The following is a 57,671-nucleotide window of genomic DNA, read 5'->3' as shown; positions in this document are numbered from 1 at the left end:
TTCGGTGATAACGGACTGGGCGGGGAAGGACACGACCTGTTCACGCAGGTCAATGAGGGGCAGGACGCGGTCGATGAAGGGAACAGTGACGTGGAAGCCGGGGTTGAGGGTGGTGTGGTACTTACCCAGACGTTCGACAATGCCAGCACGGGCCTGGGGAATAATGCGTACAGCCCTGAGCAGGGTGATGAGCACCAAGAGGACGAGGGCTGTAAGCAGGATGGTTGTGGTGATGGTTGAAGCTGTCATAGGTTACGACCTTAATCTTTAAGTTAAAGGTTATTTTGTGGTGTGAGGGGCTAGGTAGGCGGTTGCACCGCGAATGGCTACCACGGTTGCAGTTGACCCTTCGGGCAGAACTAGCTGATTGCTTTCAGGGCGGGCTGTCCACGCATCACCGGCGATACGGGCAAGACCGGCCTGCTCGGTAACCGTCTGGGTAATAAGAGCGTCCTGGCCAACCAGACCGTCGGAGTTCATCGCGATATTGGGTGAGCTTTGATGAAAACGCTTAATAAGCGGTGGGCGGAGCCCTAAGAGAAGAGCGATACTAACAACCGCGAAAAGAACAACCTGCCCAACGAAAGAATCGAGGAAGGTGGTGCTCAGTGTTGCCGAGAGGGCAGCTAGGGCCATCATCAGAAAGACGAAGTCGAGCATCAAAATCTCGATAATGGCTAGAACAATAGCAGCGGTGAGCCAGAAAGCCCAGAGGTTCTGAGCGAACCAATCAATCATGTGTACCTCCCACAAATCGGTGTGTGTTAGTACTTATCTATTCTCCCTGATGTGGTTTCTCTGTGCTAGTCATTACGTGAGATATGAGAGGATTTGGCCAGCTCAGCCAGGCTTTCCATTAAGCCGATAATATACATTATGTAAAGTAAAGCTAAAAATGCTCCCCCAGATGCCCTCAATCGCCCGCGCAGCTGCTGAGCTTAGCGCTCCTGCGTTAGAGTGAAACTATGCTCAGTTCAGTTGATTCAGGTAAATATTTTTCCCAGCCTATCCGTGCCCTGGTTGACCTGGCCCTCGTCCTTCTTTTTATTGCCATCGGTCTCACCAGCCATCGCGAACCGCTGTCCCAGCTATTAGCCACAGCCGCACCTTTCTTGCTGGCTGCCTGTGCTGGCCATATTGGCGTGTGGGCCGTGAGATCCAGGCGGCAGCTTCCCCTCTTACTTGAAGGCTTTATGATGTGGGTTAGCACCCTGGTGCTTGGGCTCGGCCTGCGCCTCTCCTTCGGTGATACTGCCGCAACTGCCTTTGTTCTTGTCTCAGCTTTTACCCTCCTGGTCTTCTTGGTGGGCTGGCGCCTTATCCTTGGCTTGGTACGCCGCAAGGCCTAAATTTCTCGATGTAGACAGTCTTTAAAAAGGTGTGGCCCCAGAAACTCTGGGGCCACACCTTTTTGGTTTATTTACTGTTGCTGTAAGCGATCCAAAGTTCAAGCACAGTCTTAGCTTTACCTGATTCTACTGAATGGCGAGCATCCTGCAGGGCTTCCTCAAAGCGTTCGGTAAAAGGCCTGCTGTCGACCGAACGGTAAGCAGTCAAGCCCGCTGCGGCATTCAGCAAAACCGCGTTGAGGATTGGACCAGGAGTCCCGTCGAGAACCTGGTGAACAACCTGGGCGTTATGCTGGGCATCTCCCCCGCGTAAATCGTCCAGGCTGGCGCATTCAATACCAAAATTGGTGGGGGTTAGTGAATGGTGCTCAATTCCCCCATTGAAGGTTTCCCAAACTTGCGACTCACCGGTGATGGTAATTTCGTCCAGGCCGTCATTCCCGCGGAAAATCAGGGCGTGGTCGCCGCGGGAAGCAAAAACGGCGGCGATTTTCTCAGCCATCTCGGGGTCCGCTACACCGATGGCTGAAGCTCGAACCCGAGCAGGGTTGGTCATGGGGCCGAGGTAGTTGAAGGCTGTGGGGACGCCAATGGAGCGGCGGGCCGGTGCTACGTGCCGCATAGAGGGGTGGAAGACCTGGGCGAACAGGAAAGTGATGCCCGCAGCCTCAACCGCACCTGCCACATCTTTAATGTTTAGGTTTAGATTTATACCCAGCTCGGCCAGCACATCTGCACTTCCACTTGATGATGAAGAGGCCCTGTTGCCGTGCTTAATGACGGGCACACCTGCACCCGCAATCACCAGTGAGGCCATAGTGGAAATATTGACGGTATTCTGCTGGTCTCCCCCAGTTCCCACGATGTCTACAGCATCTCGGGTGACTTCTATGTGTTCTGCCTTGTCAAGCATGCCCTGTGCTAGCGCGGCAAGCTCTTCAGGAGTTTCACCTTTAACATGAAGTCCAACTAGGAAAGCTCCGATAATAGCTTCCGGGGTTGAACCCGCCATGATGTCTTGCATGGCCCAGTTAATCTGGTCTGACGAGAGGTCCTGCTGGGCTACGAGTTGATTGAGAATGAGTTTCCATGTGATGGTGCCTGTCATGGCTCACATTCTACGGTTCTTTTAGCGCCCGAGCGAGCTCGTGAGACGGACGTCCGCGGGGGCTCTCCGCGTCAGGGCGGTTGGTAGTTGGGTTACGCAAGTTTTACACACAACGTGTCGCCAAGCCTGTGCTAAAAACCCCTAGATTAGGGGGAAGATGTGCAGGATTTACAACACACCTCCTAGCAAACCCCCTTACCTATTGGTTCACGGGCACTTTTACAGACATAATGTCTATGTGACAACTGCAACCCATACCCCAAGTAAGTCGGCACACGCCGCTCTGAATCGACCCAACCAGGTGTCTGTCGGCACCGTCGTTTGGCTTGCCTCAGAGCTCATGTTCTTCGCCGGCCTGTTCGCAATGTACTTCACTCTGCGCGCTTCTCGCCCTGATATTTGGGCTGAGAACACCCCGCTGCTTGAAGTCCCTCTCGCTCTCGCCAACACCATCGTGCTGGTGCTGAGTTCCGTTACCTGCCAGTTTGGTGTTTTCAAGGCTGAACAGCTCAAGCCCCGCCGCACCGGTTCCCTCTTCAATGTCCGTGAATGGGGCATGGTTGAGTGGTTCCTGCTCACCTTCGTCATGGGTGCGTTCTTCGTTTCCCTCCAGGCTTACGAGTACGCAAACCTTGTAGCTGAAGGTATGACTATCGCGTCAAGTGCTTACGGTTCAGCTTTCTACATCACCACCGGTTTCCACGCACTCCACGTAACCGGCGGCCTGATCGCCTTCCTGCTGATCATCGGTCGTGCCTATGTTGCTAAGCGTTTCGGTCACTACGAAGCAACCTCAGCAATTGTTGTTTCTTACTACTGGCACTTCGTAGACGTCGTCTGGATCGCCCTGTTCCTTATCGTCTACTTCCTCAAGTAACCGGTAACCGCTAAAAGTAAACCAACTAGCACACACACAAAGGAACAACGACGTGAAGGCACTTTCTCAAAAGCGACGTCATCCGCTCGCAGCTCTCGTGTTGCTTGCCCTTGCCCTCTTCCTATCTGGTGGCCTCTACGCAGTTGCCACGGCTACTAACGAGGCTCAAGCCGCTACAAGCACCACCTACGCTGCAGAAGACATCTCAGAAGGCCAGAAACTCTTTCTGGCCAACTGTGCAACCTGCCACGGTACTAACGCAGAAGGCTCAGCAGACGGCCCCTCACTGATTGGTGTTGGCGCTGCTGCTGTTGACTTCCAGGTAGGCACCGGCCGCATGCCCATGCAGATGCAGGGCGTTCAGGCTCAGCTGAAGCCCGGCCAGTTCAACGATGAGCAGACTAAGCAGCTCGCAGCCTACGTTGCATCACTCGGTGCAGGCCCCACCATCCCCGAAGAAGAGTACCTCGATGTTTCCAAGGGCGATGCAGCCAACGGTGCAAAGGTATTCCTCGCAAACTGCGCTATGTGCCATAACGCTGCTGGCGTTGGTGGTGCTCTGACCCGCGGTAAGTTCGCTCCTACCCTGATGGGCGTTTCAGAAAAGCACATCTACGAGGCTATGGAAACTGGCCCGCAGAACATGCCTGTCTTTAACGACGCAAACATCACTCCCGAAGAAAAGCGCGATGTCATTACCTACCTGAAGTCCCAGGAAGTTAACGCATCGGTTGGTGGTTTCAAGCTTGGCTCACTCGGCCCTGTGTCTGAAGGTCTTCTGATCTGGACCCTCGGCCTGGTCATCGTCATTGCATTCACCCTCTGGCTGACTTCACGAGCTGCATAAGCTCACGCACACACATAAATTTCGTACCAAGGAAGATTTGAGGCAACACATGGGAAACCATAGTGACGGCGCACATGAAAAGGCTGCCGTAGTTACCTCTCAAGAGGCAAGTCAGGAGAAGTTCGCTAACCCCGGACTTCCCCCGCATGCTCCCCGACTCACCGACGTCGATTCCAAAAAAGCTAAAGGTGCCGAGCGACAGGTAGTTCTGCTATTCGTCATCTCCATACTGGGCTCCCTGCTTTTCTGGATTGGCTACTTCGGTGTAGAGGTAAGCGGCAACTTCTACGATGTCATGAACCCCGAAGCAAACAACATGCTTCGCCTGCAGAACCTTCTGCTGGGTCTCGGCATCGCTTTTGCCATGTTCGGTATCGGTATCGGTATCGTTCACTGGGCACGCTCACTCATGCCCGACCACGAAATGGTCGAAGAGCGTCACGCGGTTACCTCTGAAGAGGACCGCGCAGAGGCTCAGGAAATCGTTGAAACCATCATCGAAGAATCAGGCATCAAGCGTCGCCCGCTTCTTCGTAACACCCTCATCGGTTCCGTTATCCTCGCTCCCCTGACCTTCGTCACCCTGTTCCGTGACCTGGGCCCCGCAGACCCCTCAGTGCTCAAGTACACCCTGTGGGACGAAGGCGTCCGCCTCGTGCGCGACCCCTCCGGCACCCCCATCAAGGCTGCCGACGTTACCCTGGGTTCTGCCTACCACGTCCTGCCCGAAACCCTCTCTAGCCTGACCCATGAGAACGGCTACCTCGAGGAAAAGGCCAAGGCCGTTGTACTGCTCATGCGTCTGGATCCCGCTGACATCAAGAAAGTCACCCCCGGTCGCGAAAACTGGAACGTTGACGGCATCTACGCCTACTCCAAGGTTTGTACCCACGTAGGCTGCCCCATCGCTCTGTACGAGCAGCGCACCCACCACCTGCTCTGCCCCTGCCACCAGTCAACCTTTGACGCGGCAGAAGAGTGCAAGGTTATCTTCGGCCCCGCAGGTCACGCCCTGCCCCAGCTGCCCATCGCAGTTGACTCCGAAGGCTACCTGGTCGCCCAGAGTGACTTCCACGAGCCCGTTGGCCCCGGCTACTGGGAGCGTGCAAAGCACATCAAGGAAATGGCAGGTGAAGCATAATGTCGACTTCAATGCAGTCTGATTACAAGGCAAAGACCTCAACCGGTCGTATCGCCCACTACGTAGATCAGCGTGTTGGTGCTTCAGGCATCATCAAGGAATTCGGTCGCAAAATCTTCCCCGACCACTGGTCATTCATGTTCGGTGAAGTTGCGCTCTACAGCCTGGTTATCCTGATCATCTCAGGTACCTTCCTGACCTTCTTCTTCAACCCCACCATGGTGTCGGTAACCTATGACGGTTCCTACGTCCCCATGAAGGGCACCCACATGTCTGCCGCCTACGCCTCTACCCTGGACATCTCCTTTGACGTCCGCGGTGGTCTGCTCATGCGTCAGATTCACCACTGGGCAGCTCTGATGTTCATGATGGCCATGACCGTGCACATGCTGCGCGTCTTCTTCACCGGCGCCTTCCGCCGTCCTCGTGAACTTAACTGGGTTGTTGGTTGCACCCTGCTCATCATCGGTATTCTGGCTGGCTTCACCGGCTACTCACTGCCCGATGATGTGCTCTCAGGTAACGGTCTGCGCATTATTGACGGTATTTTCAAGTCAATCCCGCTGGTCGGTACCTACATCTCGCTCTTCTTCTTCGGTGGCGAGTTCCCCGGTACCGCTGTGATTGGTCGCCTCTACACCCTGCACATCATGATTATCCCCGCGATGCTTCTGCTGCTCGTGGCTATTCACATGTTCATGGTCGTACTGCACAAGCACACCCAGTACCCCGGCCCCGGCCGCACCGAGAACAACGTCGTTGGCTTCCCCGTAGGCCCCGTCTACGCAGCCAAGGCTGGCGGTTTCTTCTTCATCGTGTTCGGTATCATCGCCTTCCTCGGCGCAACCTTTACCATCAACGCGATTTGGAACTACGGCCCCTACGACCCCTCACCGGTACAGGCCGGTACCCAGCCTGACTGGTACGTAGGCTTCGGTGACGGCGCCCTGCGTCTGTGGCCCGGCGTCTGGCCCTGGCCCTGGGAGTTCGAATTCCTCGGTGGCACCTGGGTTCTAAGCGTCCTTCTCCCCTTCGCTCTGATGGCTGGCTCAGTCATGATGGCCATGGTCTTCTGGCCCTGGATCGAGCAGTGGGTTACCAAGGACAACCGCGTCCACAACATCCTGGACCGCCCCCGCAACGCCCCCTTCCGTACCGGTGTGGGCGTAGCAGGCATCATTGGCTACGCAGCCCTGATGATCGCGGCAAGCTCCGACCTGATCGCAACTCACTTCCACGTATCGCTGAACGACGTTGCCTACTGGCTCCGCTTTACCTTTGTATTCGGTCCCCTCATCGGCTTCTTCATCACCCAGCGCATCTGCCTGGCTCTGCAGCGTAAGGACCGTGAGCTCGTACTGCACGGTATCGAAACCGGTAAGGTCGTCCAGCTCCCCCACGGTGAGTTCATCGAGGTTCACAAGCCTCTCGACGGATACCGCCGCTATGAACTGGTCTCCTTCGAGTCACCCGAGCCCATCCCGGCTCAGCCCAACAAGAAGGGCAAGGTTGGCCTGATCGAGAAGACCCGCGCAGGTCTCTCAAAGATCTGGTTCGAAGACCGCGTAGTTGCCGTAACTCCCGCTGAGCTCGAAGCAGCTCACCATGAGCACCACGGTGCACATGAGGTTGACGGTCACAAGGCTGACTCAATCGAAAAATAACATACGGTTGTAGTAACAGTGTGGGGTGCCCCGTTAGGGGGGTGCCCCACATGTGTTTTAACGGGCTATTGCAGGCCCTGCGTGAAAGACGCCATAGATTTCCTCTACGGGCTTCCTGGGCCTTTTAGGAGCCAAAAACTAGTTGTTGGGTTTAGCTCTGTTCCCCTACACGGCTATGACAGCTCTGGAAAAGTAGCGCGCTCTCTCTGAGGACTCATGTGATGGGCCAGTTCTGCATGAGATGCAGGGGATGAGGTGGCTCTCCCCTAGCTCACGGAGGCCGTATACCTTTGAACTGCTTTTCTGTGTATCGAGGACGCGGGGCACAGCGTGTCTCCTTTCAACCGGGGGTCGTGTCGCTGAGCGCCCGCCACAGGGATGGTCTCCCATCTCAGGGGAGCTATGCTGGCGGATGCTCTTGGCGGTTCATCACATCAGTTAAAGATTCTTTAAGCGGTTCGGCGTGTCGCACCCTTAGAGTGGGCGGGCAGAGTCAGGCTGGCTCCTGTGCCGTCCTGTGCCGTCCTGTGCCGTCCTGTGCCGTCCTGTGCCGTCCTGTGCCGTCCTGTGCCGTCCTGTGCCGTCCTGTGCCGTCCTGTGCCGTCCTGTGCCGTCCTGTGCCGTCCTGTGCCGTCCTGTGCCGTCCTGTGCCGTCCTGTGCCGTCCTGTGCCGTCCTGTGCCGTCCTGTGCCGTCCTGTGCCGTCCTGTGCCGTCCTGTGCCGTCCTGTGCCTTCCTACCACTCTCTCCTAAGCGTTCCAGACGGTACAGAAAAAGGGTGGGGCCCCTATCCGATAGGATAGGGGCCCCACCCTTTGAACCAGGTAAGGCTCTTAGTGGGCGTGGTCGCCGCGGTTGTATTCGTAAACCCAACCCAGAACAGCTGCTGCTGCGAAGGGGATGGCGATGAGTACAATCCACCAGTCGATAGCCAGACCTACAACAACGATGGTGCATGCTGCACCGATGAAGAGGGGCCACCATGACCACGGTGAGTAGAAGCCGTAGTCGCCAGCGCCATCAGCGATTTCACCTTCGAGGTTCTCGTAGGGCATGTCGGGGTGCTTCTTGTCGGTGAAGTTCAGGAAGTACCGGAGGAAGAGACACATCACGGCGGTAGCCAGAATCGCGGGGAAACCGGCCCACTCGGTGAAGTCAGTCATCAGACCGTAGACGATGCCAACGGGAATCAGGAAAACGCCGATGAAACCGAAAATCTTAGCAAGAAGTTTCACTGTGGCCTCCTAGCGTGCAGTTGCCTGGCGGGCTGCTGCAGCGATGTCGTTGTTGGTGGACAGTTCAGGGTGGTGCAGGTCAAGTGCAGGACGCTCTGAACGGATACGGGGCAGAGCGGTGAAGTTGTGGCGCGGGGGCGGGCAAGAAGTTGCCCATTCCAGTGAGCCACCGAAGCCCCAGGGGTCATCAACCTCAACACGCTTGCCATTGCGGGCGGTGGTGTAGACGTTCCAGAACCAGGGAATCATGGCGATTGCCAGAATCATGGAGCCTACGGTTGAGAGCTGGTTCATCCAGGTGAAGCCATCCTCAGGCATGTAGTCTGCGTAGCGGCGGGGCATGCCGTCGACACCGAGCCAGTGCTGGATGAGGAAGGTCATGTGGAAGCCGATGAAGAGCAGCCAGAAGTGGATCTTGCCCAGGCGCTCGTTCAGCATCTTGCCGGTGAATTTGGGCCACCAGAAGTAGAGAGCTGCGAACATACCGAAGACGAGGGTACCGAAGATGACGTAGTGGAAGTGAGCGACCACGAAGTAGGAGTCAGACAGGTGGAAGTCCAGCGGCGGGGTTGCCAGAATAACACCGGTGATACCACCGAAGAGGAAGGTAATCAGGAAGCCGATAACCCAGAGCATGGGGGTCTCAAAGGTGATGGAACCCTGCCACATGGTGCCGATCCAGTTGAAGAACTTCACACCGGTCGGAATGCCAATCAGCATGGTCATGAAGGAGAAGAAGGGCAGCATGACCGCACCGGTGACGTACATGTGGTGTGCCCACACAGTAACTGACAGAGCCGCAATAGCGATGGTTGCAAAAATCAGACCCTTGTAACCGAAAATCGGCTTACGTGAGAAGACGGGGATAATTTCTGAAACGATGCCGAAGAAGGGCAGAGCCAGAACGTAAACCTCGGGGTGACCGAAGAACCAGAAGAGGTGCTGCCAGAGGACGGCGCCACCGTTTTCGGGGTCGAAGATGTGGCCACCGAGACGGCGATCCATACCGAGGGCGAACAGGGCGGACGCCAGCGGTGGGAAGATCATGATAATCAGGATTGCGGTGATTAGGGTGGTCCAGGTGAAGACCGACATACGCCACATGGTCATGCCGGGGGCGCGCATGCAGAGGATGGTGGTCAGGAAGTTGACGCCACCCATGATGGTACCGAAGCCCTGCAGAGCCAGACCGAAGATCCAGAGGTCACCGCCGACAGAGGGACTGTAGGTGGTGCTGTTCAGCGGAGCGTATGCGAACCAGCCGAAGGAAGCTGCACCCTGGGGGGTAAGGAAGCCAGCGATGGCTACCAGTGAGCCGAACAGGAAGAACCAGAAGGCCAGGGAGTTCAGGCGGGGGAAGGCAACGTCGGGTGCACCAATCTGCAGGGGTACCAGGACGTTAGCGAAACCGGTGAACAGCGGGGTACCAAACATGAGCAGCATCAGGGTGCCGTGCATGGTGAAGAGCTGGTTGAACTGTTCCTTGGTTTCGAGGAACTGCATACCGGGGGTGAAGAGCTCCAGGCGCATAAGCAGAGCCATGACACCGGCAAAGCAGAAGAAAATAAACGCGGCGATCAGGTACATGTACCCGATGGTCTTGTGGTCGGTGGAAGTCAGCCAGTTGACGATGATTCGTCCCTTGGACTTAGGAACCACCCGCGGGACAACGCTACCGGTTGTCTCAGCTGAATACTCAAGAGTAGTCACGGGTTACCTCTTAGTTGTTGGTGTTCATGTTGGGGTTACGGTTGTACTCGTCACCCAGGCGGCCAATGTTGCCTTCATCTTCCAGTGACTGGATGTAGGCGTCGTAGTCTTCCTGGCTGACAACTTCAACGTTGAAGAGCATCTCTGAGTGGTACTCACCGCAGAGTTCGGCGCACTTACCCTGGTAGCGAGCGGGCTCGGAACCGGTGGTGAAGTACATGTGGTTGGTCATGCCGGGAATGGTGTCGCGCTTCTCGAGGAAGGCGGGAATCCAGAAGGAGTGGATGACGTCACGGGACTTGAGCTGCAGGTCTACGGTTGAGTTGACCGGCAGGTAGAGGGTGGGGAGGGTTTCCTCAACGCCTACGTTGCCTTCCTTGTCGAGGCGAGCCTGGACACCAGCGAAGTAGACGTTTTCGTCGAGGTAGTTGAAGTCCCATGCCCACTGCTTACCGTAAACCTCGATGGTGATATCGGCGGTTTCAGACTTGGGCGCGGTGATTTCGCGCTCGGCACGGTCTGAGAAGGTGAAGAAGCTGACGATCAGGATGATCGGGATAGCGGTGTAGAAAATTTCCAGCGGAGCGTGGTAGCTCACCTGGCGGGGGTAGCCGGTTTCGTACTTGCGACGGCGGTAGGCGATGATGCACCAAAGCATGAGGCCCCAGGTCACAAGACCTACAGCCAACGCGGCGATCCATGTACCAATCCAGAGGTCCATGATGGTATCGGCGTTATCGGTTACACCACGCTGAGTGGGCAGCCAGCCCACTGATACCTGTTCTGAACAACCGGTCAAGAGCAGCGCTGAAACGGCTGTGGCAACGGCTACTGCCTTGCCCTTAAGCCCCTTGCTGCTGGTTCGATGCTGCGAACTCACAGACGGCCCTTCCTGTAGCGATGTGCGTGTCACCTGGTGCTGTGTGTGGACAGCATTAACCCAGGTGTTAATTCTTTCAATACGAGCTTACCCTCAAACGGGCGTTTCTGGTGACAACCTGTCAATGAACTGACGTGTCATTACATAAGTATTTCATGTTTGGGTGGGCTGAAACAGAAAAGTGGGGGTATGCCGGAGCATACCCCCACCTGTGAAGCGGGCTGGGCGGACGCTTAGTGGAAGGAATCTCCACAGGCGCAGGAGCCCTGGGCGTTGGGGTTATCGATGGAGAACCCCTGTTTCTGAATGGTGTCTTCGAAGTCGATGGTTGAGCCTTCGAGGTAGGGAACACTCATACGGTCAACGATGACTTCTACGCCGTCGAAGTTGCGGACGGCGTCGCCATCGAGCACACGCTCATCGAAATAGAGCTGGTAAATCAGGCCTGAACAGCCACCGGGCTGCACGGCGATGCGCAGGCGCAGGTCGGTGCGTCCTTCCTGCTCAAGCAGGGAACGAACCTTACCGGCTGCAACCTCGGTGAGGTTAACGCCGTGGGTGGGGAGATCTTCAAGTACTGCCTCAGACATGAGCAATCCTTTCGTGGGGTGTTTTGATGTCAATCTTACGCCTCTTGGGTACGGGGCGCGAGATGTTCGCAGTCAAGTGAATTCCCTAGTTGGCGGCGTGAGCTGCCGCCAGCATAAGGGCCTCAGCCAGGATTGCCTTCTGGAAGTCGGGGATGAACAGAGACTCGTTGGCGCTGTGGGCGCGGGTGTCGGGGTCTTCGATGCCGGTAATCAGAATGTGGGCCTCGGGGTAGACCTCGGTGAGGGTCGCAATGAAGGGGATGGACCCGCCCATGCCGGTGGTGACAGGCTCAACTCCCCAGGCCTCCCCCAGCGCCGCCAGGGCTAGCTGGGCACCACTGCCGGAAAGGTCGGCCTGGTAGGGCTGGCCGGAGTCCTCGGCATGGTAGGTCACCTCTGCCCCGTGATGGTTGTGGCGGGCAAAGTGCTCGGCAAGTGCCCGGTGGGCTGCAGCGGGATCCTGTCCGGGAGCCAGGCGGACGCTGATGCGCGCCTTGGCTGTGACAGCAATGGTGTTTGAGGACTCGGCAACCGAGGTGATGTCCATTCCGATGACGGAGATAGCGGGCTGGGACCAGAGGCGGGAGGAGATGGAACCCTGACCTGCCAGGTTCATGCTGCCGAGAATGCCAGAATCGGTACGGAAATCAGCCTCAAGATATTCAACGTCAGGTTCAGGTGCAGTAACCAAACCTTCAACTGCAACTGAACCTTGAGTATTGTGCAGGGTAGCAAGCAGTTGGACGAGGACGGTATTGGCATCCAGCAGGGGTCCGCCGAACATGCCGGAGTGAACCGAGTGGCTGCTCACGCGTACAGAAATATCAGCGCTCGCCACACCCCGCAGGCCCGCGGTAAGGGCCGGTACACCGGTTTTCCAGTTAGCCGAGTCTGCTACAACGATGTAGTCGCCAGCAAGCTTGTCGCGGTAGGTATGCAGGAAGCTATCAAAGCTGGGTGAACCAGCCTCTTCCTCACCCTCGATAAAGAGGGTAACGCCAACCTTAAAGTCGTCGCCCAGTACTTCACGCGCAGCCTTAAAAGCGGCCAGATGGGCGATGACGCCGGCCTTGTCGTCCGCAGCCCCACGGCCGTAGAGGCGATCGCCCTTGCGAGTGGCGACAAAAGGCTCGGTCTCCCAGAGGGAGCGGTCGCCAGCAGGCTGCACATCGTGGTGGGCATACAGTAAGAAGGTGGGGAAACCAGGTGCAGCCGGTGAGTGGGCTACGACCGCAGGCATACCCTGCTGGCTTTCCCCGTAGGTTGCTGAGAGGATCTCAACGCTTTCAAAACCGGCGTCCTCTGCCAGGCTCTTCACCTTTTCAGCGCTGCGCTGTACCTCGGTAAGATCAAAAGACTCCCAGGCAACAGAAGGGATGGACACGAGCTCAGCTAGATGTTCAAGCTGAGCTTCAAAGTTCTCTTCGATGTAGGTTGCTAGAGCCGGGCGGGCAGAAAAATCAAAATCGTGTGTTGTCATACATCTCAGAATACGCTCTGACTGTATATCTACGCACGAACTTGGTTATTCTTAAGGAGTGTTTGGTCGTAATAAGAAATCATCAGAAAATGCTGGTTCTGTGGTTGCCGACGCTACCCCGGTAGCAAGCGAAACCCCTGAAGCCACCCAGTCGGGGTACACCGCGCCCAAGGGGCGTCCTACCCCTTCCCGTAAAGAACGTGAAGCTGCCCGCCGCACTCCCTTGGTTCCCGCAGATCGCAAGGCTGCAAAGGACGCCCAGCGTGAAGCTGACCGTGAGTTCCGGGCAAAGCAGCAGCAGGCCCTGCAAACCGGCGATGAGCGCTACCTGCCCGCCAACGATCGTGGCCCCCAGCGCCGCTACATCCGTGACTACGTTGATGCCCGTTTCAACGTAGGTGACATCATGATTATCGTCATCCTGGCTGTCTTTATCGTGGGCCTTTTCTCCCCCAGTATGCAGCAGTACACTATCTTGCTGATGTGGGGCATGATTCTGCTCTGGGTCATCGACTACATGATTATGTGGCGCGGACTCAAGAAGAAGTTGACTGAAAAGTTTGGCTCCATCGAGCCCCGCTCCGGCTTCTACGCCTTCAACCGCGTCATGATGATTCGCCGTTTCCGCCTGCCCAAGCCTCAGGTTAAGCGCGGCGAATACCCCAAGTAAGGCCACGACGGAGTAAATCCGCTAGCTTTCAACCTTAAATTCAAAGGGGCGCTACCTCTCTAGAGAGGTAGCGCCCCTTTGTGTCATAATCTCACGTGTCTAGTCTAGCGGGTTTTCCGCAATTTCAATAGTCCACGATTAATATGAGCTGCCCACAGGGGGCCTTCGTAGATGAAAGCAGAGTAACCCTGCACCAGATTGGCGCCCGCATCCAGGCGATCGGCGACGTCCTGAGCGGTGGTAACGCCACCTGCTGAGATAAGAGCCAGTTGGTCCCCCACCTCAGCTTTCAGCAGACGGAGAACCTCAAGGGAACGTTTCTTCAGGGGCTCGCCTGAGAGGCCACCCGCGCCAATTTCCTCAACCTTAGCTCGAGAGCTAACCAGGCCCAGCCCTTCACGGGCAATCGTGGTGTTCGTGGCGATAATGCCATCTAGCCCCAGGCGCAGAGCCATTGCGGCAACGTCCTTAATATCTTCATCGGCCAGATCAGGAGCAATCTTCACGACCAGGGGTACACGGCGCCCCTGCACAACGCGGTCGGCTTCAGCACGTACAGCCTCAAGTAGAGGTTCAAGGGTCTCAATCGCCTGAAGGTCACGCAGACCCGGGGTATTCGGCGAACTGACATTCACAGCGAGATAGTCAGCCTGGGGTGCAAGAACCCGAGTGCTCACCAGGTAGTCCTCGATGGCGTCCTCAAGGGCTACCACCTTGGTTTTACCGATATTGACACCAATAACGGGGCGTACCTTACCCCGATATTCGGCTTCAAGGTCCGCGCGGGCGGCAGCAACACGGGGTCCAGCTGCTGCCGCACCATCGTTATTGAAGCCCATGCGGTTAATAATGGCCTTATCATCTACCAGACGGAAAAGACGGGGCTGGGGGTTGCCCGGCTGAGCCTGACCGGTAATCGTACCGATTTCAATGTGCCCAAAACCCAGGTTACCTAGCGCCGGAATCGCCTTACCGCCCTTATCAAAACCAGCGGCAACACCGAAAGGCGAGGGGAAAGTAAGGCCCATGACCTCGGTAGCCAGTGACGGGTGAGGCGCAAAGTAGCGGCCCCCCAGGCGAGAAATACCGGTGCGGCGAAGGGTCTGCACCCCCCACATGCCCACATGGTGCGCCTTCTCGGCGTCCATGGGTTTGAAGAAGAGTTTGAACAGGGTTGGGTAGATCCGCATATCGGACCCCTTTCAGCCGCGGCTTTCGCCTAGTGTGGGAGGAAACTTAGGGTTGGGTCACCTTATCAACGGCCCCACCGTAGCGGCGGTCACGGCGGGCGTATTCTTCTACCGCCTGCCACAGTACCGTACGGTCAACATCGGGCCAGAGCACGTTCATAAAGACCATCTCGGCATAGGCACTCTGCCAGAGAAGGAAGTTAGAGAAACGCTGTTCACCAGAGGTTCGGAGGAAAAGATCAACATCGGGCAAATCAGGTTCGTCGAGGTAGTTCTGGAAGATTTTTTCGTTGACGTGCTTGGGCTTGAGGCGGCCGGCTGCGACGTCCTCGGCAATCAGGGCGGCGGCGTCCGCAATTTCCGCTCTACCCCCGTAGTTGACGCACATGGTCAGGGTGCACAGGGCGTTGTGCTTGGTTTCTTCTTCGCACTTTTCGAGCAGGTTGATGACCGACTTCCAGAGCTTGGGCCGACGGCCAGCCCAGCGGATGCGAACCCCCCAGCTCTTGAGGGTCTCTAGCTGACGCTCTAGAACCTCAGAGGAGAACCGCATGAGGAAGGCGACCTCGTCAGGGCTACGACGCCAATTCTCGGTTGAAAAGGCGTAGGCAGAAACATAGGGAATACCCATTTCGATAGCACCAGCCACCACATCGAGCAGGGCGGCTTCACCGGCTCGGTGGCCCTCATTGCGGGGTAGGCCGCGTTCGTTGGCCCAGCGTCCGTTGCCATCCATTACCACGGCCACGTGTTGGGGCACGAACTTGCGCGGAATCGCAGGGGCTACGGCGTCGCTGGGGTGGCTGTAGGGCTTCACCTGTGTCATCTACTAGATTTCCTTCTCTAGGGTGGTCAGAGTTTTGAGCGGCTGTTCAAGCTGCCACTGCACATAGTCCATGATATGCCGTTCTGCCCTCTGCCGGAGTGCGGGCGGGTGCTCGCTCAAAATGCTGGGCCAGTCGCCGGTGGCTAGAGCCGCTAAATAGGCCGGTTCTTCAGGAGCCAATGGGCTGAGCTGAGGGAAGTCCCCGGTACGCGCACACCCGGTACACAGCACCCCCAGGGAGGGGGAAAAATAGGTGAGGTCATCCACACTACCGCAAGCGGCACAGGCACCAATGGCCATGCTCCAGCCCGCACTGTGCAGGGCTCGCAACAGGTAGGAATCAAGGACGCGGTGGGGCGGGTAGGTGCCCCGAGCTAGGGCTGAGAGGGCCCCGGCTAACAGCGTGAACTGCTCATCCAGGCGCTCTTGTTCGTGGTTGAGAAGTTGTTCTGCCACCTCGGCTAAGACAGTCGCGACCGTGTAGCGGGTGTAGTCGTTGATAATCGGCCCCAAATAGGCGCGGCGGGTAACAACTTGCGAAATTGTGGCGAGGTTTTTGCCGGGGGACGCCGAAATATCGACCAGCATAAAAGGCTCGAGCCGGGCACCAATCTTTGAGCTACTCTTGCGCACTCCCCTGGCTACTGCATGTAGAATCCCCCGCTGCCGGGTAGCCAGGATAATAATGCGGTCGTGCTCCCCCAAATCCTGGGTACGTAAAACAATAGCGCTATCACGAATGGTCTTAGTCGTAGATAGCGCTGAAGTCACGTCTTTATTCTCCCACATTCAGTATGCCAGGTCTCTACCCTGATCTGTTATACGGGGCACTATCAAAAGGTGGGCCGCACCGGAAGTCCCGGCACGGCCCACACTTATGCTCTACTCAGCAGAGTCACGCAGTGCGCGGTTCACCGCTGAAATCATCGCCTTGAGTGAAGCACGGGTAGTTGAACTGTCGATACCGATACCCCACAGCACCCTGCTACCCACTGCTGCCTCAATGTATGAGGCTGCCTGGGCGCTCGCAGCAGAAGCCAGGGTATGCTCCGAGTAGTCGAGCACGCGGACGTCCACGCCCTCCTTGGCTAAAATTGACTGCAGGGCCTCGATGGGGCCGCTACCCTGACCAACTCGGTTGTAGGTATGGCCAGCAATATTCAGGCCAACCCGCATGGTAGTCTCTCCGTGCTCCTCAGAGTCAATAGAGAGCGATTCAATGCGGTACTTGCCCCAGCGGGCGTCCGCCTCCCTGCTCGGCAGGTACTCATCGGCAAAAATATCCCACAGGGCCTTGCTCTCAACCTCGCCGCCCTGGGCATCGGTCTGAGCCTGCACAATAGCAGAGAACTCCTGCTGGGCGCGCTTGGGCAAATCGAGCCCAAAGTCCTTCTTGAGCAGGTAGGCCACACCACCCTTGCCCGACTGGGAGTTCACACGAATCACAGCCTCGTAGGTACGGCCCAGATCCTTGGGATCAATGGGCAGGTAGGGAACAGCCCATACCAAATCATCGACGCTCTTACCCTGCTCGGCAGCGTCCTTCTCCATACGCTCGAAGCCCTTCTTGATGGCGTCCTGGTGTGAGCCTGAGAAAGCGGTGAAAACCAGGTCACCACCGTAGGGGGAACGCTCGTGAACGGGCAGCTGGTTGCAGTACTCAACGGTTCGACGAATCTCGTCGATATCGGAGAAGTCAATTTCGGGGTCGATACCCTGGGTGTACATGTTCAGGCCCAGGGTAATCAGGTCGACGTTACCGGTGCGCTCACCATTGCCAAAGAGGCAGCCCTCAATACGGTCTGCACCGGCCAGGTAGCCCAGCTCAGCCGCAGCTACACCGGTGCCCCGGTCATTGTGGGGGTGCAGGGAGAGGATGACGTGCTCCCGGTTGGTCAGGTTTCGGCTGACCCACTCTACGGAGTCGGCATACACGTTAGGGGTAGCCATCTCAACGGTGGCAGGAAGGTTGATAATAACCTCGTTGCCCTCGCCAATACCCAGCTCGTCGGTGACAGCGTTGCAGACCCGCACCGCGTATTCCAGCTCGGTGCCGGTGAAGGACTCAGGTGAGTACTCGTAGGTGATCTTGGTGTCGCCAGCCAGCTGCTCTTCGTACTTCTTGCAGAGACGGGCACCGGTGAGGGCGATGTCCAAGATGCCGTCCTGGTCCTGGTTGAAAACCACGCGGCGCTGCAGCACAGAGGTGGAGTTGTAGAAGTGGACGATAGCCTTGGGGGCCCCGTCGATAGCCTCAAAGGTCTTCTGGATCAGGTGCTCACGGCACTGTACCAGCACCTGGATGGTGACGTCGTTAGGAATGTGGCCCTCTTCGATGAGGGTACGCACGAAGTTAAAGTCGGTTGCCGAAGCTGAGGGGAAGCCGACCTCAATTTCCTTGTAGCCCATCTTGACCAAGAGCTTGAACATGGCGAGCTTGCGCTCGGTATCCATGGGGTCAATCAGGGCCTGGTTACCGTCACGCAGATCGACAGCGCACCAGCGGGGGGCCTTGGTCATGGTCTTGTTAGGCCAGGTGCGGTCGGGCAATGAAACCTGAATCTGCTGGTCAAAGGGCACGTACTTGTGCACGGGCATGGGTGAGGGCTTCTGAAAGTTTTTCATCGTAATGACCTTAGATGTTGAGATCGGTGAGGAAGGGGTATCGTCCCGGGTAGCACTGACCCGTATCGAAGCTACACCCGGGGCGCTTCGATACGGCAGATAAGGAGTACCAGTGTTATCTCACTCATACTGTCACGGTATCACGCAGAGACGGGCGGCAGCAGAACCTGCCGCCGCCCGTCCACTATATGGAACCGCTGGGTGGGTGCTTAGTAGCTGAAGGACTGCTGGCAGGTTACCTGGTCAGCAGTCTGGCCGGTAGCCCCGGCCGCAATCTCCGAGGTGGGTGCGGCAATGGTATCGCTCTCAGCCAGGTCCGACCCCAGAATAACGGCAATACCCACGTACTGATCCGAGGGGGTCAGCGAAGTGATGCCGAAGAGGTCAGCAATAGCCTGAGCCTCAGCGTCGTAGCCGTAGGGGTAGTAAATCGCCGACTCGGTGTAGACCGCATCGGTGGTATCTACCGTGACCGAGGTAAAGCCAGCCTGCTCAATCTTGGGGGCTAGCTCTTCGGCGCGGTTTTCTACACCGGTGGCGTCGGTGACGCTCACGCCCAGGGAGTAGGCCAGCTCAGCAGCTGGGGCGGACGATTCACTCGCGCTGGTAGTAGCAGCGGGGGCAGGCTCTACGAGGGATTCGTCCTTTTGAAGCTTGGTGAAGAAAGCCTCTGCATCGGCAGAGAGCTGGAGCTTGTTCTCGTCGTAAACGTAGGGTTCGTTGGGGACGGTTGCAAAGACGACCTTGCTCAGGTCGATGTTGGCAAAGATAGCGCCGATGCTCACCAGGTTACCCAGGTTAGTCAGTTCCTTATCGACGGTGACGTTCTGGGTAATAGCCTCAGCGATGTTGAGTAGCATAGCCGGGTTGGTGAGAGTTCCCTCAGCCTGGACCTTCCGCAGCAGGGAGGCGAGGAAGCTCTGCTGGGCCTGGATACGGGCGGTGTCGCTGCCGTCGCCAAAGCCGTGACGAGAACGTAGGAAGGCCAGGGCTTGTTCACCCTCAACGCTGGAGGTGCCGGCGGGGAGCTTGAGCCCGCTGTAGGTGTCGTCAATCGGCTCGGTCACACAGACCTCAACGCCGCCCACGACGCTCGATAGGGCTTTGACGGCGTTAAAGTCCACCAGCATAAAGTGGTCGATAGCTACGCCAGTGAGATTGCTGATTGTGGCCACGGTGCAGCCGGGACCACCGCGTTCGAGAGACTCGTTGATCTGGGTTTCTGTGGTGGCCGGGTAGACCTCACCGGTTTCGGCGTCCGTACACTTGGGGATATCCACCATCAGGTCGCGGGGGAAGGAGATGACGTTGACGTTTGAACGGTCTTCGCTCACCTGAACCAGCATCATCACATCGGAGCGGGCCCCAGATGCGGCGTCCTCAGCAGTACCGTAGGCCCCGTTGTTACCGGCACGGGTATCGGAACCAATCACGAGAATATCGAGAGGGCCACTGGCAAGGTCCGACGAGAGCTCACCAATGTTCATCTCGGCGATCTGCACGTTGCTACGCAAACGCACCAGGGCAAAACTGCTAAAGGCAACCACCATGGCGAGAAGGGCAACGCACGATAGCGCTATCCACTTGACCCGCTGGGACTTGAGAGGCTGGTTGCTCATATGACGCCCCAGAGGCGTAACAACTCGCTGCGGGGGCTGACCCTGTGGCGCCATAAAAGGTATCTCCGATTCGTCTACGGTACGGGGGACCGATTCTTCAGCCCAGCTTAGGGGATAAAACTGGGAGGAAACTCCTGATAAGAGGGGAAAACTTAGAAGCCTAGCTTGCCCAGAGCACGGGGGTCGCGCTGCCAGTCCTTGGCAACCTTCACGTGAATGGAGAGGAAGACCTTGGTGCCGAGTAGAGCCTCAATGTTCTTACGGGCAGTTTGCCCGATTTCTTTCAGGCGAGCTCCCCGCTTGCCAATGATAATTCCCTTTTGGGAGTCTCGCTCCACAAAGAGGTTCACGTGAATGTCGAGCAGGGGGTTCTCCTCGCTCCGACCCTCGCGCAGTTCCATTTCTTCAACGGTGACAGCTACTGAGTGGGGCAGTTCGTCCTGCACGCCTTCCAGAGCTGCTTCTCGCACCAGCTCAGCTACCAGGGTGGCCTCAGGCTCGTCGGTCAGCTCACCGGTGGGGTACAGCGGGGGTGAGTCGGGCAGGTAGGAAGAAAGGAGCTTCGCGACCTCTTCTACCTGGTAGTCCTTGACCGCAGAAACCGGGATGATATCTGCCCAGCCGCCACGGCCGTCATTAACGGGAACAGGCGCAGCCTTACCCTTCTCGCGAGTAGCGGCCGGGCCGCTGCCTTTACGGAAGGGAAGCTCCTCCCCCTTCTTCTTGCGTTCCTGGCGTTCGCGGCGCTGCTGGCGGGCAGCCCGTTCAGCGCTCATAATCTCATCGCCCAGCGCCGAAACGGCAAGAAGCTGCTCGGTCAGCTGCTCATGGCCCACCTTATCGGCCTTGGTGATGATAGCGACGATGGGCTTGTTGCCCGAGGCAGCCAGCTGTTGCGCAATGTAGCGGTCGCCGGGGCCGATTTTTTCGTCGGCAGGAATGCAGAAACCAATGACGTCGACCTCAGAGAGAGTCTGCGCCACCATGTCGTTCAGACGCTCACCCAGCAGGGTACGGGGGCGGTGCAGGCCGGGAGTATCAACCAGCACCAGCTGGAAGTCCTCCCGGTGCACAATACCGCGGATGGTGTGGCGGGTAGTCTGCGGGCGGTTGGAGGTAATAGCGACCTTCTGCCCGACCAGCGCATTGGTGAGGGTTGACTTACCGGCGTTGGGGCGGCCTACCAGAACGGCAAAGCCCGCAGTGTAGTCGTCGGGGAAGGAAGCAAACTCCATGCAGATACTCCAATGATGAGATTAAGTAATGTCTTGGCTTTACTTTACAGGGTGTTGCGGCGCAGGGTCTGCCCAAACAGAGAGCGTGCCAATCTTATTGCGGCGCCCACGAGAACCAATAGCCTTAATGTGAATACCCTCAACAACAACTTCGCTACCGATAATCGGTACCCGACCCAGGTGTTTAGCTAGCAGACCGCCCACCGTGTCGACGTCCTCATCATCAAGTTCTAGGCCGAAGAGCTCGCCCAGCTCCCAGATGCTCAGGCGGGAGCTGATCTTGAAGGTGCCGTCCTCTTGCAGGGTGATTTCGGGCTTCTCGTTGTCGTATTCATCAGAGATATCGCCGACCAGTTCTTCAATGAGGTCTTCTAGGGTCACGAGGCCGGCAGTTCCGCCGTACTCGTCAACCACTACGGCGACGTGGGTAGACTCACGCTGCATTTCTTTGAGCAGATCCATCACGCGCTTGGATTCTGGCTCATAGCGGACCGGACGCATCAGAGAGGTAATACCCAGGCTCTTGAGGTCTGCTCCTGCCTCGCGCGAGGCGGCCAGGGCATCCTTGAGGTAGAGCATGCCACGCACATCGTCAAAGTACTCCCCCAGCACCGGCACACGGGAGTAGCCCGACCGCAGGAAGAGGGAGATAGCGTCGTCCAGGCTTTCGGTCACGTCAACCGTCACCATATCGGCACGCGGCACCATAATTGAGCGGATGCGGGTCTCATCGAGTTCAAAGATGGACTGCACCATCTCGGCCTCGTCGTCCTCAATAGCCTCAGAAGAGCTAGCGCGGTCAACGAACTCAAGAATCTCATCTTCAGTGAAAATGCCGGTAACCTGCTCGGAGTCCTTGGGGCTGACCTTGCGGGACAGGGCGGTGAGAGCGGACGAGAAGGGGCGGGTCAGCACGCCCAGCCCGTAGACCACCCCGGCCATCGCCGAGAAGACCTGAGTATGCTTGGTGCGGCCCACCAGGCGGGGTGCAACCCCGAAGAAGGCAAAGACCACAACGGTCATGACCAGCAGGGTGACCAGGACGCTCACCCAGGTGCGGCTGAACAGGTCGTGGACCAGCAGGAAGAAACAGACGACCGAAGACACCTCAGCCAGGACCCGCCAGATACGCAGGGACCGGAAGTAGGGCTCAGGGTCAGCGAGAATAGCCCGAATGCTCTTGTTATCGGGCTCCTCCCCCAGGCGCTGGGCCTCAGAGTGGGGCAGGTAGGTGTAGGACGACTCAACGGCGGTGAGCAGATAGCCCACCAAGACTAAGAGCAGGACGGCACAGGCCAGCAAAGCAGAAGAAAGCACCGGTTAGTGCCTCGTCTCTACAGGTGCCGGGCGCCCCAGGAACTCTTCAAGAATGATGCGCTGAATACCGAACATTTCAGCCTCTTCTTCCGCCGTGGCGTGGTCATAGCCCAGGCAGTGTAGGATGCCGTGGGTGGTAAGCAGGCAGAGCTCATCGAGGGTGCTGTGGCCGGCGTCCGCCCCCTGGCGAGCAGCAATGGGCGGGCACAAGACAATATCACCGAGGACGCCGGTGGCCGGCTGATCGTCGGTACCGGGGGTGAGCTCGTCCATGGGGAAGCTCATCACATCGGTGGGGCCGGGCAGATCCATCCAATCGATGTGGATGCGCTCCATTTCGCTTTCGCCCACAATAGCGATAGACAGCTCGGTCTCAGGCGAGACCTTCAGATGGGTAAAGGCGTGGGTTACCAGCTTCTCCAGCACACCGGTATCGACAGCCTCAAAAGACTCACGCACAAAGTCGCTCGCCTCTGCTCCGGGCTCTTCAATATCAAACTCAATATTCACGGGGCTAGGCCTTCTCTTCGGGGGTTACATCGATACCTGACTGCTGCAGCAGCTTTTCGGCCGCAGCCTCAATGGTCTGGCGCTTAACCTTGCGATTGCGGCGGCGCTCCATCGAGGTCTTGGCATCGTCCCACTTATCGTAGGCACTCACAATATCCGAGACCAGGGAGTGGCGCACCACGTCCTCGGCCTGCAGAACCGCGAAATGGATATCGTCAATACCCTCAAGAATCTGACGAATCTGCTTCAGACCTGAGGCCTGACCACCGGGCAGGTCCACCTGGGTGACGTCACCGGTAATCACCATCTTGGAGCCAAAGCCCAAACGGGTCAGGAACATCTTCATCTGCTCCACCGTAGTGTTCTGCGCTTCGTCCAAAATAATGAAAGCGTCGTTCAGAGTACGGCCGCGCATATAGGCCAGAGGCGCCACCTCAATGGTCCCGGCTTCCATCAGGCGGGGAATGGTTTCGGGGTCTATCATGTCGTGCAGCGCATCGTAGAGCGGGCGTAGATAGGGGTCAATCTTCTCGTTCAAGGACCCAGGCAGGAAGCCTAGGCGCTCGCCAGCTTCAACAGCGGGGCGGGTCAGAATGATGCGGTTGACTTCCTTTGACTGGAGGGCCTGTACCGCTTTGGCCATAGCCAGGTAGGTCTTACCGGTACCTGCTGGGCCGATACCAAAGACCACGGTGTTGGCATCGATGGCATCGACATAGGACTTCTGGTTAATGGTCTTCGGGCGAATATTCTTGCCCCGGGAGCTCAGAATATTCTGGCTAATCGCGGTAGCTGGGTGGGAGAGGCTGGAGGTCATCATGCCCATGATGCGCTTGACCACCTCACCGGTGACCTGGGTGTCGTTCTCTACCAAAATGGTGAGTTCAGCCAGCAGACGGACGGTGGTGGCTACGGTTTCTGAGGGGCCGGTAACGATGACGTCTAGCCCTTTGGGGCGAATGGTGAGCCCGGGGAAAGCCTGCTCGATTAGGGTGATGTTTCCGTCGTGGGGGCCAAGCACCGCGACCATCTCTTCGGTTGACCGGAAGGAGAAGGTGCGGGCAACAGAGAGGGGGCGGCTACTAGCCGTAGATGAGGTAGTCATAGATGCCCGTGCGGGCTGTCAGAGCTCCTTGAAATACAAAGCGTACGCGGTAGTTCTTACTTTACCTGTAGCAGAACGGGGTTTACCAGCGTCCTAACGCAACGTTGAGGGCAGAAATAGCAGCTGCCCCGGCGGTGGAACTGCGGAGGATTTCTGGGCCAAGTAGCACCGTGTGGGCACCGGCTTTCGCAAGCAGGTCAAGTTCTCGGGGGCTGATACCGCCTTCGGGGCCCACGATGAAGTAGACCTCTTTCACCCGATCGGTCAGATGCCGCTCAAGTGCTTGGGTGAGACGGTAGTCTGCCTGCTCGTGGAGAACCAGGAAGAGACCGTCCTCCCCCAGCTCGTGGGCAAGATCGGCTAAATCTGCGGTCGAGTGCTGCTCGTAGACCGGGGGAAGCAGGGCCCGGCGGGACTGCTTAGCTGCTGCCCGCACCGTATTCTGCCACTTGGCCCGCGCTTTGACAGCCCGCTCCATCTTCCAGCGCACAATTGACCGGTCGGCGCTCCAGGGCACAATACCGTGGGCGCCCAGCTCGGTGGACATCTCAATGGCCTGGATATCCCTATCCCCCTTAGCCAGGGCCTGCACCAGGTATATCTCTACCCCCACCGTATCTTGGGTTAGCTCGAGGACCTCAAGCATGGGGCCGTCTTGACCCAGCTCAGTAACCCGGGTGATAGCGCGGTTGCCCTCACCGTCTACCACGTCGAGCCCTTCTCCGAGCTCCGGACGTTTAACGAGGGCATGGTGCCCCTCGTCGCCGGTCAAGTGCAGGGTGGTACCTGGCGTCAGGGCAGCCAGCTCGTCAGGTTCGATGTAGTAGACAGCGTTGCTCATGGGGCCGTCCTATTTAAGGTGGTCTTTGAGGCGAGAGAAGAAGCCGCCCTGCTTGTGGGTGACGGTTTCGCTGACCTGCAAGTCCTCGCCGCGAAGTTCGGAGAACTGCTTGAGCAGGTTCTTCTGCTCCTCGGTGATGTCGGTGGGGGTACGTACCTCAATCTGCACACGGATATCGCCACGGCCGCCGCCGCGCAGGTGGGTGACGCCCAGATCCTTGAGAGTGACTACGTCGCCTGACTGGGTTCCGGTGGGAATCTGTACCTGCTGGGGGCCGTCGAAGGTATCGAGAGTGATGGTGGTGCCCAGGGCTGCTGCGGTCATGGGCACACCTACGGTGGCTACCAGGTCATCGCCGTCCCGGCTGAAGGTGGGGTCGGGATTGACGCGCAGCTCAACGTAGAGGTCGCCGTTGGGGCCGCCTGCGGTACCGGCTTCACCCTGACCTGCCAGGCGGATGCGGGCGCCGTTGGTGACGCCGGCAGGAATTTTGATGGTGAGGGGCTTGCGTTCCCGCACGCGGCCTTCGCCGTAGCATTCAGCGCAGGGGTGCTTGATGACGGTGCCGAACCCGCGGCAGGTGGGGCACTCAACGGGCTGCACGACGGTGCCCAGAATTGACTGGACCTGGCGCTGCATGTAGCCCTGGCCGTGGCAGGTGTCGCAGGTTTCGGGGTGGGTACCTTCAGCGGTGCCTTCGCCCTTGCAGAGGTCACAGGTAACGGCGGTATCAACGGTGATGGGCTTGTTGGTGCCGAAGACGGCATCTTTGAGGTCAATCTTGACGCTGATGAGGGCGTCCTGACCCTGGCGGACGCGGCTCTGGGGGCCGCGCGGGGCAGAGTTGAAGAAGGTGTCGAAGATGTCTTGGAAGCCGCCAAAGCCCCCGCCGAAGCCGCCTGCTCCTGTACCGAAGCCACCGGCGGTGCCGTTTTCGTTACCGGTCTGGTCGTAGATGCGACGCTTTTCAGGGTCAGAGAGCACATCGTGGGCGAGGGAGACGCGCTTGAACTCCTCGGCAGCTTCTTCCGAAGGGTTGATGTCGGGGTGCAACTGGCGGGCCTTCTTGCGGTAGGCCTTCTTGATTTCTTCGGGGCTGGCATCGCGTGAGACGCCGAGGGTTTCGTAGTGACTGCTCACTGGTTCTCTCTTTCGATGGGCTGGTTTTAAAGGGGGTAGGCGCAGGGCTAGGCCTGGCCCAAAATCTTGGATAGGTAGCGGGCTACGGCGTTGACCTTGGAGACGGTGCTGGTGTAGTCCATGCGGGTGGGGCCAACGACTCCCACGTGGGCAGCTCCCCCGGGCCCGTAGCTACTGGCGACGACGGAGGTTTCGGCCAGGGATTCTCTGCGGTTCTCAGAGCCGATACTCACGGTAAATCCGCGTTCATCGTGGTCTAGGTCGGTGAGTAACTTCAGCAGCACAACCTGCTCTTCTAGGGCATCGAGCACCGGGGCGATGCTGCCTCTAAAATCTACGGTCGAGGCGGCAAGGTAGGAGGTGCCTGCAATCAGCACCTGCGATGAGGCCCCCTGGGCCGCGAGCAGGCGCAGGGCCTCGGTGAGGGTGCTGAGCAGGTTATTGCCGGGGGCGGACGCCGGTGCTGCGGCTATGCTGTCGAGCGTACGGTTGACGTAGAGGTCAAGGAGCTGCTGGCGGGCTACTGCAAGCTTTTCGGGGCTGTGAGCAAGGGTAAGGGTGCGCTGATTTACCTGGCCAGAGTCGGTGATAAGGATCAGCAGAACCGTGGTGCTAGAGAGGGAGACCAGCTCGATATGGCGCACGCTGGTAGCCGGGCCGGTGGGGTACTGCACCATAGCTACCTGGTGGGTGAGTGATGAGAGCATACGCACGCTGGTCTTCATCATTTCATCAACGCTTTCGGCGCTATCGAGCAGGGTGTGAATTGCCCGTTTTTCAGCGTCAGAGAGGGGCTGTAGGGACGATATCTGATCAACGAAAAGGCGGTAGCCCCGGTCGGTGGGGACCCGCCCGGCGCTGGCGTGGGGGGCCTGGATCAGGCCTTGCTCTTCGAGGGCCGCCATATCGTTGCGGACGGTGGCGCTTGAGACCCCCAGCTGGTGCCGCTCGAGCAGAGTTTTGGACCCCACGGGCTCACGGGTGTGCACGTATTCTTCGACGATGGCTTGCAGAACTTGCAAGCGTCTCGGGTGGTTCATGGCACCTCCTGGGCTTATAGGTCTTCGTTTGGTGGGCGAAGAGGTCTGCGGGGCTAGGTTAGCACTTGATGACCTTGAGTGCTAAGTTACCCGTTAACTTTAATACCACTGAACTAGAATCATAACTCGGTACGCTAACGGCTAATGCCCCTGGATGAGAGAGTGAGAGACGCACCGATGGACTACCGCGATACCTGGGGTCAGGCTGACCTCACCTCCCACCGCCCTGCCCTGCCCAAGGTGCCTCTTGCCCCCGGTATGGTGTTAGAGGACGCCGCCACCGGCTTTGTGGGGGCGGCAGTGACTCTGCGGGCTACGGCGTCCGGTCCCCAGGTGGGCCTTGAAGACCGGCGAGGCCGTGTGAAGTTCTTCCCCTTGGGCCCGGGCTTCCTGCTGAGGGCCGCAGTATTAACCTGATCAAGCCTCAGCAGAAGCCTAAGACTGCTACTCGGCAGGTTTCTCGGTCGGGGTCGGTTGCGGTGGAGAACGCTCCGGCGCGGACGGCCAGGGCCAGCCGTATCTGGGTGGAGGGCGTGCACGATGCTGAGCTCATTGAAAAGGTCTGGGGCCACGATTTACGGGTTGAGGGTATCGTGGTGGAACCCCTGCACGGGGTCGACAATCTCGCCGCAGCTGTTGCAGGTTTTGGCCCGGCCGCCCACCGCAAACTCGGAATTCTGGTAGACCACCTGGTGGCAGGAAGTAAGGAAGAGCGCATCGCGCAAGAAGCCATGGCCGTGGTAGGTGCCCGCGAAAACGTGCTGATTGTGGGCCACCCCTTTGTGGATATCTGGCAGGCCGTCAAGCCCCAGGTGTTAGGCCTGCAGGCCTGGCCCGAAGTTCCCCGCGGGGAAGACTGGAAGAGCGGCATACTGCGGCGTTTCGGCCGGGCGGCAGAGACCCCCGAGGATGTCCGCGCCGGCTGGGATTCCATTCTCAAGAGGGTCAACTCCTACACCGACCTTGAACCAAGTCTCTTAGGGCCGGTAGAACACCTCATTGACTTCGTCACCCTTGATGGGCCAGCAGGCTAGAGCGGGTACAGCCGGTGTGATAAATATCGTCCTGCTCTCCCATAAATTCGTAGGCTTCACATATACCGCCCTCCCCCGGCTTTGACTAAAATTGTGACTGATGGGCTTAAAAGCCTGCGCATCACTCATTCGCCCTTCAACCTCAAAGAGAAGAATTCTTGAAGACCGCATCAGCACCTTCCTCGACCGCCTACAAGGGGTCACCTGCAACCGCTGCACACCTGTCTGTTAGCGCAGACCGCAATATCGCAACCGCTGCACACTTTGGGGGCGTGCTAGGTTGTATTCCCGCGGCCGTCATCTACTACCTCTACCGAGGCCGTGGCCCCTTCACCGAGCAGGAATCTCGTGAAGCTCTCGACTTCACCCTGCTGCCCACTCTGGTTCTGGCCGTCTCTATTATGCTCAGCAACATTCCGGCTATCGGCTGGCTCTTCGGTCTAATCGCTGCCCTGGCCTGGACCTACCTGGCTATCTCAGCTCTAATCGCCGGTGTAAAGGTAACCCGCGGCAACCCCTACCAGTACAAGGGCAATATCCGTCTTTTCAGCAAGCTCACTCGCCGCGGTAAGTAGGTACCCGGGCTGCTAGAACATGAAGGGGACGGTCTGACTCAGCTGAGTCAGACCGCCCCCTTCGTTTCCCCTGGCAGGGCGAGAGTAGTTAGCTGTCGATATCGGGGAGGAGCTCCCGGGTCACCGCGTCGCCCAGCAGGCGCCCCTGGAGGGTGAGCTGCACGCGTCCGCCCGCTCTCGCCTCGGGGTCAATCAAACCCTGCCCCTCAAGCCAGTCCAGGGACGCCCCGATTCGGGCAGCATCGCTACCCTCCAGCAGACGGGAAATGTCTAGGCCGTCAATGACTCTGACCTGCAGCATGATGTCCTCAAACCTACGTGTCTGCTCCCCCAAAACCTCGCGGGCAGCAGCCGGGCTTTGGCCAGCCCGGACTCGGTTGGCATAGGGTACAGGGTGTTTGAGGTTCCACCAGCGGGTACCGTTTACATGCGAGTGGGCGCCGGGGCCAATTCCCCACCAGTCCTGGTTGCGCCAGTAGGCATAGTTATGGCGGGAACGATACTCCGGTGACTTGGCGTAGTTCGACACCTCATACCAGTGGTAGCCAGCCTCATTGAAGATCTGCTCAGCCAGCAGGTACATATCCGCCATCAGGTCTTCGTCGGGCATGATGTAATCGCCCCGCCGAATCTGGGCAGCCAGCTTGGTACCCTCTTCAACGATGAGCGAATAGGCAGAAATATGGTCGGGGGCATACGACACCGCTGCCCGCACCGACTGCTCCCACTGTGCTAGGCTCTCCCCCGGTGACCCGTAAATCAGGTCAACCGATACTTGCAGCCCAACCTCTTTAGCCCAGGCGACCACCTTGGGAACATTCGCCGGAGTGTGGGTGCGGTCGAGCACCTCAAGCACCTCAGGTACTACCGACTGCATACCGAAGGAGACCCGGGTAAAGCCACCGGCCTTCAGCACCTCAAGGTCCTCGCGGGTCACCGAGTCGGGATTAGCCTCGGTCGTTACCTCAGCCCCCTCTTCTACACCAAATAGCTCAACCGCTTCGCGCAGAATCTTCACAAGGTCAGCTGCAGGCAGCTTGGTAGGGGTGCCCCCACCAAAAAAAACAGAGTAGAGCGGGCGGTCAGCGACACCCGACTCTCGCAAAACCTGCCGGGCAAAGCGCAACTCGGCGATGGCGTCCTCGGCATAGGTGCCCAAACCGACCCCATTACCGAAATCCTCGGTGGCGTAGGTATTGAAGTCGCAGTAGCCACACCGTACTGAGCAAAACGGCACGTGTACGTAGAGAGAAAAATCGCGCTCAACGCCGTGGACGGCAGAATCAGCGGGGATTCTGCCGTCCAAGGGGGCCGGAACGCCCAGAGGCTGGGCTGGCATTACTTCTTGCCCTTGTCTTTACCTTCTTCACCGGAAGACAGGGCTGCGATGAAGGCTTCCTGGGGAACCTCAACACGGCCCACCATCTTCATACGCTTCTTACCTTCCTTCTGCTTCTCCAGCAGCTTACGCTTACGCGAAATATCGCCACCGTAGCACTTAGACAGAACGTCCTTACGCATAGCGCGGATATTCTCACGGGCAATAATGCGAGAGCCAATAGCAGCCTGAATCGGCACCTCGAACTGCTGACGAGGAATCAGCTCGCGCAGCTTGCCGGTCATCATCAGGCCGTAGGAGTAGGCCTTATCGCGGTGGGTAATGGCCGAGAAAGCATCAACCTTCTCACCCTGCAACAGAATATCGACCTTGACCAGATCGGCTTCTTCCTCACCGTCAAACTTCCAGTCCAGAGAAGCATAACCGCGGGTCTTGGACTTGAGCTGGTCGAAGAAGTCAAAGACAATTTCGGCCAGGGGCAGGCGGTAGCGCAGTTCCACGCGATCCTGGGAAAGGTAGTCCATGCCGCCCATGGTGCCGCGGCGGGACTGGCACAGCTCCATAATCGCGCCCACAAACTCGTTCGGGGCAATGATGGTGCAGGCCACCATAGGTTCGCGAATGGTAGCTACCTTACCCTCGGGGAACTCGGAAGGGTTGGTCACGCGCTGGGCGGTGCCGTCCTCAGCCACCACATCGTAGATAACGTTGGGGGCAGTAGAAATCAGGTCGAGGTTGAACTCGCGTTCCAGGCGCTCACGCACAATTTCAAGGTGGAGCAGGCCCAGGAAGCCACAGCGGAAACCAAAGCCCAGAGCAGCAGAGGTCTCAGGCTCGTAAATCAATGCTGCGTCGTTGAGCTGCAGCTTATCGAGGGCGTCACGCAGGGCCGGGTAGTCAGAGCCGTCAATCGGGAAGAGGCCCGAGAAAACCATGGGCTTGGGGTCCTCATAGCCACCCAGCTCTTCTGCGGCAGGCTTGTGGGCACCGGTGACGGTATCACCCACACGGGACAGGCGGACGTCCTTCACGCCGGTAATCAGGTAGCCTACCTCGCCCACGCCCAGGCCGTCAGTCGGCTTGGGCTCGGGAGAAATCACACCGATTTCCAGCAGGTCATGCTCGGCGCCGGTAGACATCATCTTAATCTTCTGGCGGGGTTCCAGCCTGCCGTCCACCACACGAACGTAGGTGACCACACCGCGGTAGGAGTCGTAGACAGAGTCAAAAATCATGGCGCGAGCAGGGGCATCAGCCTGGCCCTCGGGCGCGGGCAGCAGCTCAACGATGCGATCAAGCAGCTCGGGTACACCCTCACCGGTCTTACCCGAAACCCGCAGCACATCCTCAGGCTCAACACCAATCAGGTTAGCCAGTTCCTCGGCATACTTATCGGGCTGGGCAGCCGGAAGGTCAATCTTGTTGAGCACCGGAATAATGGTCAGGTCATTTTCCATAGCCAGGTAGAGGTTAGCTAGGGTCTGAGCCTCAATACCCTGAGCAGCATCAACCAGCAGCAGGGCACCCTCACACGCAGCCAAAGAACGGGAGACCTCGTAGGTGAAGTCTACGTGACCGGGGGTGTCAATCATGTTCAGGGCATAGTTGACGCCGTCCACCTCCCAGGGCATACGAACAGCCTGGGACTTAATAGTGATACCGCGCTCACGCTCGATATCCATGCGGTCAAGGTACTGGGCCTTCATCTCGCGCGGAGTAACCACGCCGGTGGCCTGCAGCATGCGGTCCGCCAGGGTGGACTTACCGTGGTCAATATGCGCAATGATGCAAAAGTTACGGATAACGGAAGGGTCAGTGGCCGCCGGTTTGGGCGGGTTGGTCGCCAAGGGTGACACGTGTGTTGGGTCCTTTCACGACTCTCAGAAAGCTCATGGGAGCCTACCGGGTCTCTGACGGTAGAAATCAGTTAACCAGTTTCTCACATTTAGCAGGTGCGTGTCTGCTCGCGCGCCGAGGAGCAGCGATTATTGTAGTGACCATGAAGATCAACATGCGAACCATCCAGCAGGCACTGAACATTGGCCAGCGCATCTACCGGGAATGGAACAAGTACCAGAACCAGAAGAATAAGCAGCAGGGCACCGGCTCCCGCCCCTCTACCGGAAGCTGGAAACAGGGAGGCTACCCCGGCGACTACTTCGGCTCGGTAGCCTTTGATTACTCCCCCGCTCTCGACGGCGACGCAGACCCCGGCGAAGTCGTCTGGGCCTGGGTCCCCTTCGAAGAGGACTACAGTCAGGGCAAGGACCGCCCTGTCCTGGTCATCGGACGCTCCGGTTCTTACCTTCTGGGGCTGATGCTCACCAGCAAGGACCACTCCAACTCCCGCACCGCCGACCCCAACTACCTAGACATCGGCGCAGGCGTATGGGACAAGGAAGGACGCGACTCCGAGGTCAAACTCAACCGGGTAATCCAGCTCAACCCGAACGGTATCCGCCGCGAGGGGGCCATCATGGACCGGGCAACCTTCGACCTCATCGCCGAAGCCTACCGCCGTCGCTAAGAGACTTACCTCAAAGGGGTTACACAGGCTCGCGCTCGCTACGAGCCTGCTCCACCTAACCTGGCAGAGCCTAAGAAAAATTGTTGCTTATATCTCTGCCCTAAGCTGGGGCGGAGCTGATAAAGTTAACCCTTGTGTGTCCGATGGTCATCGGGCACTGCTGACTGGTTGCCATAGGCATCCCCACGCCGCTCAGTCGATGACCGGTCAGCGCAGCCCTCACCGACCAATTAGACAAAAACAGAAAGTTTTTAATCGTGGCTAACATCAAGTCCCAGAAGAAGCGCATCCTCACCAACGAGAAGGCTCGTCTGCGCAACAACGCAATCAAGTCAGATCTCAAGACCTCCATCCGTAAGGTCAACGAGGCAGTTGAAGCTCAGAACGTTGAAGCAGCAACTGAAGCTCTTCGTGCTGCGAACCGCAAGCTGGACAAGGCTGTTTCTAAGGGTGTTCTGCACAAGAAGAACGCAGCTAACAAGAAGTCCGGTCTGACCGTTCTCGTCAACAAGCTTTCCTAAGTTCTATATTCCGGCCCCTCTAGCCGGCGTCTAAGAGCGAAGTGACGCAAGGCCCCGCTCCCTTTCATGGGAGTGGGGCCTTGTGCTTTCTTGCCCTGTTGCTAGTGGGTGCGGGAGGCCTGGGAAATAGCCAGGACGGCTTTTTCTAGGGGGTAGAAAGAGTCAAGATTCTCGCCCTTGAGCTGGGCATCGGTATCGGCCAGCAGGGCAAGGACGCGGGCCAGGTCGGCAGGCGCATACCTGCGAGAATCCCGCTGGGCAGCTTCTACCTGCCAGGGAGCCATCTTAAGGTCGCCCGCCAGCTGGTTGGAGTTACCGCGCACCCCGTGCACTTTGGCAATGTTACGCATGCGGGCGGCCAGAGCACCCAGGATGGGGATAGGGTCGCTCCCGGTATCGATCGCCTGGCGGAGCAATTTAATGGCTTCCCTGCTGTTGCCAGCTACCGCAGCATCGCCCACTTTAAAGGCGGTGACCTCGATGCGGCCGCCAAAGTAGCGGTCGATGGTGTCTACAGTGATGGTACCCGGCTCATCTGCAATGAGCTGGCGGGCAGCCGAGGCTAGTTCTGAGATATCACTGGTTGCTGCCGCAAGAGCTGCCGCTGCGGGCGGGTCAATAGAGCGCTGGGCTGAGCGGAACTCATAAATAACGAAGTCCAGCCGGTCGCGTTCATTCTTAAGGGCCTTACACTCGACCACCGGGTAGGACTTATTCGCCTTGATGGTATCTATGAGCTTTTTACCCCTGTTACCGCCTGCATGGTGCAGTACCACCAGGGTGGAGTCGTGGGGCGCAGCGGCATAGGCAAGAGCGTCCTGCAAGAAGGCGTCGCTCATGGAGGCCACCTGGGTGACCTCCATAATTTTGGGTTCGTCGAAGAGGGAGGGGCTGGCAAGGACGTCTAGCTGCCCGGCCCGGTAATCTTTGGCCGAGAGGCTGGTGAGTTCGTAGCTGCCGTGGGCCTCTCCAAAGAGCTGGCGGAGCCGCTGGGTAGCCCGGGAGGCAAAGTATTCTTCGGGGCCGTAGAGCAAAATGAGCGGTGCAAGCGGAACCGATCGCCAGCCGTTATCTGGCCCAGCTGAGCGGTTGCGGGGTGTGCGTGCCATGTATCCTCCTTGGGTGCCTTTCTATCTTGTCAGATAAAGCGGTTTTGTGCAGGTTTAGCCCGAGGCGGTCACCTCAATCCCCCGGTCACTGGTGGTCAGCGCCAGATGCCCCGAAAGGTCTGTGCGGGCAGCGGAGATAGAACGTTGGTTCAGGAAACTCAAAATATCCTCGTGCGGGTGTCCATAACTGTTACCGGCTCCCACAGGGATGAGCGCTAGGGAGGGGCTGGCTGCGATAATGAGGTCGGTGCCGCTGCCCGCCGAGCCGTGGTGGGCAATTTTAAGGACGTCGGTCGGCATCTGACCCGCCGATTCGGCAAGAAGCCGGTGGACGGCGTCCGCTTCAAGATCCCCCGTGGTAAGCACGGTCAGCGGCCTCTGGCCGGTCTCCCTGGCAGGCAGGGACCAGTGTATGACGAGGGAAGTGTTGTTGATCCAGCTAGAGGAGCCGGTTGCGCCGGGAATTCGCTGGGCCTGCTCCGGGGGCCAGAGCACCCGACCCAGAGGCTGACCGGCTGCCTCGTGCCGCTCTGCGGTAACGGACTCTGCGGGGAAGGCCGAGCCCGCAGCAAGCCGATAGGCAGCTGTTCCTTGCGTGACCGGGGTCTGCTCCCCCTGTCTGCTGTAATGGGGCGACGTCACCAGCGTCGGCTGGGCGAAGTCACTTTGAACCTGTTGTAGTGCCCCATCGTGGTCGCTATGGGCATGGGTTATGAGCACAGCTTCCAGCTGGTCTACCCCGGCCCAGTCTAGGCAGGACTTAAGAGCCGAGTAATCGTCGCCAGTATCGAGAAGGTAGGCCGATCGTTGGCCGGTGCGGATTAGGTGGGCGTCCCCCTGGCCTACATCGCAGGTAATCCATTGCCAGTGGTCAGGGGCCCGGTGAGAAGCCAGCCAACGGTCGTGCAGCAGGAAAACCGCTAAACCTATCACGAGCACTAGGAGGGACAGATTGACGAGGCTTTTATTTCTCCTGCGGTTCACGGCCTGCCCCCTAACAGTCGAGGCAAGCGAGCCTGGGGCAGGGAGCTGAGAGACCTGTCTGCTGAGAGAACCAGCCAGCTAATACCTACAACGGCCAGTAGGGTCAACCCTAGAGTGAGCGGTGAAAGCGCAAGAGATAGCTGGCTTGCAGGTAGCTTGTAGCACCAGGCAGCAACCGCTAGCAGCCCCTGGGTAAGAAGGCCACCGAGATTCAAAAGGGCATCGAGCAGGGGGTTGGCTAGCCCCAGGGCGTAGCCGATAAGGGCTAGTAACCCCAGCACGGTAATGGGTGCTACAAAAGGGGCGGCCAGAAGATTAGCTAGGACCGTATAGGGGTAGATGGACTCAGAAAGTATCAGGATAACCGGTGCGCACCAGAGGCTAGCTGCACAGGGTAGGGCCACCAGATCAGCAAGCAGAAGGGGCACCACCCTGCTGAGAAGACGCGAGATCGCCGGTGCCAGTATCAGGAGCGAAGCTGTAGCCACGACCGAGAGAATAAAGCCGTAGTGGGTGGCAAGGGGCGGCGCTGCCAGAACTAGAGCCATCACGCAGATTGAGAGAAAAGCCAGACGGTAGGCTCCGTGGCCGAGAATCAGACCTAGAGCTCCCAGCAGGCCCATCGTCCAGGCTCTGAGTACCGAACCGTCAAGCCCTACCAGCAGGACGTAGGCTGATGATGCGGCCACTCCGACTGCTATGAGGGCAGGGCGCCGAGGCCACAGCGGGTAGAGCAGACGGTAGGCGACGACAAAAATCAGAGTAATGTTGGCCCCCGAAACAGCTGTCAGGTGCGTTAGACCGGCCACCCTCAAAGATGAAAGAGCCGGTGCAGGCAGTGAACAATCATCGCCGTAGGCCATACCCAGGAGCAGGCCAGCCCGTTCGGCGCCCAGGTGGTCCACGGCCCTATCGCGCAACCCGCTCTTAAGTTCGAAGAGAGGGGCTACAGAAGCCGGTTGCTCCAGTAGGCTCACGGCTCCCTGCAAACGGTAGTAGGTTCCGCTGACCTTCAATTCCCCCACCGCGCTGACAGTGCTCCCCGGAATAAAAAGTTTATCTGTATAGACGCTGAGCGGTACCCGCTGGGCCCAGGTCCTTGAAGCCTGTCTCATCTCCACGGTTTCTACCTGCAACCTATACCCACCCGTTAGAGCAGGTCGGGCCTCAGTTACTTCGGCCGTCACTCGTATTCCCTGCCCGTTCAGAGCCTGCATCAGCTCCCACTGGTGAGGGTAGCCCCTGGCCTGAAGAGCAACAGTCTGTAAGGCAGCGAGCAAACAGGTTAGCGCCAGAGTATATGACACAAAGACCGGTGCCTGGGTCGGTGGACCTTTCACCTTCGCAATACTTTTCCGAACTAAAAGCTGGGCGCCGCACCACGAGCCCAGAGCAAGGCAAGCGAGTAGGACCCCAGCCCAGAGCGCCCACCGGGATCCGGCAAGAATCCACAGGGCGGTAAAACACCAGAGCCCCACAGCAGGCACCACAAGACGGGCATCGGTCAGACGCGGTTGCACCCGCAGATGTTCGGCTCGTTCGGCCTGTGCCTGCTGCCAGCTCCGCCCAGCAGCCAGTACCCTTTTCATACCGTCACCAACGGGCGGAGAGCTTCAAGAGTAGCTGGCCCAATGCCCGAAACCTGGTCCAGCTCATCTACCGAGCTGAAACCCCCGTACTGCTCCCGCCAGCTAATAATCGATGCAGCCAGCACAGGGCCGACCTTCGGCAGGGTCTGAAGCTCCTCTGCGCTTGCCGTATTGATATTCACTAGCCCGGCGGCGTCCGTACCCCGATCTGTACCGAGACCCGTACCCGCTAGACTATGAGCGGCCTCGGAGCCACCCGCCGAACTAGGTGGTTCCTCGCCCTGTACCGGAATATAGATTTGGCTCCCGTCACTGGCCGGGGCTGCCAGGTTAATCGCCGACGTATCAGCATCGTCCCTAAGCCCACCGGCAGCTGTGACCGCATCATTCACCCGGCTCTCAGAACCTAGCTCGTAGACTCCCGGAGTCTGCACCGCGCCGGCAACATGAACCACCACAGGCGCACCTCCCCCCGTGCGTCTCCGCTGAAGTAGCAGCCGCCCCGGTGCTCAGCCCCTGCCCAGCCTCGTCGTCCGGCACCACGGCACCCTCAGAAGGAGCCACAGGAACCGCCGACACAGACGAGCCGCCACCAGAAAACACCACAGGCCACAGAGCAACAAGACCCAAGACAAGGGCAAGAATCACCAGCGCACCCGTAGGCACCCGCCACCGGGTCACCGAAGCCTGTGGGCCAAGACCGGGAGCCTCCGAACCGGAAGACGCCAAAGCACGCTCAAGAAGCGCCCGATGGCGGGGACTCCGGGAGGTGCTCGCAGGATCAGGGCCGTGGCGCCTGCTACGCAAGAGATAATCGGTCTGACTCGGCTGACCTGTATAGACATCGGCAGGTTCAGTTGAAACAGACGGTAGGGTATCAGCGGGGTACCTAGAGTTCTGAGACATGGCCCCAGGCTAAGAGCTTCCGACGATTTAGACCAAGTCCGACGGCACCTGTGGATAAAGCCCCTCCCACCAGCCTGCGGAAATTAGCCCCAGAAACCTCGCAGGTGGTGCACCCGAGTCACAAGATGACGCGACCCAAGCCCCTATCCACAGGGCCTCTGCACCATCTTGAACATAACTCTAGAAAATAACGGCTGCCAGGGCCCCTAAGCCCGCATGGGCAGAGAGCACCGGGGGCAGGGGCGTTAGCACGGCCCCAGAGGCGATAGACCCCAGAGTCTGTTTAAACTCCCGCGCCTGCTCCTCATTACCACTGTAATGGATGGCAACCACCTGCCCCTGGCGCCTAAGCAGGTTGGCTGACTCCCTATCCTTCAGCGGCACATCTAGCGGTAATTCACCGGCCCGCTCGGCGCTGGCCTGTTCGGTCAAAGCCGCAAGCCGTTCAATCGCCTTAGCTGTAGTGCGGGGGCGCTCAACGTAGTGCAGTTTGCCATCAAGCACGGTAGCTACAGGCCGAATCTGAAACATCTGGCCCACCATAGCTAAAGCGGGGCTGACGCGTCCGCCCCGCTTAAGAGCGTCCAGGGTAGGAATAAAGAAAAAGAGCTCGGTAGAAGCACAGAGCTCCTCGGCCAGAGCGGTGGCCTGCTCTAAGTCCTGCTCTCGGGCAAGGAGGCGGTGCAGGCGGAGCACAGGCTCACCCAGCCCCATCGCCAGGTTGAGCGAGTCAACCACCACCACCGGCACATCGACCAGTTGCGCCGCTAAACGGGCCGCATCGCAAGTACCCGACAGCTCCCCCGATAAATGAACCGAAATAATCGCAGAGTAGCCCTGGGCTGCCAGCTGTTCGTAGGCGTCCACCAGGGTACCCGGCGCAACACCGGAGGTCAGCACCTGCTCCCCCTGAACATGAGCTAAAGCGATAGCGGCATCTATCTGATCGGCCGGTAGGTCATTCAAAGCACGGTCGCCCACGGTTACCGGTAGCTCAACTAGACTAAACCCGCCTTCGGCCTTGAGGTGTTCAAGGGTAGCGGCGGGCAGGGCAGCAGATGAATCGGTGACCAGGGCTATAGAACGCACCTCACTACTCTACCTCTTAGCCAAGTGCTTGGAGTGACTCAGTCCATAGCAATCACTCAAAAGATAGAAAAATCGGGTGCCTCTCGCTACGGAAGGAGCACCCGATCATCTCTATCTAGATCTCACTAGATCACGATATTGACCAGCTTGGGGGCACGCACAATGACCTTGCGCACCTCAGCGTCGCTCAGTGCTCGCTGAACGGACTCTGACCCCAGAGCCAGGGCTTCAAGGTCGGCTTCAGAAATATCCTTGGAGACCTCCAGGCGGTCCTTGACCTTGCCCTTAACCTGCACGATTGCAGTGACGGTATCGTCCACCAGCTGGGCCGGGTCGACCTCGGGCCAGCCCGCAGTCAGTACCGGGGTATCGTGGCCGAGCAGATGCCAGGCGTCCTCTGCGGTGTAGGGGGCGTAGAGGGAGAGCAAGATGGCGATGGTCTCAGCAGCCTCGCGGACGGCCGGGTCGGCAGCACCTGCACCGGAGTCAATAACCTTGCGGGTAGCGTTGACCAGCTCCATGGTCTTGGCCACCGCAACGTTGAACTTGCCGTTCTCTACCAGGGCATCGACGTCGTGGACGGTGCGGTGCACCAGCTTGTGCAGGGCAGCGTCGCCGGTTGCGCCGTCCGCCCCCATCTCGCTGGTGACGTCCTGGGCAACGCGCCAGGCGCGGGCCAGGAACTTTTGCATACCTGCGGGGGAAACGTCGGCCCAGTCGACATCGTCCTCGGGCGGGGAGGCGAAGACCATGACGGTGCGGACGGCATCGACGCCGAACTTATCGAGCTGCTGGCCCAGGTCAACACCGTTGCCCAGGGACTTCGACATGGCTTTACCCTGGTTGAGCACCTGGCCCTGGTTCATCAGGGCCTTGAAGGGTTCAGAGTGGTCAATCAGACCCAGGTCGCGGATGACCTTGGTGAAGAAGCGGGCGTAGAGCAGGTGCAGAATCGCGTGCTCAACACCGCCGACGTACATGTCGACCTGGTTCCACTTCTTCATCTGCTCGAGATCAAAAACCGCCTCATCAAAGTTGGGTGAGACGTAGCGCAGGAAGTACCAAGAGGAATCCACGAAGGTGTCCATGGTGTCTGAGTCGCGCTTGGCGTCCTTACCGCAAACGGGGCAGGGAACGGTATTCCAGTCGGTGGCAGCTGCCAGGGGTGACTGACCCTTGGGTGCCAGGTCTTCACCGGCCAGGTTATCGGGAAGCAGGACGGGCAGCTGCTCTTCCGGAACCAGCTGTTCACCGTGCTCTTCACAGTGGATGACGGGGATGGGGCAGCCCCAGAAGCGCTGGCGGGAGAGCAGCCAGTCACGCAGGCGGAAGTTGACCTTGCCGGTGCCTACACCGTTCTCTTCAAGAATCTCAATAGCCTTTGAGATGCCGTCAGCCTTATTCAGGCCATCCAGCGGGCCGGAGTTGATGTGCACACCATCGCCGGTGGTAGCGACGCCGGTTTCTGCCGGGTCGTCCTCACAGGTGTCGAGAACGGTGATGACGGGAATGTCGAACTTGCGAGCGAAGTCCAGGTCGCGCTGGTCGTGGGCGGGAACCGCCATCAGCGCGCCGGTGCCGTAATCGGCCAGGGCGTAGTCAGAGGCCCACAGGGGCAGCTTATCGCCGGTCAGGGGGTTGATGGCATAACGGCCCAGGAAGACGCCGGTCTTCTCGCGGTCGGTGGACTGGCGGTCGATATCCGACAGAACCTTGATCTCTTCGCGGTAGGCTTCCAGGGCTTCCCGCTGGTCGTCGGTTACCAGGTCGAGGGCCAGGTCGGCGTCGGCTGCCACGATGAAGAAGGTTGCGCCGTAGAGGGTATCGGGGCGGGTGGTGAAGACGTCTACGGTGGTGGCGGGCTTGTTGCCGGCAGCCTCAACCTCAAAAGTAACTTCGGCGCCCTCGGAGCGGCCGATCCAGTTGCGCTGCATAGCCAGCACGCGGTCGGGCCAGTGGCCCTCCAGCTCCTTCATGTCGTCCAGCAGTTCCTGGGCGTAGTCGGTGATCTTGAAGTACCACTGGTTCAGAGACTTCTTGGTCACGGGGGTGTGGCAGCGTTCGCACTCGCCGTTGACAACCTGCTCGTTGGCCAGCACGGTCTGGTCCTTGGGGCACCAGTTAACCTGGGAGTACTTACGGTAGGCCAGGCCCTTCTTGTAGAACTGCTGGAAGAGCCACTGGGTCCACTTGTAGTATTCGGGGTCAGAGGTGTGCAGACGGCGGGACCAGTCGGTCATAATTCCGTAGCGCTTGAAAGAGCCGGCCTGGGTCTCGATGTTCTTGTAGGTCCACTCTTTGGGGTGGGTGTTGTTCTTGATGGCTGCGTTTTCTGCGGGCAAGCCGAAGGAGTCCCAGCCGATGGGGTGCAGCACATCGTAGCCCTTTTGCTTCCAGAAGCGGGCGGTGACGTCGCCAATGGCGAAGGCTTCGGCGTGGCCCATGTGGAGGTCGCCGGAGGGGTAGGGGAACATGTCCGCTACGTAGCGGGTTTCCTTGCCTTCTTCGTTGGTGGGTTCAAAAACCTTGGTTTCTTCCCAGTAGGGCTGCCACTTGGCTTCCATGGAGCGGAAGTCCCAGGTGGTTTCGTTCTGTTCGGTAGGTTCTACCTCAGCAGTCACCGTGTTTCCTGTCTGTCGAGTGGTGCTTGCGCTTTTTGGGCGCGCACGAGTCTGAGCTGTCAATAGTTTGCTTCCTAGTGTACCGCGCTTGAGCTTGCTTTGCCCGGTGGCAGTTTGCCCACTGAGAAGTGGGCGGTGAGGCGGTACAGTGGTGGGGGTAGAGAGAAGGAGTCACTATGTCTGCAAGCCCCCACTCGGCCGGTGTTTTTGAGCCGGTACCTCAGCAGGTTCCTGCCGGAACGCGCTACGAGGGCTGGGTTGGCGGCACCTATAGCCGCTGGTGGGTGTATGGAAAGGCGGACGCCGCTCCCCTGGTTTTGGTACACGGCTTTAGGGGCGATCACCACGGCCTAGAAATCATTGCCACCGGCCTGAAGGATTTTTGCGTTTATATCCCTGATCTGCCGGGCTTTGGTAAGACTGCCCCGATTGAGGAGGCTGAGCATGCGGTGAGCACCTATGCTGCCTGGTTGGTTGATTTCATTGAGACCGCTGTGGGCAGCCCGGTGCACCTGGTGGGCCACTCTTTTGGATCGATCGTGAGCTCTTATGCCGCCCTGGTGCGCCCCCATCTCGTACAACGTTTGACCCTGATTAACCCCATCTGCCAGCCTGCCCTTGAGGGGGACCAAAAGGTGATGAGCCGCCTGGCCGAGCTCTATTACGGTGCGGGAGCTGCCCTACCTGCTTCCCTGGGCTTTGCCCTGCTGCGCTCCCGCCTGGTGACCAGATTGAGCAGTGAGTTCATGATGAAAAATCATGACCCCGCCCTGCGCCGGTTCATCAACGGCCAGCACGATACCTACTTCGGTGCCTTTGCCTCCCGCGAGGCGGTTCTACAGGCCTATCGGGCTTCTATCAGTTCCACCGCAGCTGATTTCACCCCGGCCCTGCCGATGCCGGTCCAGCTCATTGTGGCGGAGAAGGACGACCTGGGTACCCTAGAACTCCAGCAGGCCATGGCCCGTAAACTCCAGCGGGGGCGGCTCGATATCATTCCCGAGGTCGGCCACCTGATTCACTACGAGACTCCCCTACGGGCTGCCTCCCTCATTGCTGACTTTCATTCTCAAGACCTAGAGGAGGGCAAGTAGCATGAAACTCTTTATTGATGCCCGTTATACCCGCATCGGTTTTCACGACGGGATTAGCCGCTACACCGCGTCCTTGCTCTTTGCCCTCAAGGAGCTAGCGGACGCCGGTGACCGGCGTCTGCCGGAAGGCCTGGAGCTCACCATGGTGGTGAGCGATGTACGTCAGCTTGAGATGCTCCCCAACCTGCCGTCCGTGCAAATCTGTGCGCCGACGTCCGCCCTGGAATCCACCGCCGCCCTGCAATTCAACCGCTACTCCCCCGACGTGGTCTTCTCGCCCATGCAAACCATCGGGCTGGGTGGGCTGGGCAGGCAGTTCAAGCTGATCCTGACCCTGCACGATTTGATTTACTACTCCTATCCCACGCCGCCGGGTTTCCTCCCTCCGCCGGTTCGGCTGGGTTGGAGGGTCTTCCACACCACCTACGCGCCCCAGCGCTACCTGCTGAACCGGGCGGACGCCGTCGCTACGGTCTCGCAGACCACGGCAGCTTTGATGCGGGAGCACGAGCTAACTACCAATCCCATCACGGTGATACCCAACGCCCCCCAGGCCAAGGATTTTGTGGCCCAGCAGCAGGCACTCGAATTGGCCCCGGCCCGCACCAAAGACCTAATCTACATGGGCTCCTTCATGCCCTACAAGAACGTTGAGACCCTGCTGCAGGCCATGAAGTTCCTGCCGGACTACCGCCTGCACCTACTCTCCAAGGCAGCCCCGGCGCGCCTGGAGGAACTTGCACCTCTCGCGGGAGAAAACGTTGTGTTCCACGGGGGAACCAGCGACGAAGACTACCGCCAGCTGCTAGGCACCGCGGCTGCCCTGCTGACCGCCTCGCGGGAAGAAGGCTACGGGCTGCCAGTGGTGGAGGCCCAGTCGGCGGGCTGCCCCGTGGTGCTGTCGGATATCCCAATTTTCCGGGAGATAGCCCCTTCAGCCCGCTTTGCTGAGACCTGTTCCCCCTTTGCCTTTGCGCAGGCGGTACGCGACCTAGAAGACCGGCAAGCTCAGCAGACCAGCATTGTGAACGGTCTTGCGGACGCCGCTCGCTACACCTGGGAACAGAGCGCCCTCACCCTGCTGGATCTAGCTTCTTCCCTTCATCGGCAGTAGAAGCCTAGCCGCCCCGGCACTTGCCCCCGCTACCCAGGCACCGGGCAGACCTAGAGAATATCGAGCCCGTCGCAGCGTATCTGCACGGGCTCGCTCTTTTTCAGGGCAGCTAGCGAGGCCTTGATGGAGCGCAGGTGGTGGGTGAGTTTGGCTCCCACGGCGTAAGGGAAGAAGATAATGGCGCGGTAGAGATCGCTGTCGGCCTCCCCCTCGTAGTAGCCGGTTGAATCGGCCAGGGGCATGGGGCCGTTGACGCGGGCCTCATCGGGCAGGGTAATAGCCTCCAAAAAGACCTGCACGGCACGCTCACTACCGGTAATGGCGGCGGTGCGGACGGCCGGGGGCAGGCCAATCTCGGCACGCTCGTCTATTTCCCAGAGGGCAAAGCCCATGGGGTCCCAGCGCACCAGGGCTTCAAGAGCTGCGGAGGGGCTTGCCGTGGTGACGACGCGGCCGCCCACGGCAAAGGAGCGTACCAGGGCTGCCGCGTTCAACCAGCGCCGAAGGGCGGTTTCAGGGGCGCGCAGGGAGTCGAACTGAAGCATCCGGTCGGCATCAAGAAGCAGGGCGGCCGCATAACCGCCCTCAGCTACCGGTTCGCCGCCGGGGGTGGCGATGACCAGGGCAGGTTCTGGGCCGATACTGGTTTTGATGTTCTCGCCGCTGGAGGTGATTACCGGAACCCCTGGAAAGGCCCGCCCCAGTTCTTCTGCGGTTCGTAGGGCACCTGCGATACCGGTACGCCAGCGGTTAAACCCGCAGTCAAGACAGTGCCAGTGGTGGGCTAGATGTCCGCACCAGCCGCACTGGGGGGCACTCCCCCCGGCAGGCTGGGTCAGGGGGCCGCGACAGTTATCGCAGCGGGCGGGCATACGGCAGCGCTGGCAGGTCAGAGCGGGAATGTAGCCGGCACGGGCTACTTGAATCAGCACGGGTCCCGTAGCGAGGGCGTCCTTGGCTACGGCAAAAGCTTGGTGGGGTATGCGGGCAATAGCTGCCAGGGGGTCGCGGGCAAGCTGATAGTCGTCGCCGGTGGGCATGACCCGGGGAGTAAGAGACCTGACTAGGACCCGGTCTGCCCCCAGGAAGCTAGCCCAGCGGGTACGGACCAGGCGGGCAGCCTCGCTAGAGACCGCATACCCCATGAAGAGGGCCGCCGTCTTTTCGAGGGTGGCTCGCAGTAGAAGAACATCACGGGCCTGGCAGTAGGGGGCCCGCTGCTCAACCAGGGAAGAGTCCCCGTCGTCCCAGCAGGCAACCAGACCCAGGTTCGCTACGGGAGCGTAGGCGGCTGAACGAGTACCGATCACGATACGCACCTGGCCGCTTTGGGCTTTCAGATAACTGCGGTAGCGGGGGGTGGGCTTATCGTTGGCGGTCAACCACACAAAGGCGCTCTCGTCTACGAGCTCTTCGAGGGCGGCTGCGAGCCGGTCGAGGCTCTTATGGTCTGGTACAACGGCTAAGGCTCCCCTGCCGGTGGAGGCGGTAGCTACCAGGGCGGACGCCAGCAGCTGCTCCCAGCTCCGTTCAGGGTGGGAGGGCAGCACAGCCATCACTGCCCGGGCCTGATGCCCAGCAAGCAAATCCTCACAAAATTCTGCCCCCTGAGCGTAGTCGGTGAAGCCGGTGAGGTCTGGGCAGTCTGGTGTGGGCGCTTCAGCCGGGTCTTCGGACCCTATAAAAGCTTTCTCAACGCTAGCGACCCGCGGGGGTACAGCCAGGCGGAGCACATCGGGCACCAGCCCCGCGTAGCGCTCCGCTAGGGCATCGGCTAATTCAAAGACTTCAGGGGTAACAACAGGCAGGGGCGAAATCACCTTGTGCAGGGGTACCAGGCGGGCGGGGGCGTCCGAATGTTCTACCCGCTTCCGCAGCCAGCCGGTGACCTCTCTTCCCCCGAACTTAACCCGCACCCGCACCCCGGGCTGAGCCTCCTCGTCGAGGGCCGCTGGCACCCGGTAGTCAAAGAGCCTATCGAGGTGGGGCACGTGGGTGTCGATGTGCACGCGGGCAATCGGCAGCTGCACCGCGGCGTCCTCGGCTGCCGTGGAGCCGACCAGGTGCGCATCGGGTATGTCGAATCCCTGCAACAAATCTGGTTGCAGGGATTCGGGGGTGGGTGCCGTTGTCATACAGACATTTTAGCTTAGAGGCCTACAGCCGCCTTGAGTTCGCTGACGCGGTTGGTGCGTTCCCAGGTGAACTCGCGCTCTTCGCGGCCGAAGTGGCCGTTGGCTGCGGTCTTGGCGTAGATAGGACGGCGCAGCTCCAGGTCGCGGATGATGGCCAGCGGGCGCAGGTCGAAGACCTCGCGGATAGCCTGTTCAATCTTGAAGATTTCGACCTTTTCGGTGCCGAAGGTTTCAACGTAGATACCGACGGGGGCAGCCTGGCCAATAGCGTAGGCAACCTGAACCTCGGCACGGTCGGCGAGCCCGGCAGCAACGATGTTCTTGGCAACCCAGCGCATGGCGTAGGCGGCAGAACGGTCAACCTTAGAGGGGTCCTTACCTGAGAAAGCACCGCCACCGTGGCGGGCCATGCCACCGTAGGTATCCACAATAATCTTGCGACCGGTCAGACCAGCATCGCCCACGGGACCGCCCTGAACGAAGCGACCTGCGGGGTTGATGATGAACTTGGCCTGAGACGAGTCAAAGTCGAAGCTGGCCAGAACCGGCTCAATCACGTGCTGCTGAATATCGGCTGCAAGCTGGTCGAGGTCGTAGTCTGCGGTGTGCTGGGTTGAGACCACAACGGTATCAATCATGACGGGCTTGAAGTTCTCGTCGTAGCCCAGGGTGACCTGGGTCTTACCGTCGGGGCGCAGGTTGGGCAGGGTGCCGTCCTTGCGTACCTTGGTCAGCTGCTCGGCCAGGCGGTGGGCAACGTAAATGGGGGCGGGCATAAGCACTTCGGTCTCGTTAGTGGCGTAACCGAACATGATGCCCTGGTCGCCTGCGCCCTGGCGATCCAGGTCGTCAGCTGCGGTGCCCTGGCGGGCTTCGAGGGAGTTGTAAACACCCGAGTTAATGTCGGGTGACTGCTCGCCAATCGATACAGATACGCCACAGAATTCGCCGTCGAAGCCGTGGGTAGATGAGTTGTAGCCGATGTCGAGGATGGTCTTACGCACGATACTGGGGATGTCGACGTAACCGTTGGTGGTCACCTCACCCGCTACGTGCACTTGGCCAGTGGTAACCAGGGTTTCAACCGCTACGTTAGAGAGCGGATCAACGGTCAGCAGGGCGTCCAGAATTGAGTCAGAAATCTGGTCACAAATCTTGTCGGGGTGGCCCTCGGTCACGGACTCACTGGTGAATAAACGAAGATGATTATTTTCAGTCACGGTTTTTACTGTACTTCTCTCGGCTCGGTGGGGCTACTTGGTGAATGATTGTTGAATTCTTGCGCTATATGACGAAGTATTGCGCGGGAGACGTCGAGCTTGCTGCCCTGGAGGGGTACCTCGCGGTCATTCTGGCCCGAGAGCAGGGTAATAGTGTTGCTATCGGCTCCAAACCCCTGGGTTTCGCTCACGGTGTTCACCGCCAGGTAGTCGCAGCCCTTGCGCGCCAGCTTGGCGCGGCCGTAGTTGAGCGGGCTGGTGGTGGCATCCCCGGTCTCGGCGGCAAAACCAACGATAGTGTGGGGTGCTCGCTGCGGGTTTTCCTCGCGGTAGAGCACGGCTTCTTTGAGGACGTCAGGGTTGCGCACCAGCCTAATCACGGGGTCCTGGCCGGGGTCGTCCGTCTTTTTAATCTTGGCGTCCGCGTACTCTACCGGCCTGAAGTCGGCCACCGCCGCGGTCATAATCAGGACGTCAGTGGCTGCCAGGTGCTCAAACACGGCTTCGCGCAGCTGCAGGGCACTTGATACCCGGGTGACCCGGTGCAGGTTACCCGGTATCTCAACCTCCACATGAGCTGCAATGAGGTGTACCTGGGCGCCGAGTTCGGTAGCGGCAGTAGCAAGGGCGATGCCCTGCTTGCCCGAGGACCGGTTGCCCAAGAAACGCACAGGGTCAAGGGCTTCTCGGGTACCGCCGGCTGTAATGAGCAGGCGCTGCCCAGCTAGGGGCAGCCCACCTGCCTCAACCGACTGGCCCTCCCCCACGGCGTCCTGATTCCACCCCAAAAGGGATAGGGCCTGGGCATAGATGTCCTCAGGTTCAGGCAGGCGCCCCACCCCGGAGTCGGGGCCGGTCAGACGACCCACGGCAGGCTCAATAATGTGGTAGCCGTAGGATTTCAGGGTCGCTACGTTGGCCTGGGTAGCCGGGTGCTCCCACATTTGGGTGTGCATCGCCGGCGCTAGAATGACCGGGGCGTGAGTGGTCAGCACGGTTGCGGTCAGCAGATCGTTAGCCCGCCCAGCCGCTAAACGGGCCATGAGGTCGGCTGTCGCCGGGGCAATGATTACAGCGTCAGCCCGCTCAGCCTGCTGCACGTGATTGACCTCGGGAACCCGCTCAAAGACGTCCACCGACACCGGGTTGCCACTCAGGGCTTCAAGAGTAGGCTGCCCCACAAACTTAAGGGCAGCCTCGGTGGGCACCGCAATAACCTCGTGCCCGGCCTTACCAAAAAGACGAAGGAGCATTGCCGCCTTATAGGCAGCAATGCCCCCTCCAATGCCAATAACAACTCGCATGAGCTACTGCAGATTAGGCCTGATCTGCATCTTCAGCGTCGACGTATTCAACGAAGGGCTCGTCGATGTAGAAGTCGCCACCGGCCAGGAATGCGCTGGGCTCATCCTCGTGCAGCAGGGTGCCGTTTTCATCGAACTGGCCATCAGTAATATGGCGGGCCTCAATCAGGCCTTCGTTGATTTCACGCATAGCCACAGAGAGCGACTTCTCGTTGGGCTCAGAATCTACCAGGGGGCCTACGTGATCATACAGGTTCTCGTGAAGCTGTGAGTAGTAGGCGTTAATCTGGCGAGCACGGCGAGCACCAAAAATCACCAGACCGTACTTCGACTCAGCTTTTTGGATCAGAGCGTCTGCGCTGGGATTGATGATACCTTCATCGTTGTGTGCGTTTGCCACGTAAGACTCCATCTTGACTGTGCTTGCTCACCACCGGGTCTACCGGTGGCATAAAACTCTACCTATACTATCGGTCAACCGTTTTTTTGTCACGCAAAAGGGCGGCGGTGCAGGGGTGATATTCCCCTAAACCGCGGCCCTAGCGACTTCCTGGGTTACTTGCGGTGAGCACCCATGAGACGCACGATTTCTTCCGCCGCTTCTGCCACGGTTTCGTTGATGACGGTGTAATCAAACTCGGGCTCAGCAGCCAGCTCAATCTTGGCGGTATCGAGGCGAGCCTCCTGCTCCTGCGGGGACTCAGTTCCTCGACCAATGAGGCGGGATACCAGCTCGTCCCAACTGGGAGGAGCCAAGAAAATGAGCTGCGCTTCGGGCATGGTGTTGCGTACCTGGCGGGCACCCTGCAGGTCGATTTCAAGTAGGACGTGCTTACCGGCGTCCAACTGCTTCTGCACCATGGAGCGGATCGTGCCGTACTTGTAGGAGTTGTGCACGGTGGCCCATTCTAGCATCTGACGGTTCTTTACCATCGACTCAAATTCTTCGTCTGAGACGAAGTAGTAGTGCACGCCGTCCTCTTCGCCTGGGCGGGGGTCGCGGGTAGTGGCGGAGACAGAGAACCACACCTCGGGGTAGTGCTCACGAATGTAAGCAGAAACGGTTCCCTTGCCAACGGCGGTGGGGCCAGCTAGCACGGTCAGTTTAGGTGCGGCGGTCTGTTCAGCCATGGTTTCCCTTATCGGTCGAGAAGATTGATGAGTGCCTTGCGCTGGTGGATACCAAGACCACGCAGACGGCGGGACGCAGCAATGTTCAGTTCGTGCAAAATGTTCTCGGTACGAACCTCGCCCACACCCGGCAGGGAGGTGAGCAGGTCGGTTACCTTCAGTCTAGCGACTGCTTCGTCAGTTTCGGCGCGCTTGAGAACTTCTGCAATAGTAATCTGCTTGTTCTTAACGGCGTCCTTGATTTCGGCGCGGGTGACGCGGGCCTTCTTGGCCTTTTCGCGGGCGGCGGCGCGCTGTTCTTCTGTGAGGGGCTGAAGAGGCATAATTGTTGTCCTTCTGTGCGAGATGCCGTGTAAGGCAAAAGGGGTGGGGTGTGTTGGAATAAACAAGCAACCGAGCAGCTTTGCTCATTCTTGGGGGTTGTTGCTTATCTATTTGCGAACCAACAATTACAAAATACCATGTCAGAAACGGTTATGGAAGATAGTTACCCGTCGGTAACCTCTTTTAAAGAAAAATGGTGGGAATTTGTTTCAAATTCCCACCATTTTTGTTGGTCAAGACTCTACCGGGCGTTTACAAGCTCGTCACAAGCCTTTTCAGCAGCCTGACGCAGACCCTGGGCGGACGGTCCCGCCGCCAGCACACCTCGGCTCGAGTTCACCAGAACTTGGTTCTCGATACCGGCAAAAACGGTATAGAGGTCCTGGGCCGTAGCTCCCTGGGCGCCGAAACCCGGTGCCAGAATGGGCCCGTTGAAGGTTGAGAGGTCAATCTCTAGCTTCTGCAGGGCATCGGCAACGGTTGCGCCTACTACCAGACCGCAGGGGCCCATGACCTCCCACTGGCGCTGGTCGTTCTCGGCACGGGCTGCGGCGATGATCGATGCGGCAACAGATGAGGTACCGCCCATATGCTGTACGGTCTGCCCCTCGGGGTTCGAGGTCAGCGCCAGCACGAAGGTGCCCCGGTCATTGCGGTCGGCCAAATCAAGGGCCGGGCGCAGGGACTCAAAACCCAGGTAGGGGCTCAGGGTCACTGAATCGGTGCCCAGCGGTGAGGTCTCCCCTAGCCAAGCGTCCGCATAGGCTGCCATGGTCGAGCCGATATCGCCGCGCTTGGCGTCGGCAACAACCAGAACACCGGCGTCCGCAGCATCCCGCTGCAGTTGCTCGAGGGCAGCAAGACCCGCCGAACCGTGGCGCTCAAAGAGCGCCACCTGGGGCTTGAGGGCTGCGGCTACCTGGCCGCAGGCCTCAAGCACGGTCGAGGCAAAGGTGGTTAAGGACGCCGCGGTGTCGGGCAGCCCCCAGGCATCGAGCAGAGCGGGGTGGGGGTCAATGCCCACGCAGAGGGGGCCCTTCTCCCCCATGGCCGCAGCCAGGCAATCACCAAAACCGCGTGACATTAGGCCTCCCGAGCTTTCAGGGCAGCCTCAATGGAGGCGCCGTGTTCCTGCAGGCTCATGACGTCCCAGCTGTATTCGCGCAGGGCGTTAATACCCTGAACGGCTGCACCAAACTCAGAGACGGTAGTCATCACGGGGCAGCCTACCGAGGTAGCCGCGGCGCGGATCTCGTAGCCATCGCCGCGGGCCTGACCGCCGGAGGGGGTGTTGAAAATCAGGTCGATGTCGCCATCGCGCACCATATCAACGATGGAGCGCTCCCCGTCCTTGGTTTCTGCAATCTTGGGGACGACCAGGGACTCCACCCCGTTGCGGCGCAGAACGTCTGCGGTACCGCCGGTGGAGACAATCTCGAAGCCCAGCTGCTGCAGCATCTTTACGTAGATGATGGAGTTGCGCTTGTCACGGTTAGCTACAGAGACGAAGACCTTACCCTCGGTCGGCAGCTTAGAACCTGCAGATGCTTCAGCCTTAGCGAAGGCGGTATCGAAGTGGCGGTCCAGGCCCATGACCTCACCGGTTGAGCGCATTTCGGGGCCGAGCAGGGAGTCAACCACGATGCCCTCGGGGGTGCGGAAGCGGCTGAAGGGCAACACAGCTTCCTTGACCGCGATGGCGGTTTCGACAGGCAGGGTGGCGCCGTCCATGGTGGCGGGCAGGTAGCCTTCGGCCTTGAGATCTGCAATGGTCTTGCCGGTACCGATCAGAGCCGCTGCCTTAGCCATCTGTACGCCGGTTGCCTTTGAAACAAAGGGGACGGTTCGAGAAGCACGGGGGTTAGCTTCAATTACGTAGAGAATTTCAGAAGCTACAGCGAACTGAATGTTGATCAGACCGCGTACGCCCACGCCGGCGGCAATCTTGTAGGTTGCCTCCTTGACCTGCTCGATGACGTCCGGGCCCAGGGTGATGGGGGGCAGGGTGCAGGCGGAGTCGCCCGAATGAATACCGGCCTCTTCGATGTGCTCCATGACGCCGCCCAGGTAAAGCTCTTCGCCATCAAAGAGGGCGTCGACGTCGATTTCGACGGCGTCCTCAAGGAACTTATCGATCAGAGCGGGCTGGGAGGGAGAAACCTCGGTAGCGTTCTCCAGGTAGCGGGCCAGCTGGGCTTCGGAGTAGACGATCTCCATGCCGCGTCCGCCCAGAACGTAGGAGGGGCGCACCAGCACGGGGTAGCCGATTTCGTCCGCAATCTTCTTGGCGTTCTCGAAGGTGTAGGCGGTGCCGTTCTTGGGGGAAATTAGGCCGGCTTCTTCCAGCACGCGGGAGAATTCGCCGCGGTCTTCAGCCAGGTCGATAGCCTCGGGTGAGGTGCCCAGAATCGGGATGCCAGCGGCCTTGAGTTCCTGAGCCAGCTTGAGCGGGGTCTGGCCACCGAGCTGCACGAAGACGCCCAGCAGGCCACCGGTACGACGCTCAGCCTCAACGATTTCGAGCACGTCTTCCAGGGTAAGGGGCTCGAAGTAGAGGCGGGTAGAGATGTCGTAGTCGGTTGATACGGTCTCGGGGTTGCAGTTGACCATGACGGTCTCGTAGCCGGCCTCGCGCAGCACCATGGAGGCGTGGACGCAGGAGTAGTCGAACTCGATACCCTGGCCGATACGGTTGGGGCCGGAGCCCAGAATCATGATTGAGGGCTTCTCGTGGTGGGCTACCTCGTCCTCCTGGTCGTAGGAAGAGTAGTGGTAGGGGGTAAAGGCCTCAAACTCGGCGGCGCAGGTGTCGACGGTCTTGAATACGGGGCGGATGTTCAAGGCGTGGCGGATACCGCGCACCACTGCCTCGCTCATACCGAGAATTTCACCGATCTGAGCGTCGGAGAAACCGTGACGCTTGGCCAGGCGCAGGGTGCGCTCATCCAGGGTCTTAGAGGCGGCGATTTCTGAGGCAACCTCGTTGAGGAGCACCAGCTGGTCGAGGAACCAGAGGTCAATGGCGGTTGCCTCGTGCATCTGCTCGACGGTAGCACCAGCCAGCAGGGCTCGCTGGACCTGGAAAATACGGTCGGTGGTAGCGGTCTTGCTCTGCTCAATCAGGGCGGCCAGTCCGTCCGCACCGAGTTCGGGGTTGTCGAAGCGGAAGGTTGAGCCCTTCTGCTCCATGGAGCGCATGGCCTTCTGCAGGGCTTCGGTGAAGTTGCGGCCCAGGGCCATGGCCTCGCCCACCGACTTCATGGTGGTGGTCAGGGTGGGATCCGCTGCCGGGAACTTCTCGAAGGCAAAGCGGGGAACCTTGACCACGACGTAGTCGAGGGTGGGTTCGAAGGAGGCCGGGGTCTTCTGAGTGATGTCGTTGGGGATCTCGTCCAGGGTGTAGCCCAGGGAGAGCTTGGTGGCGATCTTTGCAATCGGGAAGCCGGTTGCCTTTGACGCCAGAGCGGACGAGCGGGACACGCGGGGGTTCATCTCGATGACGATGACGCGGCCGGTTGCCGGGTCGATGGCGAACTGGATGTTACAGCCGCCGGTGTCAACGCCGACCTCGCGAATCACGTTGATGGCGATGTCGCGAAGCTTCTGGTACTCGCGGTCGGTGAGGGTGAGAGCGGGAGCTACGGTGATGGAGTCACCGGTGTGTACGCCCACGGGGTCGAAGTTTTCGATGGAGCAGACGACAACCACGTTATCGTTCTTATCTCGCATCATTTCCAGCTCGTATTCCTTCCAGCCCAGGATGGATTCTTCGAGCAGGACCTCGCTGGTGGGGCTGTACTGGATACCGGCACCGGCGATGCGGTGCAGGTCTTCTTCGTTGTAGGCCATACCCGAGCCCAGACCGCCCATGGTGAAGGAGGGGCGTACGACCATGGGGTAGCCCAGTTCCTTGGCGGCTTCGAGGGCTTCTTCCATGGTGTGCACGATGACGGAGCGGGCAGATTCGCCGCCGGCACGCTCAACGACGCCCTTGAAAGCCTCGCGGTCTTCGCCCAGGTTGATAGCTTCGATGTTGGCGCCGATGAGCTCTACGCCGTACTTGTCGAGAATGCCCTGCTCATCGAGGGAGATAGCCGCGTTGAGGGCGGTCTGGCCACCGAGGGTGGGCAGAATGGCGTCGGGCTTTTCCTTGGCAATAATCTTTTCGATGACCTCGGGGGTAATCGGTTCGATGTAGGTGGCGTCGGCGAACTCGGGGTCGGTCATGATGGTGGCCGGGTTGGAGTTGACCAGAATGACGCGCACGCCTTCTTCTTTGAGAACGCGCAGGGCCTGAGTGCCCGAGTAGTCGAATTCGGCGGCCTGACCAATGACAATCGGGCCAGAACCGATGACGAGGATTGAGTTGAGATCGTTACGCTTCGGCATGGTTCGGTGTCCTTAGTTCTTCTTCTCGAGCATGAGATCGATGAAACGGTCAAAGAGGTAGGCAGCGTCGTGGGGGCCAGCGGCTGCTTCGGGGTGGTACTGCACCGAGAAGGCGGGAATGTCGAGGCAGCGGAGGCCTTCGACCACCTGGTCGTTGAGGCCCACATGGGAGACTTCGACTCGGCCGAATTCTTCGTTGGGGGCAGTGACGGCGCCGTCCAGCGGGGCGTCTACGGCGAAGCCGTGGTTCTGGGCGGTGATTTCTACCTTGCCGGTGGTGCGGTCCATGACGGGCTGGTTGATACCGCGGTGGCCGAAGGGCAGCTTGTAGGTACCGAAGCCCAGGGCACGGCCCAGCAGCTGGTTGCCGAAACAGATACCGAAGAAGGGAGTGCCGGTGCGCAGGACGGACTGCAGGAGCTGGACCTGGTCGTCCGCGGTTGCGGGGTCACCGGGGCCATTGGAGAAGAAGACACCGTCGGGGTTGAGGGCGGTGATGTCTTCGAAGGTGGCGGTTGCGGGCAGCACGTGCACGCGGACGCCGCGCTCGGCAAAGCGCTTCGGGGTCATTGCCTTGATACCCAGGTCGAGGGCAACCAGGGTGGCCTTGACGTCGCCGTCCCAGCCCTGGTCAGCGGGCTCTACGATGTAGGCCTCTTCAATAGAAACGGAGTCAGCCAGCTTCTGGCCCTTCATTTCGGCTGCTGCCTGTACTTGGGCAACCAGGTCTGCCAGGGGAAGCTCGGCGTCCGCCCCGGTGAAGATACCGGCACGCATGGAACCGGCGCTGCGCAGGTGGCGGGTCAGGGCGCGGGTGTCGATGCCCTGGATGCCGACGATTCCCTGCTCTACCAGTTCCTCGTCGAGGGAACGCTCAGAGCGCCAGTTAGAGGGGCGGCGGGCGGCGTCGCGTACGGCGTAACCTGCAACCCAGATTTTGCGGGATTCGGCGTCCTCGGTATTGACGCCGGTGTTGCCGATATGGGGTGCGGTCTGAACCACGAGCTGCCCCGCGTAGGAGGGGTCGGTCAGGGTTTCCTGGTAGCCGGTCATGCCGGTTGAGAAGACCGCTTCGCCAAGAGTCTTGCCGGTGGCGCCGTAGCTTTCGCCGCGGTAGAAGGTACCGTCTTCAAGGACGAGTACTGCTGCACGTGGGGTGGGTGCTGGGTGGGACATTCACACACTTCCTGTTGGTTGGTGTAGTCACCTGCAATCAGCAGGTGGAAACTTAGGGTCGGGCCAGGGTGTCGTGGCCGACGGTTGCCTGGGGCGCGATAGCTGCAACGGCATCGAGAATTGATTTTTTGTCAGCCGCATAGCGGGTGCGGAAGCCGGTATCGACGGGGTTGCCGTTGAGTGACCAGGAGAGGACGGCCAGGCCGTCTTTCTCGACGAACTTACCGTTAATACCGGCTTCGGTGCGCACACCGATAATGTCGTTGGCGGGAATCCAGATATCTTGGGAGCCGTTGCGCATGATGATGACAGCGTCCTCGTAGACGAAGAAGACGCCGCTTGATTTCACGCCTAGGGTGTTGGTGGCGATACGGTCGAGCCAGTCCCCCATAACGGTAGTGGCAACATAGGTGCCGGGTACCGCAAGCAGGGATTCGGCGTCGTCGTAGCGCTCAGGCACATCGAGCAGGGTGCCGGTGTGAACCTGACGCTGCTTCCTACTCTTCCAGCCCTGCCACATAGCCCAGAAGATGAGGGCGGCAACAAGGACCAGAATCAGGGTGGGAATTAGCTTGTCAGACACGGGCACTCTCCTAGCGGGTTACTTAGCGGACGGGGTGTTCAGTGTACCGTCGAGAACGGTGGGGCGACCGCCGAAGAAGGTGGCTATGACCGCGCCGGGCACTTCCAGGCCCCGGTAGGGGTTGTTCTTGCCCTTGGTGGCCTGGGCGGCGGGGTCGATGACGCGGGTTGCGGCGGGGTCGACCAGCACCAGGTGAGCGGGCTCCCCCGCTTCAAGCGGACGCCCCTGGTCGGCTGCTAGGCCGATTTCGGCGGGCTTGGTGCTCATGATGCGGGCAACGTCGGCCCAGGTGATGTAGCCGGTATCAACCAGGGTCTTCTGGATGATAGACAGTGCCTGTTCAAGGCCGGTCATACCGTTGGCGGCACAGGCCCACTCGCAGTCCTTGGATTCGGCGGGATGAGGTGCGTGGTCGGTGCCGATGATGTCGATGATGCCGTCGGCAACTGCCTGACGCAGGGCCAGCACGTCCTCTTCGGTGCGCAGGGGCGGGTTGACCTTGTAGACGGGGTCGTAGGTGCGCACCAGCTCATCGGTCAGCAGAAGGTGGTGGGGGGTAACCTCAGCGGTTACCTTGATGCCGCGTTCCTTAGCCCAGCGCACGATTTCAACGGAACCCTTGGTTGACAGGTGGCAGATGTGCAGGCGGGAACCAACGTGTTCAGCCAGCAGCACGTCGCGAGCGATGATGGATTCTTCAGCAACAGCGGGCCAGCCAGCCAGACCCAGTTCTGCTGACACCTTACCCTCGTTCATCTGGGCGCCTTCGGTCAGGCGGGGCTCCTGGGCGTGCTGGGCGATAACGCCGTTGAAGGTCTTCACGTATTCCAGGGCTCGACGCATCAGGGCCGGGTCCCAGACGCACATGCCGTCATCTGAGAAGACGCGCACCTGGGCGCGGGATTCAGCCATAGCCCCGATATCTGAGAGGCGCTCCCCTGCCAGACCCACGGTAACAGCACCGATGGGCTGAACCTTGACCCAGCCGGAGTTCTTACCCAGCTCGTAGACCTGTTCCACCACGCCGGCAGTATCGGCGACGGGGTTGGAATTAGCCATGGCGAAGACGGCGGTGTAGCCGCCCAGGGCTGCGGCACGGGTGCCGGTTTCGACGGTTTCTGCGTCCTCCTGGCCGGGTTCACGCAGGTGGGTGTGCAGGTCGACCAGGCCGGGCAGGGCAATAAGCCCCTGGGCCTCGACGACCTGGGCGGAAGCGTCCTCAAGGTTCTCGCCAATTTCAGCGATGAGGCCGTCCTTGATCAGAATATCGGCGGTTTTCTCACCTAGCAGTGAGGCGCCCTTAATGAGGTAAACAGATTCAGGCATTGTTTCTCTTTCGTCCAGGGCTTAGGAGCCGGGGTAGAAGTCGTGAGAGGAGCCGCCAGTCATGAGCAGGTAGAGCACCGCCATGCGTACGGACACGCCGTTAGTCACCTGGCGTAGCACCCAGGAGCGCGGCGAATCTGCTGCTTCGGCGCAGATTTCGAGGCCGCGGTTCATGGGGCCGGGGTGCAAGATAGCGGTTTCGTGGGCGGACGCGTCGAGGCGGGCAAAGCGCTCGGGGGTAAGCCCCCACAGGCGGGAGTATTCCTCGGACGAAGGGAAGAAGGCCGCGTTCATGCGTTCTTTCTGGATACGTAACATCATCACCGCGTCAACCCCCGATTCGATGGCGTCATCGAGGTTGTAGTAAATCTCTACCGGCCAGTTTTCGATATCTACCGGGAGCAGGGTGGGCGGGGCAACGAACTTGACGGTTGCTCCCAGGGTGTGGAGCAGCCAGAGGTTGGAGCGAGCCACGCGGGAGTGCAGGATATCGCCCACAATCGCTACCCGCAGACCCTCTAGGGTGAGGCCGCGGGTTGTGACGCCTTCAACCTGGGCCTTGAACTGGCGCAGGGTCATGGCG

At 59.4% G+C, this 57,671-nt stretch carries 51 protein-coding genes and 1 pseudogene (1 of these 52 running past the window's edge); 12 read left to right on the top strand and 40 right to left on the bottom strand.

The features are described from left to right. Nucleotides 1-249, bottom strand: the 5' portion of a protein-coding gene (locus E4U03_RS04425; RefSeq protein ID WP_135011866.1) for an SPFH domain-containing protein. The gene continues 876 nt to the left of window position 1, outside the view; the window shows 249 of its 1,125 coding nt (coding positions 1-249); its start codon is at nt 247-249; its stop codon lies off the left edge, out of view. 30 nt (nt 250-279) lie between these two features. Then, complete coding sequence (locus E4U03_RS04420) at nt 280-738, bottom strand: NfeD family protein (protein WP_135011864.1); 459 nt, start codon at nt 736-738, stop codon at nt 280-282. A gap of 227 nt (nt 739-965) precedes the next feature. Between E4U03_RS04420 and E4U03_RS04415 the strand changes: the two genes are divergently transcribed. Continuing rightward, the gene (locus E4U03_RS04415) at nt 966-1,349 is read left to right on the top strand and encodes a DUF3054 domain-containing protein (RefSeq protein WP_135011862.1); all 384 of its coding nucleotides are present in this window, start codon (nt 966-968) and stop codon (nt 1,347-1,349) included. A 67-nt stretch (nt 1,350-1,416) separates the two neighbouring features. Here E4U03_RS04415 and trpD read toward each other — a convergent pair whose 3' ends face one another. Next, nucleotides 1,417-2,457 carry an anthranilate phosphoribosyltransferase gene (trpD, locus tag E4U03_RS04410; protein WP_135011860.1) on the bottom strand — a complete coding sequence of 347 codons (1,041 nt, stop codon included), beginning with the start codon at nt 2,455-2,457 and terminating at the stop codon, nt 1,417-1,419. A 238-nt stretch (nt 2,458-2,695) separates the two neighbouring features. On the opposite strand from trpD, the gene ctaE reads away from it, so the two are divergent. Genes ctaE through qcrB form a run of 4 tightly spaced genes read left to right on the top strand, consistent with a single transcriptional unit; the run spans nt 2,696 to nt 6,986 of the window. Further along, on the top strand, nt 2,696-3,334 hold the full coding sequence (gene ctaE, locus E4U03_RS04405; protein ID WP_135011858.1) for an aa3-type cytochrome oxidase subunit III: 639 nt from the start codon (nt 2,696-2,698) through the stop codon (nt 3,332-3,334). A gap of 52 nt (nt 3,335-3,386) precedes the next feature. Continuing rightward, on the top strand, nt 3,387-4,181 hold the full coding sequence (gene qcrC / locus E4U03_RS04400) for a cytochrome bc1 complex diheme cytochrome c subunit (RefSeq protein WP_135011856.1): 795 nt from the start codon (nt 3,387-3,389) through the stop codon (nt 4,179-4,181). 49 nt (nt 4,182-4,230) lie between these two features. Beyond that, the gene (gene qcrA, locus E4U03_RS04395) at nt 4,231-5,322 is read left to right on the top strand and encodes a cytochrome bc1 complex Rieske iron-sulfur subunit (RefSeq protein ID WP_135011853.1); all 1,092 of its coding nucleotides are present in this window, start codon (nt 4,231-4,233) and stop codon (nt 5,320-5,322) included. Next, a complete protein-coding gene (gene qcrB / locus E4U03_RS04390) occupies nt 5,322-6,986 on the top strand; it encodes a cytochrome bc1 complex cytochrome b subunit (protein ID WP_135011851.1) in 1,665 nt (554 codons plus the stop codon). The genes qcrA and qcrB overlap by 1 nt, the downstream gene beginning before the upstream one ends. A gap of 832 nt (nt 6,987-7,818) precedes the next feature. Here qcrB and E4U03_RS04385 read toward each other — a convergent pair. The 5 genes from E4U03_RS04385 to E4U03_RS04365 form a co-directional block, all read right to left on the bottom strand. Further along, on the bottom strand, nt 7,819-8,220 hold the full coding sequence (locus tag E4U03_RS04385) for a cytochrome c oxidase subunit 4 (RefSeq protein WP_135011849.1): 402 nt from the start codon (nt 8,218-8,220) through the stop codon (nt 7,819-7,821). A gap of 9 nt (nt 8,221-8,229) precedes the next feature. Next, the gene (gene ctaD, locus E4U03_RS04380; RefSeq protein WP_135011847.1) at nt 8,230-9,930 is read right to left on the bottom strand and encodes an aa3-type cytochrome oxidase subunit I; all 1,701 of its coding nucleotides are present in this window, start codon (nt 9,928-9,930) and stop codon (nt 8,230-8,232) included. Nucleotides 9,931-9,940: 10 nt separating this feature from the next. Beyond that, the gene (gene ctaC, locus E4U03_RS04375) at nt 9,941-10,810 is read right to left on the bottom strand and encodes an aa3-type cytochrome oxidase subunit II (RefSeq protein WP_135011845.1); all 870 of its coding nucleotides are present in this window, start codon (nt 10,808-10,810) and stop codon (nt 9,941-9,943) included. Nucleotides 10,811-11,043: 233 nt separating this feature from the next. Next, nucleotides 11,044-11,400 (bottom strand): HesB/IscA family protein, encoded by a 357-nt coding sequence (locus E4U03_RS04370; RefSeq protein WP_135011843.1) that lies wholly within the window; start codon nt 11,398-11,400, stop codon nt 11,044-11,046. A gap of 85 nt (nt 11,401-11,485) precedes the next feature. Continuing rightward, nucleotides 11,486-12,880 carry a M20/M25/M40 family metallo-hydrolase gene (locus E4U03_RS04365; RefSeq protein ID WP_135011841.1) on the bottom strand — a complete coding sequence of 465 codons (1,395 nt, stop codon included), beginning with the start codon at nt 12,878-12,880 and terminating at the stop codon, nt 11,486-11,488. Nucleotides 12,881-12,980: 100 nt separating this feature from the next. On the opposite strand from E4U03_RS04365, the gene E4U03_RS04360 reads away from it, so the two are divergent. Then, the gene (locus tag E4U03_RS04360) at nt 12,981-13,550 is read left to right on the top strand and encodes a DUF3043 domain-containing protein (protein WP_245207663.1); all 570 of its coding nucleotides are present in this window, start codon (nt 12,981-12,983) and stop codon (nt 13,548-13,550) included. A gap of 104 nt (nt 13,551-13,654) precedes the next feature. Here the strand turns inward: E4U03_RS04360 and E4U03_RS04355 are convergent, their stop codons facing one another. The 12 genes from E4U03_RS04355 to hrcA all read right to left on the bottom strand — a co-directional run bounded on the left by E4U03_RS04355 (nt 13,655) and on the right by hrcA (nt 26,998). Further along, nucleotides 13,655-14,740 (bottom strand): quinone-dependent dihydroorotate dehydrogenase, encoded by a 1,086-nt coding sequence (locus tag E4U03_RS04355; protein WP_135011837.1) that lies wholly within the window; start codon nt 14,738-14,740, stop codon nt 13,655-13,657. A gap of 46 nt (nt 14,741-14,786) precedes the next feature. Beyond that, nucleotides 14,787-15,566, bottom strand: a complete 780-nt coding sequence (locus tag E4U03_RS04350) for an isoprenyl transferase (RefSeq protein ID WP_135011835.1) — start codon at nt 15,564-15,566, stop codon at nt 14,787-14,789. Between the two features lie 3 nt (nt 15,567-15,569). Next, nucleotides 15,570-16,337 (bottom strand): DNA repair protein RecO, encoded by a 768-nt coding sequence (recO, locus tag E4U03_RS04345; protein ID WP_167752281.1) that lies wholly within the window; start codon nt 16,335-16,337, stop codon nt 15,570-15,572. A gap of 111 nt (nt 16,338-16,448) precedes the next feature. Next, nucleotides 16,449-18,191: a 2-isopropylmalate synthase gene (leuA, locus tag E4U03_RS04340; protein ID WP_135011831.1), complete on the bottom strand. Its 1,743-nt coding sequence runs from the start codon at nt 18,189-18,191 to the stop codon at nt 16,449-16,451. Nucleotides 18,192-18,400: 209 nt separating this feature from the next. Next, on the bottom strand, nt 18,401-19,810 hold the full coding sequence (locus E4U03_RS04335; RefSeq protein ID WP_228065808.1) for an LCP family protein: 1,410 nt from the start codon (nt 19,808-19,810) through the stop codon (nt 18,401-18,403). A gap of 152 nt (nt 19,811-19,962) precedes the next feature. Further along, nucleotides 19,963-21,045, bottom strand: coding sequence for a GTPase Era (locus E4U03_RS04330; RefSeq protein WP_135011827.1), 1,083 nt, complete (start codon nt 21,043-21,045; stop codon nt 19,963-19,965). Between the two features lie 39 nt (nt 21,046-21,084). Continuing rightward, nucleotides 21,085-22,362, bottom strand: coding sequence for a hemolysin family protein (locus E4U03_RS04325; RefSeq protein ID WP_245207662.1), 1,278 nt, complete (start codon nt 22,360-22,362; stop codon nt 21,085-21,087). Between the two features lie 3 nt (nt 22,363-22,365). Continuing rightward, entirely contained in the window at nt 22,366-22,872 is a 507-nt protein-coding gene (gene ybeY, locus E4U03_RS04320) for an rRNA maturation RNase YbeY (protein ID WP_135011824.1), read from the bottom strand. Nucleotides 22,873-22,876: 4 nt separating this feature from the next. Beyond that, on the bottom strand, nt 22,877-23,977 hold the full coding sequence (locus tag E4U03_RS04315) for a PhoH family protein (protein ID WP_228065806.1): 1,101 nt from the start codon (nt 23,975-23,977) through the stop codon (nt 22,877-22,879). An 82-nt stretch (nt 23,978-24,059) separates the two neighbouring features. After that, nucleotides 24,060-24,818, bottom strand: coding sequence for a 16S rRNA (uracil(1498)-N(3))-methyltransferase (locus E4U03_RS04310; protein ID WP_135011822.1), 759 nt, complete (start codon nt 24,816-24,818; stop codon nt 24,060-24,062). A 9-nt stretch (nt 24,819-24,827) separates the two neighbouring features. Then, a complete protein-coding gene (dnaJ, locus tag E4U03_RS04305) occupies nt 24,828-25,958 on the bottom strand; it encodes a molecular chaperone DnaJ (protein ID WP_135011820.1) in 1,131 nt (376 codons plus the stop codon). Nucleotides 25,959-26,005: 47 nt separating this feature from the next. Next, nucleotides 26,006-26,998: a heat-inducible transcriptional repressor HrcA gene (hrcA, locus tag E4U03_RS04300; RefSeq protein ID WP_135011818.1), complete on the bottom strand. Its 993-nt coding sequence runs from the start codon at nt 26,996-26,998 to the stop codon at nt 26,006-26,008. A gap of 177 nt (nt 26,999-27,175) precedes the next feature. Between hrcA and E4U03_RS04295 the strand changes: the two are divergent. Together E4U03_RS04295 and E4U03_RS04290 are read left to right on the top strand one after the other, a co-directional pair. Beyond that, nucleotides 27,176-28,032, top strand: a pseudogene (locus E4U03_RS04295) (DUF3097 family protein). A gap of 158 nt (nt 28,033-28,190) precedes the next feature. Further along, a complete protein-coding gene (locus E4U03_RS04290) occupies nt 28,191-28,607 on the top strand; it encodes a DUF4870 domain-containing protein (RefSeq protein ID WP_135011816.1) in 417 nt (138 codons plus the stop codon). Between the two features lie 88 nt (nt 28,608-28,695). Here E4U03_RS04290 and hemW read toward each other — a convergent pair whose 3' ends face one another. Together hemW and lepA are read right to left on the bottom strand one after the other, a co-directional pair. Beyond that, a complete protein-coding gene (gene hemW, locus E4U03_RS04285) occupies nt 28,696-29,946 on the bottom strand; it encodes a radical SAM family heme chaperone HemW (protein WP_135011814.1) in 1,251 nt (416 codons plus the stop codon). Continuing rightward, entirely contained in the window at nt 29,946-31,802 is a 1,857-nt protein-coding gene (lepA, locus tag E4U03_RS04280; RefSeq protein WP_135011812.1) for a translation elongation factor 4, read from the bottom strand. The genes hemW and lepA overlap by 1 nt, the downstream gene beginning before the upstream one ends. A gap of 143 nt (nt 31,803-31,945) precedes the next feature. On the opposite strand from lepA, the gene E4U03_RS04275 reads away from it, so the two are divergent. Further along, a complete protein-coding gene (locus tag E4U03_RS04275) occupies nt 31,946-32,473 on the top strand; it encodes a type II toxin-antitoxin system PemK/MazF family toxin (protein WP_135011810.1) in 528 nt (175 codons plus the stop codon). A gap of 257 nt (nt 32,474-32,730) precedes the next feature. Next, nucleotides 32,731-32,994 carry a 30S ribosomal protein S20 gene (gene rpsT / locus E4U03_RS04270; protein ID WP_135011808.1) on the top strand — a complete coding sequence of 88 codons (264 nt, stop codon included), beginning with the start codon at nt 32,731-32,733 and terminating at the stop codon, nt 32,992-32,994. 101 nt (nt 32,995-33,095) lie between these two features. Here rpsT and holA read toward each other — a convergent pair whose 3' ends face one another. The 6 genes from holA to leuS form a co-directional block, all read right to left on the bottom strand. Continuing rightward, nucleotides 33,096-34,103, bottom strand: a complete 1,008-nt coding sequence (gene holA, locus E4U03_RS04265) for a DNA polymerase III subunit delta (RefSeq protein WP_135011806.1) — start codon at nt 34,101-34,103, stop codon at nt 33,096-33,098. Nucleotides 34,104-34,157: 54 nt separating this feature from the next. Then, nucleotides 34,158-35,087 carry a ComEC/Rec2 family competence protein gene (locus E4U03_RS04260; protein ID WP_167752279.1) on the bottom strand — a complete coding sequence of 310 codons (930 nt, stop codon included), beginning with the start codon at nt 35,085-35,087 and terminating at the stop codon, nt 34,158-34,160. Next, on the bottom strand, nt 35,084-36,064 hold the full coding sequence (locus E4U03_RS12760; RefSeq protein ID WP_167752277.1) for a ComEC/Rec2 family competence protein: 981 nt from the start codon (nt 36,062-36,064) through the stop codon (nt 35,084-35,086). Before E4U03_RS12760 ends, E4U03_RS04260 begins: the two co-directional genes overlap by 4 nt. A 608-nt stretch (nt 36,065-36,672) precedes the next feature. Continuing rightward, a complete protein-coding gene (locus E4U03_RS04250) occupies nt 36,673-37,131 on the bottom strand; it encodes a ComEA family DNA-binding protein (protein WP_209304116.1) in 459 nt (152 codons plus the stop codon). Nucleotides 37,132-37,762: 631 nt separating this feature from the next. After that, the gene (locus E4U03_RS04245) at nt 37,763-38,671 is read right to left on the bottom strand and encodes a DegV family protein (RefSeq protein WP_135011798.1); all 909 of its coding nucleotides are present in this window, start codon (nt 38,669-38,671) and stop codon (nt 37,763-37,765) included. Nucleotides 38,672-38,796: 125 nt separating this feature from the next. Next, nucleotides 38,797-41,235 (bottom strand): leucine--tRNA ligase, encoded by a 2,439-nt coding sequence (leuS, locus tag E4U03_RS04240; RefSeq protein WP_135011876.1) that lies wholly within the window; start codon nt 41,233-41,235, stop codon nt 38,797-38,799. Nucleotides 41,236-41,468: 233 nt separating this feature from the next. On the opposite strand from leuS, the gene E4U03_RS04235 reads away from it, so the two are divergent. Both E4U03_RS04235 and E4U03_RS04230 read left to right on the top strand, forming a co-directional pair. After that, on the top strand, nt 41,469-42,386 hold the full coding sequence (locus tag E4U03_RS04235; protein ID WP_135011796.1) for an alpha/beta fold hydrolase: 918 nt from the start codon (nt 41,469-41,471) through the stop codon (nt 42,384-42,386). A 1-nt stretch (nt 42,387) separates the two neighbouring features. After that, nucleotides 42,388-43,500, top strand: a complete 1,113-nt coding sequence (locus E4U03_RS04230; protein ID WP_135011794.1) for a glycosyltransferase family 4 protein — start codon at nt 42,388-42,390, stop codon at nt 43,498-43,500. Between the two features lie 50 nt (nt 43,501-43,550). Here E4U03_RS04230 and E4U03_RS04225 read toward each other — a convergent pair whose 3' ends face one another. The 12 genes from E4U03_RS04225 to E4U03_RS04170 all read right to left on the bottom strand — a co-directional run. Beyond that, nucleotides 43,551-45,635 (bottom strand): primosomal protein N', encoded by a 2,085-nt coding sequence (locus E4U03_RS04225; protein WP_135011792.1) that lies wholly within the window; start codon nt 45,633-45,635, stop codon nt 43,551-43,553. Between the two features lie 14 nt (nt 45,636-45,649). Next, nucleotides 45,650-46,855, bottom strand: a complete 1,206-nt coding sequence (gene metK / locus E4U03_RS04220) for a methionine adenosyltransferase (RefSeq protein WP_135011790.1) — start codon at nt 46,853-46,855, stop codon at nt 45,650-45,652. Nucleotides 46,856-46,860: 5 nt separating this feature from the next. Beyond that, on the bottom strand, nt 46,861-48,159 hold the full coding sequence (gene coaBC, locus E4U03_RS04215; protein WP_135011788.1) for a bifunctional phosphopantothenoylcysteine decarboxylase/phosphopantothenate--cysteine ligase CoaBC: 1,299 nt from the start codon (nt 48,157-48,159) through the stop codon (nt 46,861-46,863). A gap of 13 nt (nt 48,160-48,172) precedes the next feature. Next, the gene (gene rpoZ / locus E4U03_RS04210) at nt 48,173-48,559 is read right to left on the bottom strand and encodes a DNA-directed RNA polymerase subunit omega (protein ID WP_377129350.1); all 387 of its coding nucleotides are present in this window, start codon (nt 48,557-48,559) and stop codon (nt 48,173-48,175) included. 155 nt (nt 48,560-48,714) lie between these two features. Beyond that, on the bottom strand, nt 48,715-49,290 hold the full coding sequence (gene gmk / locus E4U03_RS04205; protein ID WP_135011784.1) for a guanylate kinase: 576 nt from the start codon (nt 49,288-49,290) through the stop codon (nt 48,715-48,717). An 8-nt stretch (nt 49,291-49,298) separates the two neighbouring features. Continuing rightward, entirely contained in the window at nt 49,299-49,613 is a 315-nt protein-coding gene (mihF, locus tag E4U03_RS04200; protein WP_135011782.1) for an integration host factor, actinobacterial type, read from the bottom strand. 242 nt (nt 49,614-49,855) lie between these two features. Further along, on the bottom strand, nt 49,856-50,698 hold the full coding sequence (pyrF, locus tag E4U03_RS04195) for an orotidine-5'-phosphate decarboxylase (protein WP_135011780.1): 843 nt from the start codon (nt 50,696-50,698) through the stop codon (nt 49,856-49,858). Next, nucleotides 50,698-54,003 (bottom strand): carbamoyl-phosphate synthase large subunit, encoded by a 3,306-nt coding sequence (gene carB / locus E4U03_RS04190; protein ID WP_135011778.1) that lies wholly within the window; start codon nt 54,001-54,003, stop codon nt 50,698-50,700. The genes pyrF and carB overlap by 1 nt, the downstream gene beginning before the upstream one ends. Before the next feature lie 12 nt (nt 54,004-54,015). Next, on the bottom strand, nt 54,016-55,179 hold the full coding sequence (carA, locus tag E4U03_RS04185; protein ID WP_135011776.1) for a glutamine-hydrolyzing carbamoyl-phosphate synthase small subunit: 1,164 nt from the start codon (nt 55,177-55,179) through the stop codon (nt 54,016-54,018). 52 nt (nt 55,180-55,231) lie between these two features. Continuing rightward, a complete protein-coding gene (locus tag E4U03_RS04180; RefSeq protein WP_135011774.1) occupies nt 55,232-55,762 on the bottom strand; it encodes a hypothetical protein in 531 nt (176 codons plus the stop codon). 18 nt (nt 55,763-55,780) lie between these two features. Continuing rightward, complete coding sequence (locus tag E4U03_RS04175) at nt 55,781-57,088, bottom strand: dihydroorotase (protein WP_135011772.1); 1,308 nt, start codon at nt 57,086-57,088, stop codon at nt 55,781-55,783. Between the two features lie 21 nt (nt 57,089-57,109). After that, nucleotides 57,110-57,671: aspartate/ornithine carbamoyltransferase family protein (locus tag E4U03_RS04170; protein ID WP_416220612.1), on the bottom strand; the 562-nt coding region annotated here is incomplete at its 5' end.

Source organism: Rothia nasimurium (assembly GCF_004569295.1).
Lineage (GTDB): Bacteria > Actinomycetota > Actinomycetes > Actinomycetales > Micrococcaceae > Rothia > Rothia nasimurium_B.
The sequence above is the reverse complement of the archived record's forward strand: the minus strand, read 5'-3'. Positions and strand labels throughout refer to the sequence as shown.

What these genes read in the sequence shown, in the direction of transcription:
- coaBC (WP_135011788.1), bottom strand. Translation starts at nt 48,159, where the DNA reads ATGCGAGTTGTTATTGGCATTGGAGGGGGCATTGCTGCCTATAAGGCG.
- carA (WP_135011776.1), bottom strand. Translation starts at nt 55,179, where the DNA reads ATGTCCCACCCAGCACCCACCCCACGTGCAGCAGTACTCGTCCTTGAA.
- E4U03_RS04230 (WP_135011794.1), top strand. Translation starts at nt 42,388, where the DNA reads ATGAAACTCTTTATTGATGCCCGTTATACCCGCATCGGTTTTCACGAC.
- E4U03_RS04310 (WP_135011822.1), bottom strand. Translation starts at nt 24,818, where the DNA reads ATGAGCAACGCTGTCTACTACATCGAACCTGACGAGCTGGCTGCCCTG.
- qcrA (WP_135011853.1), top strand. Translation starts at nt 4,231, where the DNA reads ATGGGAAACCATAGTGACGGCGCACATGAAAAGGCTGCCGTAGTTACC.
- trpD (WP_135011860.1), bottom strand. Translation starts at nt 2,457, where the DNA reads ATGACAGGCACCATCACATGGAAACTCATTCTCAATCAACTCGTAGCC.
- E4U03_RS04370 (WP_135011843.1), bottom strand. Translation starts at nt 11,400, where the DNA reads ATGTCTGAGGCAGTACTTGAAGATCTCCCCACCCACGGCGTTAACCTC.
- carB (WP_135011778.1), bottom strand. Translation starts at nt 54,003, where the DNA reads ATGCCGAAGCGTAACGATCTCAACTCAATCCTCGTCATCGGTTCTGGC.
- E4U03_RS04330 (WP_135011827.1), bottom strand. Translation starts at nt 21,045, where the DNA reads ATGGAGTTTGCTTCCTTCCCCGACGACTACACTGCGGGCTTTGCCGTT.
- E4U03_RS04275 (WP_135011810.1), top strand. Translation starts at nt 31,946, where the DNA reads ATGAAGATCAACATGCGAACCATCCAGCAGGCACTGAACATTGGCCAG.
- pyrF (WP_135011780.1), bottom strand. Translation starts at nt 50,698, where the DNA reads ATGTCACGCGGTTTTGGTGATTGCCTGGCTGCGGCCATGGGGGAGAAG.
- E4U03_RS04225 (WP_135011792.1), bottom strand. Translation starts at nt 45,635, where the DNA reads ATGACAACGGCACCCACCCCCGAATCCCTGCAACCAGATTTGTTGCAG.
- E4U03_RS04350 (WP_135011835.1), bottom strand. Translation starts at nt 15,566, where the DNA reads ATGACACAGGTGAAGCCCTACAGCCACCCCAGCGACGCCGTAGCCCCT.
- E4U03_RS04335 (WP_228065808.1), bottom strand. Translation starts at nt 19,810, where the DNA reads ATGAGCAACCAGCCTCTCAAGTCCCAGCGGGTCAAGTGGATAGCGCTA.
- E4U03_RS04235 (WP_135011796.1), top strand. Translation starts at nt 41,469, where the DNA reads ATGTCTGCAAGCCCCCACTCGGCCGGTGTTTTTGAGCCGGTACCTCAG.
- hrcA (WP_135011818.1), bottom strand. Translation starts at nt 26,998, where the DNA reads ATGAACCACCCGAGACGCTTGCAAGTTCTGCAAGCCATCGTCGAAGAA.
- gmk (WP_135011784.1), bottom strand. Translation starts at nt 49,290, where the DNA reads ATGGCTGAACAGACCGCCGCACCTAAACTGACCGTGCTAGCTGGCCCC.
- mihF (WP_135011782.1), bottom strand. Translation starts at nt 49,613, where the DNA reads ATGCCTCTTCAGCCCCTCACAGAAGAACAGCGCGCCGCCGCCCGCGAA.
- E4U03_RS04315 (WP_228065806.1), bottom strand. Translation starts at nt 23,977, where the DNA reads ATGACTACCTCATCTACGGCTAGTAGCCGCCCCCTCTCTGTTGCCCGC.
- E4U03_RS04355 (WP_135011837.1), bottom strand. Translation starts at nt 14,740, where the DNA reads ATGCGGATCTACCCAACCCTGTTCAAACTCTTCTTCAAACCCATGGAC.
- hemW (WP_135011814.1), bottom strand. Translation starts at nt 29,946, where the DNA reads ATGCCAGCCCAGCCTCTGGGCGTTCCGGCCCCCTTGGACGGCAGAATC.
- E4U03_RS04365 (WP_135011841.1), bottom strand. Translation starts at nt 12,880, where the DNA reads ATGACAACACACGATTTTGATTTTTCTGCCCGCCCGGCTCTAGCAACC.
- holA (WP_135011806.1), bottom strand. Translation starts at nt 34,103, where the DNA reads ATGGCACGCACACCCCGCAACCGCTCAGCTGGGCCAGATAACGGCTGG.
- E4U03_RS04175 (WP_135011772.1), bottom strand. Translation starts at nt 57,088, where the DNA reads ATGCCTGAATCTGTTTACCTCATTAAGGGCGCCTCACTGCTAGGTGAG.
- leuA (WP_135011831.1), bottom strand. Translation starts at nt 18,191, where the DNA reads ATGAAAAACTTTCAGAAGCCCTCACCCATGCCCGTGCACAAGTACGTG.
- qcrB (WP_135011851.1), top strand. Translation starts at nt 5,322, where the DNA reads ATGTCGACTTCAATGCAGTCTGATTACAAGGCAAAGACCTCAACCGGT.
- E4U03_RS04415 (WP_135011862.1), top strand. Translation starts at nt 966, where the DNA reads ATGCTCAGTTCAGTTGATTCAGGTAAATATTTTTCCCAGCCTATCCGT.
- leuS (WP_135011876.1), bottom strand. Translation starts at nt 41,235, where the DNA reads ATGGAAGCCAAGTGGCAGCCCTACTGGGAAGAAACCAAGGTTTTTGAA.
- E4U03_RS04420 (WP_135011864.1), bottom strand. Translation starts at nt 738, where the DNA reads ATGATTGATTGGTTCGCTCAGAACCTCTGGGCTTTCTGGCTCACCGCT.